This window comes from Paenibacillus oralis, from assembly GCF_003863965.1.
Lineage (GTDB): Bacteria > Bacillota > Bacilli > Paenibacillales > Paenibacillaceae > Fontibacillus > Fontibacillus oralis.
In genome coordinates, this window is record NZ_RRCN01000002.1 from 1 (window position 1) to 52,485 (window position 52,485).

At 47.6% G+C, this 52,485-nt stretch carries 52 protein-coding genes and 6 pseudogenes; 40 read left to right on the forward strand and 18 right to left on the reverse strand.

Annotation, left to right across the window (positions count from 1 at the left end):
• Positions 1-134: 134 nt before the first annotated feature.
• The 4 genes and pseudogenes from EHV15_RS33660 (at position 135) to EHV15_RS33675 (ending at position 2,443) form a co-directional block, all read left to right on the forward strand.
• Positions 135-392: a transposase gene (locus EHV15_RS33660; protein WP_128635681.1), complete on the forward strand. Its 258-nt coding sequence runs from the start codon at positions 135-137 to the stop codon at positions 390-392.
• Between the two features lie 53 nt (positions 393-445).
• Positions 446-1,324, forward strand: a complete 879-nt coding sequence (locus EHV15_RS33665; protein ID WP_246062134.1) for an IS3 family transposase — start codon at positions 446-448, stop codon at positions 1,322-1,324.
• A 94-nt stretch (positions 1,325-1,418) separates the two neighbouring features.
• A pseudogene (dpsA, locus tag EHV15_RS33670) lies at positions 1,419-2,045 on the forward strand (dipicolinate synthase subunit DpsA); the annotation flags it as partial.
• Positions 2,046-2,143: 98 nt separating this feature from the next.
• The gene (locus tag EHV15_RS33675) at positions 2,144-2,443 is read left to right on the forward strand and encodes a tyrosine-type recombinase/integrase (RefSeq protein ID WP_023556415.1); all 300 of its coding nucleotides are present in this window, start codon (positions 2,144-2,146) and stop codon (positions 2,441-2,443) included.
• Between the two features lie 107 nt (positions 2,444-2,550).
• Here the strand turns inward: EHV15_RS33675 and EHV15_RS36800 are convergent, their stop codons facing one another.
• The 4 genes and pseudogenes from EHV15_RS36800 to EHV15_RS33695 all read right to left on the reverse strand — a co-directional run.
• On the reverse strand, positions 2,551-2,814 hold the full coding sequence (locus tag EHV15_RS36800; RefSeq protein ID WP_178076097.1) for a hypothetical protein: 264 nt from the start codon (positions 2,812-2,814) through the stop codon (positions 2,551-2,553).
• A gap of 3 nt (positions 2,815-2,817) precedes the next feature.
• Entirely contained in the window at positions 2,818-3,288 is a 471-nt protein-coding gene (locus EHV15_RS33685; RefSeq protein ID WP_049869721.1) for an ArsI/CadI family heavy metal resistance metalloenzyme, read from the reverse strand.
• Positions 3,289-3,298: 10 nt separating this feature from the next.
• Positions 3,299-3,724 (reverse strand): arsenate reductase (thioredoxin), encoded by a 426-nt coding sequence (arsC, locus tag EHV15_RS33690; RefSeq protein ID WP_128635683.1) that lies wholly within the window; start codon positions 3,722-3,724, stop codon positions 3,299-3,301.
• 29 nt (positions 3,725-3,753) lie between these two features.
• Positions 3,754-4,383: pseudogene (locus EHV15_RS33695) on the reverse strand (ArsB/NhaD family transporter); the annotation flags it as partial.
• Between EHV15_RS33695 and EHV15_RS33700 the strand changes: the two are divergent.
• Positions 4,350-5,243 (forward strand): flavin-containing monooxygenase, encoded by an 894-nt coding sequence (locus EHV15_RS33700; RefSeq protein ID WP_128635685.1) that lies wholly within the window; start codon positions 4,350-4,352, stop codon positions 5,241-5,243. The pseudogene EHV15_RS33695 and the gene EHV15_RS33700 overlap by 34 nt on opposite strands.
• 253 nt (positions 5,244-5,496) lie before the next feature.
• Positions 5,497-6,297, forward strand: coding sequence for an arsenite methyltransferase (locus EHV15_RS33705; protein ID WP_021624035.1), 801 nt, complete (start codon positions 5,497-5,499; stop codon positions 6,295-6,297).
• A 136-nt stretch (positions 6,298-6,433) separates the two neighbouring features.
• Here EHV15_RS33705 and EHV15_RS33710 read toward each other — a convergent pair whose 3' ends face one another.
• The 3 genes from EHV15_RS33710 to EHV15_RS33720 all read right to left on the reverse strand — a co-directional run bounded on the left by EHV15_RS33710 (position 6,434) and on the right by EHV15_RS33720 (position 8,317).
• Positions 6,434-7,042, reverse strand: a complete 609-nt coding sequence (locus EHV15_RS33710) for a PBECR4 domain-containing protein (protein ID WP_128635686.1) — start codon at positions 7,040-7,042, stop codon at positions 6,434-6,436.
• A gap of 461 nt (positions 7,043-7,503) precedes the next feature.
• Entirely contained in the window at positions 7,504-7,836 is a 333-nt protein-coding gene (locus tag EHV15_RS33715; RefSeq protein WP_021624032.1) for a helix-turn-helix domain-containing protein, read from the reverse strand.
• 157 nt (positions 7,837-7,993) lie between these two features.
• Complete coding sequence (locus EHV15_RS33720; protein ID WP_127607445.1) at positions 7,994-8,317, reverse strand: helix-turn-helix domain-containing protein; 324 nt, start codon at positions 8,315-8,317, stop codon at positions 7,994-7,996.
• A gap of 172 nt (positions 8,318-8,489) precedes the next feature.
• Between EHV15_RS33720 and EHV15_RS33725 the strand changes: the two genes are divergently transcribed.
• The 11 genes from EHV15_RS33725 (at position 8,490) to EHV15_RS33770 (ending at position 17,684) form a co-directional block, all read left to right on the forward strand.
• The gene (locus tag EHV15_RS33725; protein ID WP_127607447.1) at positions 8,490-8,861 is read left to right on the forward strand and encodes a hypothetical protein; all 372 of its coding nucleotides are present in this window, start codon (positions 8,490-8,492) and stop codon (positions 8,859-8,861) included.
• A gap of 11 nt (positions 8,862-8,872) precedes the next feature.
• Positions 8,873-9,025 carry a hypothetical protein gene (locus EHV15_RS36805; protein ID WP_155847246.1) on the forward strand — a complete coding sequence of 51 codons (153 nt, stop codon included), beginning with the start codon at positions 8,873-8,875 and terminating at the stop codon, positions 9,023-9,025.
• 1,170 nt (positions 9,026-10,195) lie between these two features.
• On the forward strand, positions 10,196-10,360 hold the full coding sequence (locus EHV15_RS33730) for an aspartyl-phosphate phosphatase Spo0E family protein (protein WP_128635687.1): 165 nt from the start codon (positions 10,196-10,198) through the stop codon (positions 10,358-10,360).
• A 6-nt stretch (positions 10,361-10,366) separates the two neighbouring features.
• Positions 10,367-10,651: a hypothetical protein gene (locus tag EHV15_RS33735; protein WP_128635688.1), complete on the forward strand. Its 285-nt coding sequence runs from the start codon at positions 10,367-10,369 to the stop codon at positions 10,649-10,651.
• A gap of 99 nt (positions 10,652-10,750) precedes the next feature.
• Positions 10,751-11,590: an ArdC family protein gene (locus EHV15_RS33740; RefSeq protein WP_128635689.1), complete on the forward strand. Its 840-nt coding sequence runs from the start codon at positions 10,751-10,753 to the stop codon at positions 11,588-11,590.
• A 67-nt stretch (positions 11,591-11,657) separates the two neighbouring features.
• Positions 11,658-11,954 (forward strand): hypothetical protein, encoded by a 297-nt coding sequence (locus tag EHV15_RS33745; protein WP_128635690.1) that lies wholly within the window; start codon positions 11,658-11,660, stop codon positions 11,952-11,954.
• A gap of 57 nt (positions 11,955-12,011) precedes the next feature.
• Entirely contained in the window at positions 12,012-12,602 is a 591-nt protein-coding gene (locus EHV15_RS33750; protein ID WP_128635691.1) for an LPD29 domain-containing protein, read from the forward strand.
• A 454-nt stretch (positions 12,603-13,056) separates the two neighbouring features.
• Entirely contained in the window at positions 13,057-13,986 is a 930-nt protein-coding gene (locus tag EHV15_RS33755) for a coiled-coil domain-containing protein (RefSeq protein WP_128635692.1), read from the forward strand.
• 914 nt (positions 13,987-14,900) lie between these two features.
• Positions 14,901-15,710: a ParA family protein gene (locus tag EHV15_RS33760; RefSeq protein WP_128635693.1), complete on the forward strand. Its 810-nt coding sequence runs from the start codon at positions 14,901-14,903 to the stop codon at positions 15,708-15,710.
• Positions 15,682-16,506, forward strand: a complete 825-nt coding sequence (locus tag EHV15_RS33765; RefSeq protein ID WP_128635694.1) for a hypothetical protein — start codon at positions 15,682-15,684, stop codon at positions 16,504-16,506. The genes EHV15_RS33760 and EHV15_RS33765 overlap by 29 nt, the downstream gene beginning before the upstream one ends.
• Before the next feature lie 5 nt (positions 16,507-16,511).
• Entirely contained in the window at positions 16,512-17,684 is a 1,173-nt protein-coding gene (locus EHV15_RS33770; protein ID WP_246062072.1) for a replication initiator protein A, read from the forward strand.
• 191 nt (positions 17,685-17,875) lie between these two features.
• On the opposite strand, the gene EHV15_RS33775 is transcribed toward EHV15_RS33770, so the two are convergent.
• Both EHV15_RS33775 and EHV15_RS33780 read right to left on the reverse strand, forming a co-directional pair.
• Positions 17,876-19,230, reverse strand: a protein-coding gene (locus tag EHV15_RS33775) for an IS3 family transposase (RefSeq protein ID WP_128635695.1) whose coding sequence is annotated in 2 segments (ribosomal slippage) — positions 17,876-18,777 and positions 18,777-19,230 — 1,356 coding nt in all. Because the reading frame shifts where the segments join, the coding sequence is not laid out codon by codon here.
• A gap of 77 nt (positions 19,231-19,307) precedes the next feature.
• Positions 19,308-19,544 (reverse strand): helix-turn-helix domain-containing protein, encoded by a 237-nt coding sequence (locus EHV15_RS33780; RefSeq protein ID WP_342774098.1) that lies wholly within the window; start codon positions 19,542-19,544, stop codon positions 19,308-19,310.
• A gap of 99 nt (positions 19,545-19,643) precedes the next feature.
• On the opposite strand from EHV15_RS33780, the gene EHV15_RS33785 reads away from it, so the two are divergent.
• From EHV15_RS33785 to EHV15_RS33855, 17 genes and pseudogenes are all read left to right on the forward strand, one after another.
• Positions 19,644-19,868, forward strand: a complete 225-nt coding sequence (locus tag EHV15_RS33785; RefSeq protein WP_128635696.1) for a DUF6809 family protein — start codon at positions 19,644-19,646, stop codon at positions 19,866-19,868.
• Positions 19,846-19,947 carry a hypothetical protein gene (locus EHV15_RS38505; RefSeq protein WP_425464496.1) on the forward strand — a complete coding sequence of 34 codons (102 nt, stop codon included), beginning with the start codon at positions 19,846-19,848 and terminating at the stop codon, positions 19,945-19,947. Before EHV15_RS33785 ends, EHV15_RS38505 begins: the two co-directional genes overlap by 23 nt.
• A 751-nt stretch (positions 19,948-20,698) precedes the next feature.
• On the forward strand, positions 20,699-21,922 hold the full coding sequence (locus EHV15_RS33790) for a primase C-terminal domain-containing protein (protein WP_246062076.1): 1,224 nt from the start codon (positions 20,699-20,701) through the stop codon (positions 21,920-21,922).
• 269 nt (positions 21,923-22,191) lie between these two features.
• On the forward strand, positions 22,192-22,629 hold the full coding sequence (locus EHV15_RS33795) for a hypothetical protein (RefSeq protein ID WP_127606878.1): 438 nt from the start codon (positions 22,192-22,194) through the stop codon (positions 22,627-22,629).
• A gap of 255 nt (positions 22,630-22,884) precedes the next feature.
• The gene (locus tag EHV15_RS36810) at positions 22,885-23,628 is read left to right on the forward strand and encodes a hypothetical protein (protein ID WP_178076098.1); all 744 of its coding nucleotides are present in this window, start codon (positions 22,885-22,887) and stop codon (positions 23,626-23,628) included.
• A 4-nt stretch (positions 23,629-23,632) separates the two neighbouring features.
• Positions 23,633-26,011, forward strand: coding sequence for a TraM recognition domain-containing protein (locus tag EHV15_RS33800; RefSeq protein ID WP_178076099.1), 2,379 nt, complete (start codon positions 23,633-23,635; stop codon positions 26,009-26,011).
• Positions 26,004-27,260: a conjugal transfer protein gene (locus EHV15_RS33805; RefSeq protein WP_178076100.1), complete on the forward strand. Its 1,257-nt coding sequence runs from the start codon at positions 26,004-26,006 to the stop codon at positions 27,258-27,260. The genes EHV15_RS33800 and EHV15_RS33805 overlap by 8 nt, the downstream gene beginning before the upstream one ends.
• A gap of 12 nt (positions 27,261-27,272) precedes the next feature.
• Positions 27,273-27,494, forward strand: a complete 222-nt coding sequence (locus tag EHV15_RS33810; protein ID WP_094050836.1) for a hypothetical protein — start codon at positions 27,273-27,275, stop codon at positions 27,492-27,494.
• A 13-nt stretch (positions 27,495-27,507) separates the two neighbouring features.
• A complete protein-coding gene (locus tag EHV15_RS33815; protein WP_127606884.1) occupies positions 27,508-27,972 on the forward strand; it encodes a hypothetical protein in 465 nt (154 codons plus the stop codon).
• A gap of 17 nt (positions 27,973-27,989) precedes the next feature.
• The gene (locus tag EHV15_RS33820; protein ID WP_128635700.1) at positions 27,990-30,590 is read left to right on the forward strand and encodes an ATP-binding protein; all 2,601 of its coding nucleotides are present in this window, start codon (positions 27,990-27,992) and stop codon (positions 30,588-30,590) included.
• 5 nt (positions 30,591-30,595) lie between these two features.
• Positions 30,596-31,081 (forward strand): hypothetical protein, encoded by a 486-nt coding sequence (locus EHV15_RS33825; RefSeq protein ID WP_094050839.1) that lies wholly within the window; start codon positions 30,596-30,598, stop codon positions 31,079-31,081.
• Positions 31,081-33,516, forward strand: a complete 2,436-nt coding sequence (locus EHV15_RS33830; RefSeq protein ID WP_127606888.1) for a CD3337/EF1877 family mobilome membrane protein — start codon at positions 31,081-31,083, stop codon at positions 33,514-33,516. Before EHV15_RS33825 ends, EHV15_RS33830 begins: the two co-directional genes overlap by 1 nt.
• Positions 33,516-34,124 (forward strand): YqhG/Tai3 family protein, encoded by a 609-nt coding sequence (locus tag EHV15_RS33835; RefSeq protein WP_127606890.1) that lies wholly within the window; start codon positions 33,516-33,518, stop codon positions 34,122-34,124. Before EHV15_RS33830 ends, EHV15_RS33835 begins: the two co-directional genes overlap by 1 nt.
• Entirely contained in the window at positions 34,121-35,173 is a 1,053-nt protein-coding gene (locus EHV15_RS38155; protein WP_127606892.1) for a peptidoglycan DD-metalloendopeptidase family protein, read from the forward strand. Before EHV15_RS33835 ends, EHV15_RS38155 begins: the two co-directional genes overlap by 4 nt.
• A gap of 214 nt (positions 35,174-35,387) precedes the next feature.
• Complete coding sequence (locus EHV15_RS33845) at positions 35,388-35,954, forward strand: cupin domain-containing protein (protein WP_371860583.1); 567 nt, start codon at positions 35,388-35,390, stop codon at positions 35,952-35,954.
• Between the two features lie 343 nt (positions 35,955-36,297).
• Complete coding sequence (locus EHV15_RS33850) at positions 36,298-37,215, forward strand: tyrosine-type recombinase/integrase (RefSeq protein ID WP_128635701.1); 918 nt, start codon at positions 36,298-36,300, stop codon at positions 37,213-37,215.
• A gap of 13 nt (positions 37,216-37,228) precedes the next feature.
• Positions 37,229-39,505, forward strand: a pseudogene (locus EHV15_RS33855) (Tn3 family transposase); the annotation flags it as partial.
• Positions 39,506-39,665: 160 nt separating this feature from the next.
• Here the strand turns inward: EHV15_RS33855 and thyX are convergent.
• The 6 genes from thyX to EHV15_RS33885 all read right to left on the reverse strand — a co-directional run bounded on the left by thyX (position 39,666) and on the right by EHV15_RS33885 (position 46,044).
• The gene (gene thyX / locus EHV15_RS33860; protein WP_059040594.1) at positions 39,666-40,361 is read right to left on the reverse strand and encodes an FAD-dependent thymidylate synthase; all 696 of its coding nucleotides are present in this window, start codon (positions 40,359-40,361) and stop codon (positions 39,666-39,668) included.
• Positions 40,362-40,447: 86 nt separating this feature from the next.
• Positions 40,448-40,945: a DfrD/DfrG/DfrK family trimethoprim-resistant dihydrofolate reductase gene (dfr, locus tag EHV15_RS33865; protein WP_059040595.1), complete on the reverse strand. Its 498-nt coding sequence runs from the start codon at positions 40,943-40,945 to the stop codon at positions 40,448-40,450.
• Positions 40,946-41,273: 328 nt separating this feature from the next.
• On the reverse strand, positions 41,274-42,494 hold the full coding sequence (locus EHV15_RS33870; RefSeq protein ID WP_125081887.1) for an IS256 family transposase: 1,221 nt from the start codon (positions 42,492-42,494) through the stop codon (positions 41,274-41,276).
• Between the two features lie 31 nt (positions 42,495-42,525).
• Positions 42,526-42,927: a DUF6262 family protein gene (locus tag EHV15_RS33875; RefSeq protein WP_128635702.1), complete on the reverse strand. Its 402-nt coding sequence runs from the start codon at positions 42,925-42,927 to the stop codon at positions 42,526-42,528.
• Complete coding sequence (locus EHV15_RS33880) at positions 42,920-44,956, reverse strand: tyrosine-type recombinase/integrase (RefSeq protein WP_059040597.1); 2,037 nt, start codon at positions 44,954-44,956, stop codon at positions 42,920-42,922. The genes EHV15_RS33875 and EHV15_RS33880 overlap by 8 nt, the downstream gene beginning before the upstream one ends.
• Entirely contained in the window at positions 44,956-46,044 is a 1,089-nt protein-coding gene (locus EHV15_RS33885; RefSeq protein ID WP_071220727.1) for a tyrosine-type recombinase/integrase, read from the reverse strand. The genes EHV15_RS33880 and EHV15_RS33885 overlap by 1 nt, the downstream gene beginning before the upstream one ends.
• A 140-nt stretch (positions 46,045-46,184) precedes the next feature.
• On the opposite strand from EHV15_RS33885, the pseudogene EHV15_RS33890 reads away from it, so the two are divergent.
• The 5 genes and pseudogenes from EHV15_RS33890 to spoVAE all read left to right on the forward strand — a co-directional run.
• Positions 46,185-46,895, forward strand: a pseudogene (locus EHV15_RS33890) (Tn3 family transposase); the annotation flags it as partial.
• Between the two features lie 118 nt (positions 46,896-47,013).
• Positions 47,014-47,655: pseudogene (locus EHV15_RS33895) on the forward strand (YetF domain-containing protein); the annotation flags it as partial.
• Between the two features lie 44 nt (positions 47,656-47,699).
• The gene (spoVAC, locus tag EHV15_RS33900; protein WP_005832062.1) at positions 47,700-48,179 is read left to right on the forward strand and encodes a stage V sporulation protein AC; all 480 of its coding nucleotides are present in this window, start codon (positions 47,700-47,702) and stop codon (positions 48,177-48,179) included.
• A 1-nt stretch (position 48,180) separates the two neighbouring features.
• Positions 48,181-49,200, forward strand: a complete 1,020-nt coding sequence (gene spoVAD, locus EHV15_RS33905; protein ID WP_128635704.1) for a stage V sporulation protein AD — start codon at positions 48,181-48,183, stop codon at positions 49,198-49,200.
• Positions 49,197-49,547: a stage V sporulation protein AE gene (gene spoVAE, locus EHV15_RS33910; protein WP_128635705.1), complete on the forward strand. Its 351-nt coding sequence runs from the start codon at positions 49,197-49,199 to the stop codon at positions 49,545-49,547. The genes spoVAD and spoVAE overlap by 4 nt, the downstream gene beginning before the upstream one ends.
• A 75-nt stretch (positions 49,548-49,622) precedes the next feature.
• Here the strand turns inward: spoVAE and EHV15_RS33915 are convergent, their stop codons facing one another.
• Together EHV15_RS33915 and EHV15_RS33920 are read right to left on the reverse strand one after the other, a co-directional pair.
• The gene (locus EHV15_RS33915) at positions 49,623-49,856 is read right to left on the reverse strand and encodes a hypothetical protein (RefSeq protein WP_127510485.1); all 234 of its coding nucleotides are present in this window, start codon (positions 49,854-49,856) and stop codon (positions 49,623-49,625) included.
• A gap of 554 nt (positions 49,857-50,410) precedes the next feature.
• Positions 50,411-50,921 (reverse strand): annotated as a pseudogene (locus tag EHV15_RS33920) (cell wall hydrolase).
• Between the two features lie 325 nt (positions 50,922-51,246).
• Here EHV15_RS33920 and EHV15_RS33925 point away from each other — a divergent pair.
• Entirely contained in the window at positions 51,247-51,666 is a 420-nt protein-coding gene (locus EHV15_RS33925) for a hypothetical protein (protein WP_107338595.1), read from the forward strand.
• A gap of 174 nt (positions 51,667-51,840) precedes the next feature.
• Here EHV15_RS33925 and EHV15_RS33930 read toward each other — a convergent pair.
• A partial coding sequence (locus EHV15_RS33930) for a manganese catalase family protein (RefSeq protein ID WP_148101074.1) occupies positions 51,841-52,485 on the reverse strand: 645 nt, incomplete at its 5' end.

Genomic DNA, 52,485 nt, shown 5'->3' on the forward strand with positions numbered 1-52,485 from the left:
GGTGCTTCGCAATGCTGATGTATTGATATTACCGGTTGTCGGTACAGACGACCATGGCAGAGTAGAGTCTTCATTTTCATCTGAAACGTTATTTCAAAAAGATGGTTGTGGCCAAGGGGAAAGAGATTGGTAATATGACAGCGGTGGCGCGGCAGCATGAGCTTGATCCGAAGATGGTGTTGCGCTGGGCTAAGCAGTTGGATCGCCAAGACCTGGATCAGCTAGACGGATCAGCGTTGAAGCAGGCGGCGTTCATTCCTTCAGCAGCAGACTACGCGGCCTTGGAAAAAGAGCACGAAAAACTCAAGAAGCTTTATGCCGAGCAAGCGCTGGAAAGGGAAATCCTCCGTGACCTATTAAAAAAAACGAACCCACACTTGCGGATAAAATAGCCCTTGCGCAAGATTACATCGAGCAGGGTCATCCCATCGCTCTTGTACTGCGCATTCTGGAAGTGGGGCGTTCCACGTATTATGCCCATCTGAATCGAACGGAGCAGCAACCCGAACCCATCCACAGAAGCGGTCGCCCCGCGCCGGGTTACTCCTGCACGCAAGAGGGCAAACGCATAAGCGATGAACAAATCAGTGAGTGGATTATGGAACTGTTAGCCGACGAATACACGTCCGTCTACGGCTACCGCAAGCTGGCGAAAATGCTGCGGCGTGAGCATCGCCTTGTAATCAACAAGAAGAAGGTCTACCGGTTGTGCAAGAAGATGAACGTACTGCGGCCGCAGCGCAAGCTGAAGATCAAGCATCCCAAGCGACTGGCGAACAACCGAGTCGTCACTGCCTCCAACCAACTGTGGGAAACAGATATTAAGTATGGCTGGATCGAAGGCGAGCAGCGCTTCTTCTTTCTGATGAGCATTATCGATGTATTCGACCGGGCGATTGTTGCCTATCACCACGGTCTGTCCTGCGAGGCGAGGGATCTGGTTCAGATCACGCAGGAAGCGCTCATGAAGCGCCAGCTTTTTGACAAAGCGAATCGGCCCGTTATTCGATCGGACAACGGTCCACAGTTCATCAGCCATCGATTTGCAGCGGCCTGTGAGCGATTTGAAATCGTCCATGAGCGAATACCGCCCAAGACGCCGAATAAGAACGCTCACATCGAGTCATTCCACGCCATACTGGAGTCGGAATGCTATCAGCGTCATGATTTTGAGAGTTACCAACAGGCGTATGAGATCGTCAGCGGCTTTATTCACAACTACAACCGCAAACGCATCCATGGAAGCATTTACGACATGTCGCCATACGAATACAGCGAAGCGATCCAGCAAGGCAGCGTAAAACCCAAGGTAATCAAGGTATGATCGCAGTCATCTGTAAAGCACAAGAAATGCAAGGTTTTCTACGCAATCAGTCGAATAAGAGGTGCAGTGTCCATAATTCGGGGGTTAACCCGGTACTGGCATAGCCAAGTCTTACTTGAGGAACCTTTGCGTGGAACTAGGAATAGATCTGATTGAATTATTCAGCAGGGACGATGTTGCCATATACAATTCCATTCCCACTGCGGAAGGCGCCTTATTGATGGCCATTCAACATACGGACATTACCATACATGGTTCCTGTTGTATGGTGCTGGGTTTGGGGAGAATCGGTCTTACGCTAGCCGGAATGCTTCAGCGCCTGGGTGCACACGTCAAAGCGGGGGTGCAGAAACCGGAGCAGTTTGCACGTGCATGGGAGATGGGGATTGAGCCGTTTTATACGAAAGATTTGTACGATGAAGGCGTAAATGTGGATATTATTTTTAACACGGTTCCGGCGCAAATCCTTACTTCTCGTGTGTTGACCCGTATTCCGCATCACGCTATTATTATTGATTTGGCTTCCAAACCAGGTGGAACCGATTTTCGTTTTGCCGAAAAACGTGGAATCAAGGCCTTGTTGGCACCAAGTTTACCGGGATTGGTCGCGCCAAGAACGGCTGGACGTATATTGGCGAGAACGTTATGTCAATTGATCCAGGACGAACGGAGTCAAGATCGTGAGCAAATGGATTCACTTGCTTTTTCTTCCGGGTTATGAGATCGCGAACGATGGAACCGATCCATCGTTTTTTTTGAGTTTCAGCGTGCATCACTGAATAAACGGGGCAGGATTGTTCAGTCATTTACTCGAATACTTTGAAGAAAAAACATGCGGTCTATTTATTTGAATCATCGTGGAAGAAAATGTACACGGATCGGGGAATACGGAAGATTTTGGCCAAATATTTGGAGGAAGCTAAACTTGCTCAAAACCTGTCGCCACACAAGCTGCGTCATTTTCTGTTGACCTGGCTCAATAAACAGGGCATCGATGACGCACTCATACAGCCGTATTCCGGTCATGAAAGCCGGAAGTCATTGGAAATCTATTCGAAGCTTGCAATCACCGATGCCCAGCAGGAATATAACGAGGTTATCAATAAATTTCCCATTTAATTTACATCTACTTTGCCCTTGGTGACAGCTACGCTGGTACTACCCCCTTTCGTGAGGATACCATCCAAGATGCTGAAGAGGTAATCGATTGGCTATGCAAAAATGTGTTATTCCAGGATCACGACTTCGAACATTTGGTTGAGATTGTATACCGGCGATTTCGGGAGATAAAAGTTGTACCGCCTACGCCCGATCGCATCGAGCGACTTATTAGAGCGGCAATCCGTACATATGAAGAGCTCCGTCGCTTCGCCGCGCAGATCCACGATCACGTCGATACCTTCATTTTTCACCATCGATTCCACATCCGTTGCCGCGCCCATGAAAATTTTATCCGGAATCAAAGCATGGTAGGTTTTTTCAGACGCCATGGACTATACTCCTTTTTTGAACGATCCAAACTCAATAGGAACCGGGGCCGCTGGCGGCGCGCAGCACAAGGACAAATCCCTGGCTTCTCCGGCGGATTCGAATTCGGAATCTTCTTTTGTGTAGAAAATCTCCCAAGCGTTGCCGTCCGGATCATATACCCAAACTTTATCCTGCACCGCATAGCAGCATGTGGTATTCATCTCGTCAATCAGCAGCAATCCGCTTTGACGAAGCCTCTCCCCCATGGCCAGCACTTCTTCCGTATTATTCACTTGAAATCCCAAGTGGTTCAGTACACCTTTTTGTTCGAAGGGACGTACATTGAGCGAAAAATGAAGCGCCGGTTCTTCTAACTCGAATTTGGCGTAGTTATCTTTAACCTTACTCGGTTCGGCCCCAAAAAAAGCGCGATAGAACTCCAAAGACTTGTTCAGCTCCGTGCAGTTTAAAGCAACATGCATTCGTTTGATCATCGTCGCCACCTCATTTCCCTTCTTTGACGAATTGTTCAATCCGGTTCTTAATCGAATCGCGAACGGCGCGGAACTGGTTCATGATTTCGTCTTCCGTTCCGGTTGCTTTTGCCGGATCATCAAAACCCCAGTGCCATTTCGTTACGTTCTTGTTGGAGATCACAGGACAATGCTCGTCGGCGTGGCCACAAAGGGTAATGACATAATCGGCGCGATTCAAAATGTCCGGATCGATCACATCGGAGGTGTTTTTGCTAATATCTACGCCAGCTTCTTGCATGACTTGCACCGCACGCGGATTCAGTCCATGTGCTTCAAGACCTGCGCTTTTGACTTCATATTTATCGCTGCCTAGAGCGTTTAAAAACCCGTCCGCGATTTGGCTTCTGCAAGAATTTCCGGTGCACAAAAAATAAATTAACGGTTTTTTCTCCATGGTGAACAATCTCCTTTGATTTCAATTCGTTAATCGCCTTGATGAACTCTTTTCGCTTGTTTACTTTTCATAAAAGTCTTCATGATCATTGCAACTGCCACCAGGACGACCACGATCACCGCGATACATAACCATACATTCACCTGTAGCGTCTGGAGAACATAAAGCCATACATAAACACCGGTGAGCGTAATGAACAACGTGGGAACGGTTAACAGGATGCCGACTTTAAAATAATAGCCCCATCTGATTTTCACGTTTTTCGTGGATAGGACATGCAGCCAAAGCAGCGTGGCCAAGGAGCCGATTGGCGTAATTTTCGGTCCTAAGTCCGAACCGATCACATTCGCATAGATCAGCGCCTCACGAATGAACCCATCGGTTTGCGTTCCTTGGATGGCCAGCGCATCGATCATGACCGTGGGCATGTTGTTCATAATGGACGACAGGATGGCTGCAATAAAGCCCATACCTACGGTAGCCACAAATAACCCTTGTTCTGCGACCGTTTGAATGACGCTGCCTAATGCATCCGTAAGTCCGGCATTGCGCAAGCCATAAACGACCACATACATGCCGATAGAGAAGATCACGACAGCCCAGGGAGCGCCTTTTACCAGTTTCCATGTATGAATCGCAGGGCTTTTTCTCGCCGCGATTCCCCAGCGATCCGAATGGTTACCCCAAGCGTGATGAAGTCATTCGTTATTTACAGGATTACCGGGCAAAATTTCAACTGCCGGTCCGAACCAATCAGCGCGTAGCATCGGTCGAAAGGGATGGAGAAGGGTTTACGGTCCGTACGATGGTAGGGGATACGTTTCGGGCGCGCACCATCATTAATGCGACCGGCTCCTTTCACAATCCCTATACGCCAGTTGTGCCGGGGCAGGAGGCGTTTCAAGGCCGCACACTTCATTCCTCCGAATACCGGAATCCGGAGCCATTTCGCAATCAACGCGTAGTGGTGGTCGGGCGCGGCAATTCTGCCGTACAGATCGGTGTTGAGCTGGCCGAGGTGAGCAAGACGTCTTTAGCGGTACTCCGGCCGGTCCAATTCATGAAATCGAGGCTGTTGGGTCAGGATGTGCATTTTTGGATCAAACTGATTGGGTTTGACACCTTTCCGTTTTGGCGGTTCGGGAAAACCGCGCCGAGTTCAAGTGCGGTGAACGATTCGGGCGGGTACAAAGAAAAAGTAGCGGCAGGAAAACCGGATCAACAACCGATGTTCACATCCTTTTATGAGGATGGCGTCATTTGGCCGAACGGGAAAAAAGAGCCGGTGGATACGGTGATCTTTGCGACAGGCTACCGGCCGTATCTTCCCTACCTTCAAGCGATTGGCGCGCTGGATGCGGAAGGAAGGCCGTTACATCAAGCAGGCATAAGCGACGTTCCGGGGCTTTATTATGTGGGGCTGGAAGGGCAGCGTTCCTTTGCTTCTGCTACCTTAAGGGGGGTGGGGCCGGACGCGCAGTTTGTTGTTAAAAAGCTTTTGCATCATCTTAAACACTGAATGCTTACATTACATTTTTTTGATAAAAGGATGGGACCGACTTGAACCTCAATTGGTTTGCTGCGGAAATGCTCATGAAACAACGCCAAAGGGAAATCGAACGATCTGCTAGAGAAACGTGGAAATGGTCAGACGCTATGCAAAAGCAATCGGTCCGATTCTTTAGTAGGCGGTCAATCATTCGTGCAACACCAACGGCTTGCTGCGCTGCGAGCTGCTGTTGATTGTATAAAAAACTAAGGAGTGATCTTTCATGAATCAAGTGAGTAATGATCAAATTCGTCAAAACGTTCGGAATCGGTATAAAGAAATCGCCTTACAGGACGTAGGGGCGGGGTCCTGTTGTACGCCAGCGCCATCCAATGATTGCTGTAGTTCGGCCGCGGATGTTTCCGCTAAAATGGGCTACTCGTCAGAAGAATTAACAGCCGTTCCGGATGGGGCGAACCTTGGCCTCGGCTGTGGCAATCCTCAAGCTATTGCCGCTTTGCAACCGGGAGAAGTCGTGCTGGACCTGGGCAGCGGCGGCGGGTTTGATTGCTTTCTTGCCTCCCGTCAGGTGGGCGCTTCCGGCCGCGTCATTGGTGTAGATATGACACCGGAAATGGTCAGCCGCGCCCGCGAAAATGCCAGCAAAAGCGGATTTACCAATACGGAATTTCGGCTGGGCGAGATCGAGCATCTGCCGGTTCAGGACCACTCGGTGGACGTAATTATTTCAAACTGTGTCATTAATCTGTCCCCATCAAAGCAGCAGGTTTTTGATGAGGCGTTCCGTGTGCTGCGTAACGGCGGCAGGCTGGCCATATCGGATGTCGTGGCAACAGCCGATTTTCCGGATGAAATCAAGCAGGATATCGACCGTATCTATTCAGGGTGCATTTCAGGAGCTTCTTCCATCGGCGAACTGGAGGCCATGCTTGCACAAAGCGGTTTTACCCAAATTGAGATCGAACCTAAAGACGAATCCCGGACGTTCATCAAGGATTGGATTCCTGGCGCAAATGTCGAACAATACCTGGTGTCCGCCGCGATACGTGCCATCAAGCCTTGAGCCATGACGGGCCGAGCTGTTGCAGCTCGTGTTGGGCTGAACATGTTACGGCATTAAATAATAAGGCGCTGCCGGTTAGCTGGCAGCGCCTTCGCCTTTGCGCGTATAGCCGCGCCTTGCGGTTTTGTACCCTATTTTATTTCGCTTCCTGTTTAAAGGAAACAATGCGAAGTGTTGGTTGCCCGTCGATATGTTTGGTTCCGTACAGCGGCGGTGTTTTGCCTTCTTCCAGAATGGTGCGCGGACACCACGTTTTAAATTCGGTTTCTTCTCGCCTGGATATGCCAAGGTGTACGATGGCATTATCAAAACCGCCGTATATGAGTAATTCTGCCCCTAATTTATGAAATTTAATCATGGCTGTGTCGGATGTGAGGATGCGGGGAATGGCGAGAAAATAGATCCATTTTCCTTTCAGGCTGTTAAAGTTCGGTTTGCCTGCGCGGGACCGCATATGATCCCGGTCAATCGTGCCGTTTTTGATGTTGTCCCAGCCTTCCGGCCCCCGATACAATTTCAAGTCTTGAGAACGTACTTTTCCCGCGACCATCTTTTCCAGACCCAGCAGGTGACAGAAATTGTCCTTTTCAAAATGCAGCTTAACAGGTTCATGGTTCTCCAGTTCATATGTAAACGTGTAGGGGAGAAGATATTGCTCATATAACTGCTGAAGCACTTGGAGGCTAATATCCGCGATCAAGGGTTTGGTCGTTCGGGCAACTAATTGTTCGAGTGTTAGCGTCATGGAATCATGTCTCCTTGCACAAAAAAAGCTCTGATGTATCCACATCAGAGCCGCCTTGTTAAGCTGATGGGTAGCAAAAACAGTCGGTAAACACGGAGATTATGGTCCCCCCGGCGGGGAACACCACGCTACCCGGTGGTGCGGATCGTTGGCGATCCCTATATATAAGTGTTTCCTAATTGCTGAAAATCCATATCATTCGGCAACACAAACGGTCGGTAAACACGGAAATTATGGTCCCCCCGGCAGGGAACACCACGTTGCCCATGGTGCGAGCTTATGCTCCGATTTACTTTATCTTGCATGTATATTATACAACGGAAACCCGGATTGTGCAACGGACAGTTGGGATGGAGCGAAATCAATCTATTGGAGTAGCGGCGAGGGAGTGAAGTCAGGGAGGGATTGTTCTTAGCACCGGGGGCGAAGCCATGTCCGAAATCGAACAGGGCAACATCCCTTTAGTGTTTCAACATTTCACGCAAAACCCGGAAGGCTCGTTCCTGATCCTGCACGTTCTGCTCTTTGAGGAGCATCACGGATTGCCATATCCATTCATCCTGTTTTAGATGCTCAAACGGATCGCGTTCACTGAACAAGGCATAAACGTTTATATGTAGCGCATCGGCTATTTTTTCCAAGGTTTGAAGCTGTATGTTTTGTTCGCCGCGTTCGACGCGACCGATATAGGTTCCTTGCGATTCTAGCACTTCCGCCAATTGCTCTTGGGTCCAACCCCTCAATGTGCGGTAGTGCCGTATCTGCTCTCCTATCGTTTTGGCTAGATGACTCACGCTGGTCGTTCACCTCTTTCTACTAAGAAGTGTAGACCAACGATATGATGCGCTTGGAGAGTATCGAAAGTTCAAATATATAAAATATAATTGAACTCAAGGGTTCTTTTGGTGTATACTTTCCACATCTTGGGATTTCAAACGCGTCCTTATTTCCTCATTGGGACCGGAACATTTCTCGTGCGATATTGAGTACCTTTTTACGATCCAATGGGTCACGGCTCATTAAGAGAGCCAACATTTCAATAATGGTTTCATCCTCCGGTCCGTCGAGCTGTAGCATCCGGAACAAGTCGGTTCGACAAGCTTGCGCGATTCGATCTAGGGTTTGAATGGTTACATTGCGCTGTCCGCGTTCCAGGGAGCTGATATAGGTATAACTGGTTCCGATCAGTTCGGACAATTCCTCTTGCGTCAAGTCCTGGCTTAATCGGGTGTGCCGGACGGCATTGCCCACCCGTTGCAATGTTGTATACGCCACGGTTGTTACACTCCTTTCTATCCATTTGAGTGTAAGCAACTTGGGCATAACTATGCAGAGTACTAAGAGATAATTTTTTTGATGTAAACTTATTTTATAAGATAAAATGTACTCTAAAAGTTTTGTTTTTTCTCATGTTATGTAACTTAAAAGATAATCGGGGGGAGATCGTGTGGAATATCCTGGTTCCAAACTTGACGAAACCGGCAGACATCCTCTTGCTGCTGCTATTGTTGATGATCCTGCTGTTTTTCGCGATTTGGCAGGAGGAGGGGAAGGCCAAGGCGACGCGGCAAAAAGATGGGAAGTGAAGGCGTCCGATGACGAAGACCGCTCATACCTGAATGTTTGGGACTTCTACCAGACTTTGCCCCGGCCGCGTTCGGTTTGGATGGAGATAGAAGAGGAACCGATCGCTTGGTACTGGAAGCTGTGGGGTTATGGCGGTATGGCTGTCGCTTATTCCGGCTTTGTTGGTTATATCGTGCTTACCTTTTGGGCCATGATCTACTACGCTTATCAATTCGTTTCATTTGCACTTTAGGAGGGAAGGCAATGTTTTCCGAACTATTATTCAACATGTCTCCTGCCGGAAGAGCTGCCATTTTTGTCTTTGGTGTCATCTGTTTTAGCTTGTTATATGTCCTGGACCGGCAGGCAGTCAAACGCCGGAAGCAAGAGGGGCGAGATTCTTCTAAATCAGACTAATCCGGATGGTTCGGACACGGCCGTTCAATGCTTCGACGAATAGATCGTGCGCCAACGGATCGCAGCTCGCTCCGGAAGGCCGGTGACTTGAAGTAGACGCATAGGGTTGCTAACGGCCACCGGCATACCGTTATGGGAGGCTTTGCGTCCAATGCCGCACCAAGGGGGCGGTTTTGTCATTTCCGGCTGTTCTACCCTTTTTTGAGCTTCGGCCTTGCGCCTGGGGCTCTTTTTTTGTTCCGCAGCTTCATGCGGTTCACGTTTGGCATAAACCGGATCGTTCGGCTTTTTTTGCGGAATGGATCTTCTGCAGCCGGAAAGAGCTGCGTGGATCTCGGCGGAAAGCCGAACGTTTTTTTGTGGCCATTGGATCCAAAATCATCAGAATCCGAATGAAGGAAACCGGTTCCCCCGGTTCACCGGCCCTAAATCCCAAGCGACCCCGGAAAGACGCCGGGTTCCATTGGGATTTTTAACGGGCCTCGCAGGGAAGCAAAAGCGTTTCTCGGGGTAACGCTCGATCCATCATGGGCGCTCTCGCTTACGCTGCCGCACCCATCATGGCTCTACGGGGCAGGGCGGCACCATGATTCCATTTCGCTGACGCTCCATTTCATCATCGTGCCAAAAGCGATTCGGGCAGGTCGGGGAAGCCAAAAGCTTTGCAAGCGGGTTCCAGGAAGCAAAAACGGCCTGGCAGCGCAGGGGTACTTTCGTCGCGCGGGCCTTGCTCCTTCCGTTTTTCAAGGCCCACATCCTGTACACCGCAGCCGATCCGTCGCATGGGAGCATATCCGAACCGTGGCTGGCAAGGGTAGTCAAATTTTTTTGAGAAGAGCGCTCAAAAAATTTTGCCTATCCCTGACGGGCAGACCCTTGCCAGCCAGAACCGGATATGCTCTAAAATCTGCGACGGCTGCGGTATACAGGATGTACCTGTTCCTTGAAAACTCCATACGCAAGACCAGGAAGCACGAAGGAAGGCCCTACGCTCCAAACCTTGAAAGAAGACGCTCCGCGCTGGCTCGACCGGCAAGCGGGACCAGGATGAGGGTTTCAGGGCCAAAAAGTCAAGTCAATGAAGAAAAAAACGGGATGGACAAGCAAAGGGATTCGGCCGCATCCGCGCGATTTTAGCCGGATATTGGCGGCGTGAAAGGAGGTGAGAGCATGCGGGGAGCAAACGAGCTGCGCGAAAAAATCGAAGCGGTGCGCGCGGAATTGAACACGCTTGCGAAACAGGTAGGTGCGATGGCGAAAGAAGTGCTTTTGAAGTCGCAAGAATTGGACGAGCTGCTAAACGAATACAACCGAGCTTTGAAAAAGGGAGAGTGAGCAGGTATGAGGATTCATGTTTTCCGAGGCAAGTTTCCGCTCGGGCAGGTGTACACCACGCCGGGCGCGCTAGAGGTTGTCAGCGAGGATGAACGCATATCCGCGCTGACCCGGCATATTGGCGGCGATTGGGGCGACGTCTGCGATGACGACCGGGCCGCTAATGACGAGGCGCTGCAAATGGGGGAACGACTGCTGTCGGTTTATCACACGGCGGCAGGCGTCACATTCTGGATTATAACGGAACGCGACCGAAGCGCGACCACGTTTTTATTACCTTCCGAATATTAAAAGGCCCGTTTGCTTTAGGGAGCAATCGGACCGGGGCGAAGAAATTTTGCGAACCCCTTCGCCCCTCTATTTTACCACATGTAAAGGAGAGGGCAAAACATGAGCCAAAAAATTTATGAAATGGTGACGGAACGCATTGTCAAGCTGCTCGAAAGCGGCGTCGTGCCGTGGCGTAGGCCATGGAGAAGCGGCGCGGCGGTGAACTGGCTCACGCAAAAGCCGTATCGGGGCATTAACGCGCTGCTGCTTGAGGCTGGGGAGTATGCCACATTCAAGCGGATCACCGAGGCTGGCGGCACCGTCAAGAAGGGTGCAAAAGGCGAAATCGTCGTTTTCTGGAAGTGGCTGGAGAAGAAGGACGAGGAAACCGGCGAGACGGAGAAAATACCGCTTTTACGCTATTACAAGGTGTTCAATATTGCCACGCAATGCGAAGGACTGGAAAGCAGACGGAACAGCGAACCGGCGTATGAGCATGACCCTATTGAGGAAGCCGAACGGCTTGTAACCGGCTATGCGGACCGGCCACCTATTCATTTCGCGCCGGGCCGGGCGTTCTATCGGCCGGGGGATGACATGATCAGCGTTCCGCCGATAGCGGATTACAAGCAGCCCGAGGAATATTACTGCACGCTGTTTCATGAACTGGTGCATTCGACCGGCCATACCCAGCGGCTGAACCGGTCCGGCATTACGGAGCTGGCCGCATTCGGTGACGAGAATTACAGCAAAGAGGAGTTGATAGCCGAGATCGGCGCGGCCATGATGTGCGGCGTCTGCGGCATCGACAATACGACCATTGAAAACAGCGCGTCCTATATTAACGGTTGGCTGCGGGCGCTCAAAGACGATCAACGCATGATTGTGCTGGCCGCAGGTAAGGCGCAGCGCGCCGCGGACTACATGCAGGGCATCAGCTTCACGGACGGCGAGGAATAGCAGCCAAGGCAACCGACAAATCGGGGGCCTTGGCCCCCATATCCAAATAGGAAGGGAATGGGCAGCGATGCAAACGGTGACGTATCCGGATTACGTGTTTTTTTGCAAGGCGTTTCAGGAATGGAATTTGTTCGATTTCGAGGAAAGCGACATCAAGCAGGAGCCGGGGGAAACGCCGTCCTATACGTATGACGCCACGTTTCGGGACGAGAGCAATTATAAAACGAATGTCGTCATTTCCTTTGATGGCGCGGCGATTACATGGGCGATTGCGGACGGCTGGGAAGATGCGCACGAAGAAATTAACACGCTCTATGATTCCATGATGCAATTGAAAGCCAGCGGCCGGCAGCTCGTTTTGTAAAGCACGGCCGGGGGGCTACTAGCCCCCCGGACCCCCACACGAAAGGAAGGAAAACCGATGCACTATGAAAGCTCTACCGAGACGGCAAAAAAAATCCGGGCGGCGCTGCGGCGCGCCTTTCCGGGGCAAGCCTTTTCCGTGCGTTCGTCGGCCGATAGCGTTTCAGTGAGTTGGGAGGACGGGCCGTTTGTGCCGGACGTGGAAAACGTGCTGGATGCCTTTCAGAGCTACGAGACACGGCGCAGCAGCGGCGAGGATCGCCGTGAGGCGGTCGGCTATGGTTGGGAGGGGCGGCGCATTGTCGGGGCGCAGTATTTGCGCACAAGCCGCCGCTTGAGCGCTGCGAGACGCGCCCGCGTAGCCGAGCATTTGGCCAAACAGGGCGTATCGATGCAGGATGCCACCAAGCCCCTTTTATTGGCCGCTGAACGGGAGATCATCAACCAGCAGACGCATTCCGTCCTTGAACAAATGGAGGCTTGGGAAGCCGCCTGGAGCGAGTACATGCACCGGCTGCGGCGGCTTGAGGACTTGGCGGCCCAAGGGCGCTACGGCTATCAGCTCCGCATGCCGCGCGCTGCCCTTGGCCGGGCCATCCAGCGGCTGCGGGCGCTCGACCCGGATTTTTGCCGCCGCCTGCATATTTAGACGCCCACATGATCGCCGCTTTTGGCGCGGCCGGGGGGCTTTCCGCCCCCCGGACCCCCCGGCCTGCTCCCAAACCCCGACGACCGCGCATTCTGCGCCGTCGCCGCTTACCTCAACGGATCAGCCGAAGTCCGGTTTATTTAGTGTAAACATCGTAAACGGTGTAAACATAATATGTTTACAGGGTTTAAATGTTTGCAAAACGGAAAAGATAGAATCAAGACTGTTTACTTTGTAATCTATGTAAACATATTGAAAAATGAGGATTCAAACGTTTACAGAATGTCAGGAATCGAACAAGAGGGGTTCCGGGTTTTTGGGGGAAGGTTGAGGGAGTGCAGCCGAGGTCGCGCGGTGGTTTCTTTTATTCGTTAAAATTATGTTGTAAACAGTGTAAACATGGTAAACATTATATGGTATAATAAAGAAAAGTAAACAAGGGAGCGTGAAGCGCATGTCCATGAATGAACCAACAAAAGGGCCAACCGTCACGAAATCGATCCGGGTACGTCCTGAAATCAAACAAAAGGTTGAGGAATTGTTTGCGGAAAGCGGTTTGCCCACAGAAGGCGAGTTTTTGGAATACATGGCGCAGCTCGTCGAGATGCAGCAGCTCAAAGAAGGCGTTGCTGCGGGCTATCGCAAACTGTTGGAAGAACGTGAATACCACAAGCGCCGCGACGAAGAAATCTTTATGATGATGATTCAGTCAGAGGCGGCAGCGCGGTTGGAGCTTACACAGGGGCATGAGGCGGTATTGGCCGAGCGAAATGCGGCATTTCTGGCGCAGGAGCAAACCATTGCCGATATGACGATTGAAATGAAGCAGCTCAAGGATGAAGGCGGGCGCTTGAGCAAAGAAAACAGCGACCAAGCGAAGCAGATTGCGCAATACGAGGATAACACCAAAAAGTCTAATTTGCTCCTGGAGCAGTACGAGGAGAAGAACAAGGCTTTGAGCGCGCAGCTCACCGATTTTCAAGCGACGATGGACGAAAATAAGGAACTGCACCGGCAAGTGGACGAGCTGTCGAGGCAAGCGGAGAAACAAACCGACCAAATCGCATCGCTCGAACGGGAACAACAACGCATCGAGCAGCAGCATGCGGAGCGGATCGCGCAACTGGAGGCGCGTCATGCGGAAGAACTGGAACGCCTCAAAGAAAAGCTCGATGTGCAGCGGGAGCGCGAGTTGGTTCAGGCGCGGAGCGAGTACCAAGAGAAGTTAGAGAAAGTTAGCGCGGAAGCGACGGCGAAGCAGCAGGAGTCAACGACGCAAATCACGAAATTATATGATCAGATTAATGAGCTTCGGGAGCAATTACAAGCGCAAGGGCGTTCCGCTGCATCGAAAGGTCGGGGCGGGGATAAGCAACAACAATAAAGGAGGCCGGATCGGCGCGAGGTGAAGGCGAGAAACCGCCTGAAGTGCCGAACGATTCTTCCACTCCTGAAGATCCACTGTTCGGCATTTGAAAGTTAGTAGAGTGATCAGAACGGACATGCTATAATCGACTCTATGGACTTTGAATAGTGGTGGATGTTTTCGGACCACGGCACAGCTTCCCGAAAGGGGGTGACGCCGATGGTCGCACTTGTGGCGTTTTATGATGTGCTGCGTTGGACCGTAACGATACTAAGCCTTGTGTTTGGTATCCGGAAACTCTATCGCTGGGCGCGTCGTAAGTTTCGTAGCAAGCGAAAAACCACCGCTAAGTAGGTTGGAGACCCTAAACGGTGGTTTTCGCTTGAACTAGCTATTTAGTTTCACGCGCGCCGTGGTGATCCACAGCCTTTCGGGTCCTAAGAGTCTTTACCGTTCGCAGCGTGAAGGCTCTTCTTAGTATACGGATCAACGTGCGAGCCTTATACCAGTAACAAGGTTGGTGACCATCGTACTCACATCTTTATACCCGTTATTTTATCACGTCATACCATGTCATGCAACGTATAAAGGCTTGTGTGGGGCTTTCGCCGTGGCCGCGTATGAAGCAGGCAAGAGAGCCGTCCAGGGCGCGTCAGCGGCGGTAGCGAACCCTTGACGAGCGGTTCCGACCGCCGACGCTATGCGATGCCATGCAACCCCTTGCATGGCCCGCCCCCTTTTGGGCGGGGGGGGCGGGTGTGCAGAGGGCGCAAGCCCTTTGCGTTCCCCCGTTCCGGGGGCGGAGGGGGAGCTTTTAATACATGACTGGGCTATGCTATGATTGAATCATCTAACTGAAACGTAAACTTGAACACTAAAACTGAACAGTTTATCTGAATAAGAAAACTATTACATGAAAGAAGGTTGAAAGTATGGCGATTGTCTACGCAGTTTCCGCCAACAAGGGCGGGGTTGGGAAGACCAGTTTTGTCACCAATATTGCGACGGCCATTGTTACGAAACAGCCCAAGGCGCGGGTACTTATCATCGATACCGATCCGCAAGGCAATGCTTCCATGGCTTTCGGGAAGGTTCCTGCTCATTTCGAGGAAACCATTTACGATGTGCTCGTGGATGGTGTATCGATGGAGGCCGTAAAGGTGCCTTTAATGGATCGGCTTGATCTTGTACCGGCCAACAAGGATATGGCCACTCTCGTATTTGATGTGCTGGCTGACGTGGAGACGTACCGGCGTCCGCTATATTTGCTGAAAGGCCCGTTAGATGCCATTCGGGATCAATACGATTTTATATTCATCGACACGCCGCCGGATATGGGTTTGATTGCCGGAAATGTATTTGCTGCTGCGGATCGCGTCATTATACCGTTTGAACCAGAAACGTTTGCCGTTGCGGGTATTATTCAAGTCATCGAAGTTGTTGAAGATTTTCAACAAAAGCATCGGCCTGAACTGGTCATTGATGGTATTGTAGCGATGAAGGTTGATTCTCGGACTATACTGCATTCAGAAATGCTGCCAAAGGCTCGGAAATATTGCCTTGAACATGGTTTACATATGTACGAAACCGTCATATCCAAATCGATCCGTTTCGCGAATGCTACTGCCTACGAAGGACAACCGGCTGTTCTGGCCGATCCTGGAAACCATCTCGTAAAATCTTATTATGATATTTTGGAGGAGGTATTGACGCATGGCAAGACAGCGCAAAGCGTTGGCTGATTTTGATACATTTTCCTCAAAAAAAACTGAACAGTTAAATGGAACAGAACATAGAAACAGTGAAGTGGAACAGATATCAAATGAAGCAGTAAAACTGAATAGCGAGCCTGAACAATCGAACGAAGCAGTAAAATTGAACAGTGAAACTAAACAATCGAACGAAGCAATAAAACTGAACAGTAAATATGAACAAACAAACGAAGCGGTAAAACTGAAGAGTGAATATGAACAATCGAACGAAGCAGTAAAATTGAACAGTGAAACTGAACAATCGAACGAAGCAATAAAACTGAACAGTAAATATGAACAAACAAACGAAGTAAAACTGAAGAGTGAATATGAACAATCGAACGAAGCAATAAAACTGAGCAGTGAATCTGAACAAACAAACGAAGCAGTAAAACTGAATAGCGAATCTGAACAATTAAGCGAAGCAGTAAAACTGAATAGCGAATCTGAGCAATTAAACGAAGCAGTAAAACTGAATAGCGAATCTGAACAATTAAACCGAGCTGTAAAGCTGAACAGTGAATCTGAACAATTAAACGAAGCAGTAAAACTAAACAGTGAATCTGAACAATCAAAGCGTGAGAGCTTTTTAAGTATTTACGCCGAAGAAAGAAAACCGCCGCGTGTTGAGGATACCCATACACGTGACACGTATTTAATCCGCAATGATTTGCTCGAACGCTTCAACAAGCTGGCAGCAGGGCAGAAAAAGGGCTTTAAGATGCGCTTTATCAATTACGTGCTTGAAAAAGAGCTTAACAACATCGAGAAATCAGGCGGGCGGTGAGTGCGATGGATATGGACGCCCTGCGCGAAGTGGATACACAGCTCAATGAAATGACCCATGAGTTTATCGGCAAGACTCAACGCCATGCCGACCCCTTGAAAGCTGCGAGTATTCATCAAGAAATGATCGAACAACTAAGCGCGGCACTTGTACAGCGCGTATCCGTCAAAGCCCTTTTTATGTATGCGAATCAATGGGGGGAAACGTTAAAGTCACAGCAGTTGGAAGGCGGAAACGACCGGTTACTGTTAAAGGCGAAAAATGATATTCTCGAACGGGCGCTCCGCGTCAAATCGGTCGATTATTTGCGTGAAGTAGTCCCATTTAATACGAACATTGCCCAACACGCCCTATTCTCGGCCAATCCGAACGGAGGGAACGGACAAGCCCCGACAACTGTTCATGGTGTCCGAAATGTGTATATCAAGCAAACAACAGGGGAAGTGCTAACGACATATGAGGCTCGCGTGATGGGGGCCATTCAATCTCTGTGGTTTAAGAAAAACGTAAACGGACAACCCACAATTGAGTTAAAATATGCAGATATCCTGGCCGAATTGGGCTTGACGGATGGTGCAGCCAACTACAAGCGCGTTCAAGAAGCCCTTACGCGCTTGTGGAACATCGAAGTGACGCTTACCCAGTATCAGCGCTCCAAGAACGCCGAATACGAGGAGATCGCCTTGACGCGCTTGATTGACCAAATTGTATTCCGGCGTAAGGTGGGAACACCAAGCCATTATCAGTACAAGTTTGAAATCAAGCTTCCGGAATGGTTGGTCGAGGCGAACAGAGAAGGGAACCTGTTTGATGTATCGCTCATTCTCATGAACGATCTGAAGTCCTATCTGGCGCAGGGGTTATATTGGCTCGTATCCTCCTACCCGGATGAACCGGCTGTGACGCTAGAGCTGTCAACGTTAGCCGGACATTTTCACTTTCTGGATGATGATCGCGAACCGATTATGCCGGTTTATAAAATCGTGGAGCGCATCAAACAAGCTTGCGAGGAATTGCAAACTGTAGGCTTCATCGACCACTTTGAATTTTCGGGAAAGAAACAAGGGCTGTTGGGACGCTTTTTGACCGTGACGAAAAATCCGGTGTTCTTAAACGCTCCGGTCCGTTCGGTCCGGGAACTGAACGAGCCGGTTCAATTGGATCTCTTTAATGCATAACGAAATCGAACGATCGATCCATAGGCAGCAATTGAATGTTCGGACTTGAAGGTTGAATGTCTCCTGCAGCTCGCCCCGATCTGACTTGGCCGGGGCGAGCTACGACAAAAAAAGCGAATAATACCGAAATAAAAAGCCACGCTCCTTCACAGGAATGAAGTGACCCCCAAAAGTTAGACACGGTTATTTCATCAGGCAGCTTTTTCAAAATGAGTTCGGTACTGTACCGGGCTCATTTTTGTTTTTGCCTTCAACCGTTTGGTATTGTAGTATTCCATATATTTTTTCAGTTCTATCTTAAAATGTTCCACATTTTCAAACTCTTTGTAGTACAGAAACTCCGACTTGAGAATGCCGAAGAAATTCTCTATGACGGCGTTGTCGTAACAATTCCCTTTTCGTGACATGCTTTGGAGAATGCCTCTCGACTTAAGTGCATGGCGATACGGTTTCATTTGGTAATGCCATCCTTGATCTGAATGAAGAAGAAGATGGTGCTCTTCCGGCAGACGCTTCAGTCCTGCATCCAGCATCTCGGATACCAGAGCATATGTTGGTCGTGAACCTATGGTATAGGTGATAATCTCCCCGTTGAACAGGTCCAAAATGGGCGATAGATACAGCTTTTCCCCAAATAACTTAAACTCCGTGATGTCCGTCACCCATTTCTCATTTGGCGCCTCTGCCGTGAACTGGCGATCCAGATGATTCGGTGCGGTCTTACCGACTGTCCCTTTATACGACTTATACTTTTTCATGCGGACCAGGCATTTAAGCCCCATCTTCTTCATGAGCCGCTGAACCTTCTTATGGTTCACTTTCCATCCACGGATTGCCAGCTCATCTCGAATACGGCGATATCCGTAACGACCCTCATGTTCCGCGTAAATGGACTGGATCTCAGCCTCCAAATCAGCATTTGAATCGGGTTGATTCATACGTGCTATAAGGTTGTAATAGGTGCTGCGCGGGATACCAGCCAGCCGTACGAGTGCCATCACCGGATATTTATGCCTCAGTTCCCAGACGACTTGGGCTTTGTCTTGTTTGGTGATTTTTCCTTGTTTCGAACTAAGGCATTCAACTTTTTTAGATACTCATTTTCCATTTCAAGCTGCTTGATACGTTCTTCAAGTGCTTCGACAGACCCTTCAACTGCGGATCGTTTTGAAGGTGAATTGGGATTTTTCTTCATGGATGGACGCCCCTTCTTTTTTGGCTCAAGGGCTTCTAAACCGCCTGTCTCCATCTTTCTCTGCCAGGAATACAGCATGGAGAAGTCCGGAAGCTTAAACAAAGCAGCGGTATCCATGAGAGAAGCGTGTGATTGAGCCATATGATTGAGTACGTCCAGTTTAAAGCTTGCCGGATAATTTGTATAGCCGTTAGTAAAGGCAGTCTCACCATGCATCTCATAGAGCTTCAACCAATATTGGAGTTGAGACTTGGTAACGCCCATTTGATTTGCGTATTCGGTCTGAGATAGAAGATCAGAGTCATACCCTTGAATTAATGCCAACTTGCTATCCTTAGTAAATTTAGTCATAAAAAAACTGCACCTCCAACTGTTAGATGTGTCTAACAATTGGGGTGCAGTTCAGAATGCGCGGCTTTTTATTTCGGTCATGTATTTGCCTTTTTGGAAGGATACGGCTTTTTCTGATCTGTGCGGCCGAGAAGGTAGTCCGTACTGGTCTGGTACAAGTCGGCCAATTTGATTATTGAAGCGGATGGTAAATCCAGCTCTCCCGTTTCGTATCGAGAATACGTGGTCTGATTGACCTTAAGAACCTTGGCTACATATTGCTGTGTCCAGTCGTTATCTTCTCTCAGTTCTTTAATTCTTGCGTACATTTCCATCACCCAAGCTCATAGTAAGCTATGCGAAAACCGCATATTGACATTTATGCGGTTTTCGCATAAAGTTTCCGTACAGAGCGAAGGGAAGGGACGGGAAACATGATGAAAACCTTGTTGCAGAAGCTGTATAACGGAGAGCTATGCCCGATTGAGCAGATCGTATCGAAAGAGACGGCATATCGGCCCGTCAACCGGCAGATTACGGAAGCCATGGGCGTTTGGCGGAAGCGGTTGGACGAATCGGAGTATAAGGAGTTAGGAGTTGGAGGATTTGCTGAACCTTCGCGCTCAAGCCGGAGAAATGGACCTGGCTGCATCATTTGAGTACGGCTTTCAGCTCGGCGTTTCTCTTATGGTGGAAGCGCTAGCTGGTCGGAAAGATATGTTGAAGGAGGGAAAATGAGAGGCGCGGAAGCCTGGGCGAGAAAATTTTTTGGGGGCAGGAGCGGGCAAAACATCCGTTTAACTACGGAAAATCAGCAAATCATCCGTTTTACTACGGAAAAAAAACCAAAACATCCGTTTTACTACGGAAAATGAGCAAAAAAAAATAAAAAATCGTGATTTTGATGAAAACACTTTGTCGAATACGGGCGAAAAAGGCCGAAACATCCGTTTTACTACGGAAATTGAATTGAAATCATCCGTTTTACTACGGAAATGAGATTCAAAACATCCGTTTTACTACGGAAAATTGAAAACGGCGCAATTTGCCAAAATTAAATATCGTGTCGTATAGTAGGGATAGATTCAGAGAATTACTGGAAATGCTCCAATTACATAAGAAAAAAATAAAAGCCCACACCTCACACTTTTTGAATGACTAGTTTGCCGACCGGCATTCAAAAAGTGCCCCAAGAGTGAGAGCTTCTACTTTTATACGCATTTTATAGGGATATTATACTCTATCTGCGAAAAAAAGTGAAGAACCTACTCTCTCTTTCCTATTGCCTTTTTTGAGGCGTGGTGCGAAACGAGGGAGTTTTTTTATGCTGCCTGCAATTGCTGTGCGCCCGGCCGCTGTCGGGACGCAAGAGGCATTTCGACTGCTATTTGGCAATCAGCTCACCGAGACGCCCAAGCGCTTCCCAACGGAAGCAACCGGCCGAGCGAAAACGCTAGGATGGGTATTTGTCAGCTCCGATTGCCGAAACATGAAAGCATGCCGAACCTATCAAACGCTGTTGGCCATGAGTGGCCAACATACATACTATACGCCGAATACTTTTTACCGGAATGATCGACGCGAGGAAGCGACGCTCCGGTACTTAAATGCGCTTGTCATTGATGTGGACGTAAAGGGAGCGGACAATCCCAATGCAGGGCTTTGTCTGTCCGATCTCCTGGAACGGATCTCAAGCGCCGGTTTGCCATGCCCAACGATGATAGTCCGTACTCCGTCAGGGGGGTATCATGTTTACTTTCTTCTCAATGCACCGCGTAAGGCATACACGAATGCGATCCAGACCTACCGACGCATTCAGACGGCCATTGCAGTAGCCATCGGAGGGGATCGGCAGGCGATTGGGGCCGAACGTTGGTTCCGTTTGCCGACTCCGGAAACGCTTGTTTATGCGTCCGAGCAACGCGTATCGTTCGCAGAGCTGTTGGATTGGGAGAGTATCAACCAGGACGCCATACAAGAGGCTAAACGCGGCTCTATTGTCCAGAAGGGATTATTGGACCATCCGGCCGTGAAAACGCTTCTAGCGGGCGTAGAAGTCGGGAAACGGGATAATACGTGCTATACTCTTGCCCTGGCTTTCAAGCGAGAAGGCTATAGTATGGAGGATGCCGAGGCGGAATTGCAGGAATGGAACACACGATTGGACGAGCCAATGCCGCAACGTATTGTATCGCGGAAAGTTAAGAGCGCCTACAAGGGGGATGCTCCGGCCGGGCCTACCGGGGAGTGGATCACCTACCTTTCCGGCGTACCATTTTCCTATGAAGTATGGGAGACGGCCAAGCCAAGAGGCGAACGAAAAACGAGTCATTATAGCGAGTGGGCCGAAGATGTGGAGCGTGTTTTGCAGCAGCTTCCGGATCGGTCTATTACGGATGCGCAGCGCAAGCTTGCGTCTTATTTCGGCATGTCGCTATCTACTTATCAGGCAGTTGTCGCCCTGATGGTGGAGTCCGGCAGAATTACCGTGGAGGTACATGGTAAAGGGCGCGGAGCGGCAACTACGTTAAGACTGGTTTCAAGTCCCGAACCGGCTCCAGAAGTGCCAGTTATAACACCGGTTAAAAATGTACCCGATTCCAACACACTTACCCTAGTTGGGGTGGCGGGTGGGGTTCTGCCGCGCTCTCCGGGGGATCGTATTCGTGGAGGGCTTTCTTTCTTGGTTTCGTCTTGGGGTCCGCCTGGTTGATTGATTCTCTTTCTTTTGGGTCGCGATATTGTATGGTTCTAGGGTTGGGGGACGTAGCCCCAGCGGAGGCGCGGGAGGCCGCTTTTTTTCTGGGACTGCTGTTTTCTGTCAGTTCTTTCCTCCTAACTTGACTAGGAGATATTATCCATTTTCCCCCTAATTTATTCCATCCTGTGTACGGTAGTGATATACTCCGCGTATATCCTCTCTGTTAACTCTCCTAGACCATGAGTGTCTAACTAAGGCGTTAACTAGCATGTACATGGTGTATGGTTTTAGTTGTTATTCTTCTGCTGGGAAAACCCTTGCTGTTGCTGCGTGCAGGCGTTCTGGTACCGCTCGAAGGCATTTCCCGACCCCACCCTCACAACGTCCGAGGCTGGGGTCGGGAAAACGAGCGGTACCAGAACGCAGATACTTTGGGTGAGGGGAGAGACTTTTTAAATGCAGGAGAGGATACAGGATATGTGAGGAAGGAGGGATTCGGGGGAGAAAGGGATTTAAGTTCAAAGTCGAAAGATAAGATCAAAATCAAGATCAAAAGCAAAATCTTTGTGGGTAATTCAGAGAAGCAAAGTCAAAACCTTGAAAGTTGTTCGAGGAAGAATAACCCTGTGGGCAATTTCATGGATGCCAATCATTGTGAGCTGTTTAGGGAAGATGGTTGGTATGCTGTCGCATACCGTGATCAAAGTTTGAATGCCTAATCAATGATGCTGTGGGGAGCTGATCGGGGAAGTTTGTAGGCTGATTCAGGATGTATTCTGAAGGGAGATCAAATGAAGAATAGCGGCTTTCCGCTGACGATTTTTGTTGCATAGTTAGTTGCAAGTCTAGTTGTACCTTGAGCAGCGGGTTCCCAGGAGGCACACGGACGGATGTGAGCGGGCTTCGGAGCTTTGATATTGATAGCGGGGAGCGTGGTGTGACGCTAGAAACGGTAGCATGGAGGGAGTCGTTTCATGTTAACGAAATACTCGGATTTCAAGGAGAAAGACCTTGAGATTTTACGTTTTGTGTTGAAGCAGGGAATTGTTACGTCTCAACAAATTTTGCGGTACACCGGTGAAACTTCGCTACACAACGTATACAGGCGACTTCGGAAATTGGAAGCGGCGGGACTTGTGTGGAAGAAGAAATTAACGCTGCGTCTGAATGTGTACTTTCCGAAACGTGAGGCGAGGGATTACTTGGACTATCCGGTTACGGTTGCGAACGATACGTCATTGTACACGGCCGAACACGACCTCATCATCAATGATCTTATCCTGCATCTGAAGGCGTCGGTGAAGGCTGAAGGTTTTGATTACAAGACCGAGCGGGAATACCGTTTTGAGCTGCTGGAAGATACCGAGGGCAAGCAGGAAATGCTTCAAAAATGGAACAAAATTCGGGATACATTGCCGGATGTAGTGCTGCTGCTTCCGGGGTTTACGATTGCAGTCGAGGCCGAATTGCATACCAAATCGAACGGCCGTTTGCAAAAAAAGATGCATCGCTATGCAGCCGAGCTGGTTGCAGGAAAGTATACCGATGTGTGGTATTTTGTCCCGAACCAAACGATAGGGAATGCCCTCAAACGAGCGATTGAGCATGTGGCGCAGGAATGGCGATCTGTCGGACGCCCGGCGCAAACTCAATCCGGAAAAAACGTGTTTCAGCAGATTCAAGTACGGTCGCTACCTGCGGAGGTTGTGGGAGAGTGAACCAATGGCTCGTCGGAGCGAGGAGGAATTATTGCTTCCCCAACAACGGGAGAGCGAAGGTGCAACAACGGTTGGCTATATCGTCATAGCGGCACTGGCATTCGTCCTGCTTATTGTGGGGCTTCCAGCCGTGCTTATGGCGGCGGTACTTTATGGCCTGTTTGTGTTCGTAATAAAGAAACCTTGGATATTGTACGCGATCATGCCGGTGAGCTGCATCGGTCTATTTGTGCTACACGGCGCAGGGGAGTGGGCGTCGATCCTGGGCTTTTTGTCGATTCTGAACATACCCATTCTCACGGAAGCGGCCGAACAGTATTTACATGGGAACGAACCTTTCCGGATAACCAGTTTTAGCTATGCGTCCGCCTTCATTTTCGGCAATCTTTTGGCAGGGGCAGCGCACCCGTTTATTGACTATTACCGAAGCAAAATTGTGAAAACGAAATACGATGCGCTGCGGAAAAAACGCTCTTCGGGAAGCTATCGGTATTTCCGGGCCAAGCGGTTTAAATTGGTGCAGAAGGCGCAGCTCAAATTCCGGAAATCGAACTCGAAAGAAAATTTTATCGGCTACGACGAGTTTCAAGAGCGCGTTGCGCTAGAGCCTCATGAGCCGAATCAGCATGTGTTTGCGGTAGCGACGACCGGAGGCGGGAAGACCGTCATTATCGGGACGATGGTTGAAAATGCTATACGCCAGGACAAGCCGGTTGTATTTATGGACGGCAAGGGCGAACGGGCATCGATGTTGGAGTTTAAGGAACTTTGCGAACGGTACGGCAAGCGCGTCCATATGTTTACGGATGTGGACGAGATTAGTTTTAACTTTTTGCGACATGGTTCCGCGACGCAGCTCCGGGACAAAATTATGAATTTGTTTGAATGGTCCGAGCCGTACTACAAGCTCAATTGCTCCCGATTTTTGCAGCTTGTTCTCAAAATGATGAAAGAATTTGATTTGACGATCGATCTAAAAAATTTGTATGACCTCACCTATCCATCTAAGGTTGCGGCTGTGTTGAACCGGCAATTAGAATTGGCCAAAACGGAAGTTTTCGTAACTGACGAAGGCAATGAAAAAGCCGTCCCCCATCACGACGAACCCAATATCACATACGAAGATGAACATGAAGTAACAACAGCAGAAGTGACGGCGATTGAAGACGTACCAAATGCGAAGCCGATTTTGGAAGAGCATGAACAAGAGCCGAAAACAGCTTTGTCATTAGAGGAAATCGATGCTTTGCTACAAGGGCAGACCGTTGGGGAACCAAATGTAGCGCCAACGAACGTGCGGGAATCGGCTGCCTCATTATTTGAGGGTTTAGAACCGGCGCCTGTATCAGTCGCTCTCGATATGGAGCCGGAAGCGGAATATGTGCGTGAAGGAGATCCATTGGCGGAAGAATCGTTGCAGGAGGAGCCTGTTTCCGAATCGGAGGAAGAAGGGGAGCCGCCGCGCGATACCGTTCATGTGCAACCGGCCAAAGCAAGCGCTTTATTTACCGGTATGGAAGAAGAAACAGAACAGGAAGAACCTGCGGCCGCGCGTCGATTGGTTTGGGACGAGGCGCGGCGGGCCAGAGTGGAATATTACCGTGAGCGTTTTTTTGGCATAGACGACGAAGAGGAAAGCACGGGTATTCCGTTCGGGACGCTCACCAGTTTGCGCAATCAGCTCGCAGAACTGATGGAAAGTGATCTTGGGCCATTGTTCGAGGAAACCGGCGAAGGAATTGACTTGAAAGAAATTACGGATCGGGACGAGGTTGCTATTTTCTCGCTATCCGGGAACAAGTACCGGGACTATATCAAGACACTCGGGCGGCTTGTTATATCCGAAGTGAACACGCTTGTCGATTACCGGCAGAAGGAAGGCAAAAAGTCGATCATGTCCGTCTATGACGAATTTTCGGCCTATGTCTCCCATGAGGTTGTAGACGTGATCAACAAGAGCCGGTCGGCTGGGTTTGAATGTCTTATATCGGTGCAGGGCTTATCTGACATCGACGCCGTTGATCCGGTGTTGACGCGGCAGATCATCAACAACTGTAATACGTATTTCGTCGGTCGCGTCAACGAAAGTGAGGATGCGTCCACGCTTGCCGCCACGCTCGGCACCTATGAGGACGGTGACATTACAAAGCAAGTCCAGAAAACAGCCGTCAAGCTTCGGATGGAATCGGAAATGGGGACGGTTCGTAGTGTGCAGCGGTTCCGGGCGCATCCGGACGAAATCAAGACGCTAGCGACCGGCGAGGTATTTTTAGCACGGAAGACCATTGAGAAAAACGGGGAGCCGTATGTAGCCCGCGTTTACGTGCGAAATGCGCTGGATACAACCGGCATTCCTGCGAGAAAGGAGCAGCAGTATGCCTAAAAGTTTAGCCAAACTGAAAGCGGCGTCTGATGCGCCGCAGCGGGAAAAAGGAGCGATCCTTCGACAATTCAAAAGTTGGATGCGTAAGGAGAAGCCCGAGAAGCGGCGGGCTTACCGGCCGCGCGGCTATATGACGCGGAAAATTGGAGCTGCCGCATTTTGGCTCGCCTTTGCCTTTATGTTCCTGGTTGTGTTTTTCTCGGCCATTCAACCGAACGATCCGGCAGACGCCCAAACGCGAAATGAAGGAGCCGAGCTGACGCTAAACCCGGCCACGACAACGACGGCCGTCCAATATGCCGAAAATTTTGCCAAGGAGTATTTTACGTGGAAGCCTGGCGACGAGGCGACTCAAGACCGGAAAAAGCGTCTGACTCCGTTTCTGGCGAAAGGGCTTGATCCGCAAGCTGGACTACAAACCTCCGGCCTGAAAACAACTTCGACCTTCCTGAAGGCCGAAATCAAGCACATTAAAGAAATGGGGCCGAACCGGGCGTATGTGACCTTGGAAGTGTTCTATAAGCTTGGTCTGCCGAAAGAAGTTGAGCAGCCCCCGGCGTCGCCACCGTCCGGAACGGATGCTGCAAATGGGGGTACGGCCCAAGACGGACAAACTCCCCCACCGGAAAACACGGCGCAGCCTCCAACGAAGACGATTCAATACGAGCCAAAAGAAGTCAGCAAATTTTTTGTCGTGCCGGTTGGTTACGACAAAAATTACGGCATCTACGACTTGCCGAAATTCACGTACATTGATCGGCAAACGACGATGGAGGCAGATGATCGGGCCAAGGGGTTGCGAGCCGCGGATGAACCGTATGAAATCAAAGAAAACATCCGCAATTTCCTGACTACGTTTTTTAGCTCCTTTGCCGCCGATCCGAAGGACAAGCTAGGCTATTTGTTGTCTGATCCGGAGCATCAAAACGGGTTAAATGGAGCCTTACATTTTGTCAGTGTTACGTCGACCGAGATTTATCAATCGGGCGAGAGTCAGACAAAACCGGCCGACGCTGCTCCGAAGGAAACGGAAGCGAACGGATCGCAGCAAGCCGGAACAGCGGCCTCCCCTGCGTCCGGTGAAGTGACTGGCGCGGCAACGGCAACGCCGGTTACGCGAACGTATATCGTGCTGTGCAGCGTAACCTACGAAGACCCGGTTTCCAAAGATCGTTTTATGACCAACTACCGGCTGACCGTAACCGAAAAGGAAGGCCGATATATCGTAACCAAAATGGACGAAAAATAGGAGGGATCGGCTATGGACTTCAAGGGACTACTGGATTGGGCTTCCGAGCAAGGCGGGTATCTTATTCTGTTTGGCGGCATTATTTTCATTGTTGTCCTGGCGTTCCGGCGACATTTCATCGGGGCGGTTGGTACACTTGTCATTTTGATCATTGGGTATGCCGTCGTCAAAAATCCGACGATACTTGGCAACATTTCCGAGTTCTTCACCGAGAAGATCGGCCTGAAAAAGTGAAGGAGGGCCAGCGATGGAACAACAGCGAAAAGAACTGTGGGCTTTAAACGATTTTTTGAAGTTTGAACGCAGGCTGTATCAGTTTGCGGGCTTGAAGTTTGGCCGAGAGATTAAAATTAAGGCCGTTTTATACTGGTTGTCGTTTTCTGCAATTGAGTTCGTGTGGTATTGGATTCCGGTTCTGAATTTCCCCTTGCGGCTGCTTCCGGAATCGATCCTGTTTGCTTTGCCGTTTGCAGCAACGTATCTGCTTATGGATGTAGGGACGGAGAATCGGCCTCCGATCAAATTTCTAAAAAGCGCTGCTGCTTACCACTGGCGTAAAGGAAAACGCGTGACCTACTACAAAGGCAAGGAGCTGGAGCAATCCAAGTCATATGGGTTCGGCGGCCAATTGGCCGCCAAGGACTTTCCCGTCGCCAAGAAAAAGCCCAATCCGAGCTATCAATTTCGAGGCTACTTTACAGTAGACGATTGAAAGGCGGGTGAATGTGCATGAAGGTATTTACGGACTTTCCGGTGCGTCATATTGAAGGCAATTTGGCGTTTGGCAGGGACGGCAGCGTATGGGCCTATTATCAAGTGGAAGGGTTCGGCTACGATTTTCGAGACACGATGCAGAAGATCCATCCGTACAATCGGCAGCTCTCTTTCTACGTTGAAAATGTACACGACCTGCATTTCCTGATGATACCGTCACTGACAGACGTTTCCGGGATCATTGACGAGACGATAGAGGAGATCGGCCGCAAGGACTATGCGCTAAAAGAAAACGGGATTCGTTATTTTCAAAGTCTGAAACGAACGCTCGCCGCGCAGCGTTCGTCCCGAGAAACCAACGAATATCATTCCTATATTGGGGTGCAGCTCGATCCGAGGAAAAACGAAATGCGCAAAATCGGCAATTTGGGTTTGGCAGCGGTGACAACGCTAAAAGACTTGGTTGCCGGATTTACTTCTCCCGTTTACCGAGCTGTGGGCCTGGAACCGAATGACATCCTCAAACGGGATATTGAGCAATGGAGGCGGCAGGCCGATGGCTTAAGGGAAACGCTCGGCCAATCGATGTCGTCGCTCGTACGGGCGCTGACGAAGGAAGAAACGGTTTTTTTAATCGAACAGAACTTTAGCGTCACACATAACGATACCCGGCTGCGAAAAGGATATGAAACCGGTATGGACGTAAACGGGATCGAGGATAGCGGCCGGGTTCATGAGGCACGGCGCGGTAATTCCAAAGCGTTCTACGAACTGCAAAATGCGGAAATCGAGGAGTACGACCAAAAGACGCTCAAGCTTTATAAGATGGTTGGGGAAGAGATCGAAGAAAATTATGTGCAATACCTGGTTGCCGATAAAATCAGCCCGCGCAGCTTGCATCCGGGATCAGAATGGATGCTTCATTTGCAAAACAGGCTGCGCTTCCCGGTATCGGTGTCGATTAAAGCAAGCTTCATGCGTAACGATCAGATTATTAAGCAACTCTCTGATGTGCGCTTGGCCTATGAAGATCAGCGAATAGAAGCGGCCAAGGGCGGCAGTGAAGTTGACCTGAAGGTATCCAAGTCGGAGAGCGGCGCAATTCAGATGGAGGCGCGGTTCCAAGAAACAGGCTATCCGGCGTATGTCTGCTCGTTTGTTTTCAAAGTGACGGCCAAAGACCCCGACGAGCTGCGTGTCCGGGTAGACGAATTGAAACGCGAGATGAACCAATTCGGCATGCACTTGCTGTCGCCATATGGGGAAATGATTTCGTATTTTATGGAGTTCATTCCAACTTCGCCGCGCTACAATGCTGACTATTTGCAATATGTTGAGCCGACGAAGCTCGCGGGAATGATGTTCGCGGCCACGACGAATATAGGAGACAACCGCGGATTCTATCTCGGCCAAACGCTTAAACTCAACCGGCCGGTATTCATCAAGCCGGACTTGGCCGCAAAAGCATTTGAAGGCGTCCAAAACGTTGTCGATTCATTAGCTGTCATGATTGCCGGAATGACCGGTAAAGGCAAATCGTTCTTGATCAACCTGTTCGCATACTTGTCCGTCTTGAGCGGATCGCTTGCGCTGATTGTAGACCCGAAGGGCGACCGGAAACGTTGGGCCGAGGGGTTGCCGTTTATTCCTCCGGAATTTATATCGGTGTGGACACTAGGAGCCGACGAGCGCGATGCGGGTTGCCTTGATCCGTTCCGGACAAGCGTTTCGACTTCCGAGGCCAAAGATATTGCAATGGACATTCTCTCGTTCCTGTGCGACAAGCACCTGGGGGATGTTGGCTTTACGCAGCTCTCCGAAGCCATCGAGCATGAGGGAGAGCAAGACGACCCGTGCTTGGGCGGACTGCGGGATTATTTGAAAGCACGTTTGCCTCAAGAGACGACGGAGCGCCGCCGCGAATCCTGCATGGAGCTGATCGAAACGCTGGAGACGTTGGGGCGTCTGCAAATCTCGCGTCTGCTGTTTGGCGAAAAGGGGCAGCGCTATCGCGTCCTGGAAGTGAGCAAGCCGCTGCAAGTGCTGATGGTGCAAAACTTGCAGCTCCCGAAAAACGATAAGGACCGGGGCAAAATTCGGCCGATTGAAAAGATTTCCGAAGCGATCCTGATTTCGATTGCGGCCTTTACGAAGCAGTACATGTTCAATCAGGACCGGCACATTCATAAAATAGTGGTGCAGGATGAGGCGAAAACGGTAGAGCGATCCGCAGAAGGCAAGGCCCAACTCGACTTTATTACGCGTATGGGGCGGCATTACAACACAACTTTAATGAAAGGGACGCAAAACGCCAGTGACTATGACGAGGACGTGGCCAATATGGGGATGAAGTTCTCGTTTGCGCTCAAGAAATATGATGAATCGCTGGAAATGTTGCGTTACTTCAATCTGCCGGACACTCCGGCCAATGCGGAGTACCTGAACAGTTTAGATCGGGGAACGGCGCTGTTCCAAGACATTTACGGCCGGACGGCGGCGATTCGCATTCATCCGGTTTATAAGGAAATCGAGGAAGCGTTCGACAGCTCCACGGCGACCGAAGAGGAACGGACCTACGAACGCCAAAGGCAGGAACGCATCCGGACGGGAGTGTGAGACAAATGCGAAAAGGACTATTCATAGGAATGCTGATCGGGGCGCTGCTGCTGTTGGCCGCATGCGGATCATCCAGCGGCGGCAAGCCATCGGCTGATGTAAAAGCAGCGGATGACCTAGCGTTGCAATATGTTCAAGCGTCAGTCGATGGAGATGACGAGCTTTTCCGGAAAATTCTTTCTCCAGAAGAACCGCACTATCGCATTTTAGAGAAAGACGAGCTTACGTTTCCAGGAAGATTTAAAGAGATTGGAGAACGTTACAGTATTTATCGGTTTGAAAAGGAACCAGGCGAAAAAGGAGTGTTACATTATGAAGTGATTTATTATTTGCCAAACCATAATGGAAACGCTAAAGACTTCCTGGAAATGAAGAAAGAAAAAGGCGAGTGGAAAATACGTGAATTAAAAGCCGAGGAAGCAGAACAAAAAGTCGAGAACCCGAAGGATGGTGTTTACATTCACAAATATGTAAAAGAAGGTGAGGGCTGATGAAACGGCTGCGGCCCTTCCTGGTATTGATGGTACTGTTCCTCTTATTGCCGGTAACGGCGGCGGGTGCAGCAACCGGAAACACGGGTACGGGCATATCTGATAATTTGTTTGATACCAAACATGAGGTGACTAGCGACGGTTCCAAGGCATATTACCAAATCGATGTAACAAGCAAGCAACCGGGTGAAGACGACGACGGTGGAGGTTTCAAAAACCCATTCAAGACCATCGGGAGTTGGATTTCCGGCGACGCCATTAAGGATACCGTGCTGGCTCAATTCTATGAGGGCATGAATTTCGTTGTTAACATTTTGTTCAAGGTCAATGTGTACATGACGAACATGATGCTCACGGTCCTGAACTACGCCTACCATTTCGATGTGATCAACCGGATCATCGAACAGATCGAAGGTGTCGTTCAAAAAATTACAGGCATCTCCAATTTTCATTTTGAGCAATACGGGCTTTACGGTGATTTTCTTATAGCCATAGGTGTAAGTGTAGGCTTGATGTTTGTCTATAAATATTTCTTTCAACATGCGCAGCTTGAGGCGACCGGCAGTGTTGCAAAAAGCGTGATCATTCTGGTGGCGGCTCTGTTCTTTTTCACGAACTATGGCACGGTTCTGAAAGGCGCGAACAATATTACAACCGAACTGACGGGTCATGTCATCGGTGCGTCTTCCGGTTTGTTTGAAGGGAAGGAAGGTGATTCGACCAGCGGCCTTGGTGAAAATATGTGGAATCTGTTCGTTCACCGGCCTTATCTCTATATGCAGTACGGCAATGATGACGAAAGCACAGTCGGAAAAGATCGGGTCAATGCGCTGCTCAAGCTTCCGCCAGGCGAGGACCGGCAAGAGTATGTTGAGAGAACTGAAGTAAATAAGCGCTCCAATATGATGATGACCTATTCAATGGTTCCGGATCGGCTCGTGTTTACCGTTCTGTATACGATTGTCAACGGCATTACGTCGATACCGATTTTCGCTTTAGCATTGCTGCTCATTCTATTCCAGTTTTGGTTTTTGACGATTGCGGTTGCTGCGCCGTTCTATATGGTGATTGCTGCATTTCCGGGCGGGGGAGGCGTATTCCGCCGATATACCGAGGAACTGGCGTTGCCGCTGCTGTTGAAAATCGCGGTGTCCGTCATTGCTTTAGTCGTCTTCACCATGTCGGCCATCGTATATGAAGTCAGCAATTCTGACAGCATCGGCTATTTCGCGACGGCCTTTGTGGAATTTATTGTGCTGTTGCTTATTTTTGTACTGCGCAAGCGATTTATGCGTATTCTCATGGAAGGAAACAGTTTAATCCGCAGCGTGGCCCATGAGGTATCGAACTTTGACCATCATGTGAGTAATACCGCCCGCGAAATGAAACGTAAAGCGACTAAGGCGGCTGCGCAAGCGGCGGGTGCAGCGGTTGCCGGTCCGGAAGGGGCGGCGGTCGCCGGTGCTGCCGCAGATGGAGCGATGGGCGACGATAACAAAAGCGAATCGCTTGAAAACGTATCGATGCACGATGATGAAGGTAAAGAAAAGGACGAAACGGTATACGCCGATGCGGAAATTGTTTCACCCGGATCGCAAGTCGTGCCGCATAGCAAGCAGGCGGATCGCGACCCCGATATTATCGATATGCCGCTCACTCGTTTATCTGACGCAGGGTCGTGGCATCCTGGCGGTCAGTCAGCGGCAGCAGAGGCGGCAGCGGCAAGCGAAATGCCGGGTACCGGAGAAGCTTTGCCGATGTTGATGGCTTCTGCAGGGGCGAGAGGCAGCAGAAATCCTTCTCGCTATCGTCTATCTAAGGGCGGTATGGGCAGGGCGGCAATGACTGCGCGGCGCGGACAAGCCGTATCCGGTAGGAATTATGCTCATACCCGGACTGCTTCCAACACGCCGATAGCGCCGGATGGGATCACTACACCCGATTTGACAGCAAGTGAGGCGGTTCATCGAGAGCAGGGCCGTGCCGCCCTGCCTAATACAAGTCTTTCTTCAGCCATGATGGACAAGCCAAGGGAGCAAATGGCGACGCCGCCGCAACCCATGAATGCATCGGCACCAGTTCATGAGACAATGCAGCAACCGGCGCAGCAGGAGGGGAGAACCGTACCTTCGGCCGTTCCTGAATATGTCCAAGCTATTCCACATGGAACGAGAACAGCAGCGCCAGAGGTCGTTTCATTAGACTCCCGACGTCAGGGAGGGGAGCGTAGAAGGCAGACCAAGTCCGAGGCCCGTTCCGATTCGTTCCGGACGGCGCGAGGATCAGCCATATTGGAATCATTGGAGATGCCATTCGTTTCGCATGAAGCAGCTCCGATGACTTCACAGGATAACCTTATCCCCCGAACCGGGGCGACGGAACTGCCGTCGAAGAATGCCTCCTTAGAGGAGGACGAAGGGGAGCGTGAGAGCTAATGGCGCGTTCCCCACAGCTTCCTGATCGGGCTAAAACATGGTTCAGTATTATCATTGGTCTGCTGCTGATCGCGCTTTTTATCGGATCATTGTTTTCCGGAAGACGTGCCGCGCAGCCGAAAGAAACCAAACCGGCTGCGGTCCATAAACAACAAGGAGACGTATACCAGTACGAGGCTCAGCCGGAGCCAGAGGAAACGACAAGCAAAACACCACCTATTACCGAGGAAGCGGTAAGTAGCGCACAGGCCGTTCTTCCGGATTTTCTGAAAGCGTATGTGCCGTTCGATAGCAAACAGCCGGACGCTTACGTGGATCGCTCCAAACCCTATATTACCGATTCCTTTTATAAGCAGCTTTCATCGTTTCAGCGGCGGGGAACGCTTTCTCGCGCGAAGACCGATTATGTCACAGCCGAATGGACACCGGCCGAGCTGAAAGCAGACGAGCAATGGTACAACGTGGATGTAACAGTGACCCATACCGATATAAACGGTAAGAATGAAGATGGCTTGCTGCTTTATGTGGTGTTGCTCAAACGGGTTGATGGGAAATGGAAGGTTGATGATGTCGGTATTCGTCCGGGATCGGGGGCGATTCCGGAATGAAAAAATGGGGATGGCTGATCGCAGCAATTCCGATCCTGCTCGTTGTCGCCTTATGCGGGATGTTTCTTTTTCCGCTGTTGTTCATGGGCGGGGGAAGTATCGGATACGGCTTTTTAGGAGGGTCAATCTCGCCGGTTGGGGAACGTGAAATACCGGCCGAATATATTCCAATCTATAAAGAGGCGGAAGCCAGGTACGGCGTTCCTTGGAATTTGTTGGCCGCGCATCATCGCGTCGAGACGGTATTTTCTACGCTTCAGCCAATGATTTCGAGCGTCGGAGCAGAGGGACATATGCAGTTTATGCCGTGTACGTGGGTAGGTTGGTCGCATCCATCTTGCTACGGTGCCGGGCGGGGGAGTTTTACCGAAGAAGAAAAAACGAGCTTGGCCATGATCGCCCGGTACGCCGGGTATGGTGTGGATGCAGACCGTGACGGCCGGGCGAGTATGTGGAGCCTGCAAGACTCCATCTTTTCCGCCGCGAACTATTTAGCCAAAAACGGCGCGTCGACCGGCAACCTGGAACGTGCCATTTTTGCCTACAATCACAGTCAGGATTATGTAGCGGAAGTGATGATGTATGCAAGACTCTACGTGACCGAAGGATTTATTCCGATTGAAGTGATTGAACCATCCGAAAGCGGCTTTGCACGGCCGGTTTCCGGTGAAGTCACATCCGGTTTCGGTATCCGGATCGATCCAGTGACCGGCAAGCCGGGCGCATCTCATGAGGGCATCGATTTTGCTTGTCAGGCCGGGCAACGCATTCCGGCTTCCAAAGCCGGTAAGGTTGTGTTTGCCGGTTGGCAGGATGCAAACGATAAAAGTAAAGGCTACGGCTTATTTGTTTGGGTAGACCATGGCGGCGGCTTTAAGACTACGTATGCGCATATGTCACAGACGACTGTTCAGGTCGGGGATATCGTTCAGGCAGGGGATGTGGTCGGCGTGTGCGGTTCCACGGGCAAAAGCACCGGCCTGCATTTGCACTTTGAAATCTTTGTAAATGGGCGGCGCGTCGATCCGTCTCCATTTATCGGTTTGTAATGTTCGGGGTTTTTAGTAGAATGGATCTCCTGTAGCCAACTTGAAGCAAGTGGGTCTCGCTGTAAAAACGAACGATCGCAGACTGCTCTGCCGGCGAAAAAAACCGTCAGATTACGAATAATGGAAACAAAACAGCTCCGCCCATTTTACACTCCTCTAAGTAGGCAATTGCATAGGATGAAGGAGAGTAATGAAACAGGAAAGGAGAATGCATTTGTACCGCCAATCAAGCTATCATCATCAATGGCTTAATCCGATGTATTACAACTGGCATTTCAACAATTGGAGTAACCAAGGTAGCCCTTGTTTTATCGATTATGCCTATAATTGCTATGAAAGAAATCACTTTTACGGAAACATTGCATTAAAGGACTATGGGCCAAATCCATTTGCAATTAATATTGAAGAGGCTGCAAAGCAAAACAGTAACTACCGTACCGCATTATGGACAGGAGAACATTTACAGGTTACTTTGATGAGTATCAATGTTGGGGAAGATATCGGCTTAGAAATTCATCCGGCACTCGATCAATTCCTACGCATCGAAGAAGGTCAAGGACTTTTTCAAATGGGTAGGAGTAAAGACAGATTAGATTTTCAAGAAAAGGTCTTTGAAAATTTTGCAATCATGGTCCCTGCTGGAACATGGCACAATCTAACCAATACGGGTAATAAGCCAATTAAACTTTACTCTATTTATGCACCACCTCAACATCCGTATGGCACAGTTCAACAAACAAAACCAATTGCCATAGCTACCGAAGAAAGCCATCATTACTAGATGGGCGACCGCCAACATAATGCGGATTTTGTACGCTAAGGATCGAAAGCCCTGAAAACCATGTATTTTCTGTACGCTAAGCCTATACCAGCGTTCGTGTCACCAAGGGGCAAACGTATGGAAACAGATGGTAACCACTTTGCGGGCTGTGACAGCTACGCTGGTTTTCTTAACGTGGTAAATTCGCGTTTTGCTGGCGGCACCATAGCTAATTAATATGACCGCTAATTAAGATTAGCGGTCATTATGTATTTCAAAGCACACACTTGATGTCCGCTAATGTTTCGGTTAAGGTAAGAATATCATGTCCGCTAAGGTAAGTCGAGATTTGGAGGCTTTGCTAATGAGAGAAGCGACCGGGATTTCACAACAGGGCGAGCAGTCGATTCAGGACTTCATTCACGCTCTCACCACCCACGAGGATTTGAATCCCAAAACACTGAAAGAGTACGCAAGCGATTTGAAACATTTTATCGGCTGGTTTGAGACAGCCAATCACCAAGAGGAAGAGGTCATATTTCAAATTGAAGATGTGGCTACTCCAACATTAACACGGTACCGGGAAGCTGCGCAAAAAGTAATGGAATTGAAACCGGCGACCATTAACCGGCGGCTTATAACCCTGAAACGTTTTTTTGAGTGGGCCGTGTCGGATTCCAGGATTCGCCGAGACCCTTCGAAGCCGGTTAAATTGGTTCCGGAAGAAAAGGTAAGCCCAAGACAGATGACAGACAAAGAAGAAGCTGCATTGATCGCTGCGGTTGAGCACAGCGGTTCTTTACGGGATCAGACGATTCTAATCGTGATGTTTCACACCGGCTTACGAACAATGGAAGTGTGTGACCTGGCTCCCGGAGATATTCAGATCGGTAAACGCAGCGGTCAGCTTACGGTCCGATCCGGAAAAAGGAATAAACAGCGGGAAGTTCCTTTGAACGCTACGTGTAGAGCTGCTTTAGAAAAATATCTGGCAGAACTCCCTCCGAACAGCCCTTATCTATTTCCATCGGAGAAAACCGGTGATCGATTAACCGAACGTGCTTTACGTCATCTGATTCAAAAATATATGAAAGCAGCTCAGCTCGAGGGATTGAGTGCCCACGATCTACGGCACCGGTTCGGCTATGTGATGGCAGAAAACACGCCGTTGCACCGCTTGGCGCAAATTATGGGACACGATAGTCTGGACACAACGATGATTTACGTCAAGGCGACCCGTGCGGATCTGCAGGCGGAAGTCGAAAAAATAGCATGGCAATAGGGGGATGAGAACGATGTACGCGAGAGTAAGGGAACTGCTGACTCCGGAGGAACGGCTGCAATATTCACAAATACCGCCTGATCTCGGCGAATGGGAATTGGGCACCTATTTCACATTTACCCAGCATGACCTTGAAATCATTCAGCAGCGGCGAAGAGATTATAATCGACTCGGCTTTGCCGTGCAGCTATGCGTACTTCGTTATCTCGGTTGGACGCTTTCTGATATTAAGGAAGTGCCGGTTCAAGTTCTTCGCTATATTGCAAAGCAAATTAATGCCGATGTGGGGTCTTTTGCATCTTACGGTGAACGAGAAGCCACGAAATACGAGCATCTGGAGGAAATCCGGAAGGAGTATGGCTACCAAACATTTACCTTGAGCGAGTATCGTTCTTTGTGCAAGAATCTTTTTAGCCATGCTTTGGCAAACGGCAATCCCTTACACCTGATTCAGCTCGCACTCGAAGACTTACGTAAGCGTAAAATCATTCTACCCTCAATGGCCACGATTGAAAGAGCTGTTTGGGAAACTCGCAAACGGACAGAAGAAAAAATATTCAAGCTACTCAGCAGTTCACTGACAGAATTACAAATTACCAAGCTGGATCGCGTCTTAACCGCCATGCCGGAAAGCACCAAAACCTACTTGGCATGGTTAAGGGAGATTCCAGGGACCAGCTCTCCGGATTCTTTTTTGAAGGTTATTGAAAAGCTCGAATACATACGGGATTTGCAGCTGAAAATCGATACGAAAGGCATCCATCCGAACCGGCTACGACAGCTTTCCAAAATCGGTTCGCGTTACGAACCTCATTCCTTCCGCCGTTTCAATGATCCGAAAAAGTACTCGATATTAGTAGCGTACCTATTAGAGCTGATTCAGGATTTGACAGACCTGGCTTTCGAGATTCACGACCGGCAGATTATGATACTACTTTCCAAAGGGAGAAAAGCACAAGAGGAACTTCAAAAACAAAACGGTAAATCGATCAATGAAAAGGTTGTTCACTATGCCGATCTTGGAGCCGCTCTTATTAAGGCTCGAAGTGAAGGTACTGATCCGTTTATTGCGCTTGATGCCGTTATGCCGTGGGATCAGATCGTTGCATCCGTGGAAGAAGCTAAACGGCTTGCGCGGCCCGTAGATTACGACTATTTGGACTTGCTGGAAAAGAAATTCTATGCGCTCCGGAAATACACGCCAACGCTGTTAAAATCATTGGAATTTCGGTCAACCAAGTCGGCAGAACCGCTAATGAAGGCGGTCGATATCATCCGGGATATGAATGAAACCGGGAAGCGAAAGGTTCCGGAAGGCGCACCACTGAACTTCGTTTCGAACCGCTGGCAAAAGCACGTTTACGACGAAGATGGAACCATCAATCGGCATTACTACGAAATGGCTGTCCTAACAGAGCTGAGGAATTACGTTCGTTCCGGAGACGTATCCATTGTCGGAAGCCGTCAGCATAAGGATTTCGAGGATTACCTTGTATCGAAATCTGAGTGGAATGGTATCCGTCCAAACGCTACAAAGCTTGTCGTTAGCTTGTCCGCAAAGGAATATCTTGAAGAACGGACTGAATCACTTCTTCAAAGATTGAACTGGGTTTCGGATCACATCAACGAGCTGGACGGTGTTAATTTGGAGAATGGGAAATTGCACATCGAGCGATTGGAGAAAGATGCTCCCGATGAAGCCCGGAATTTCAGCCTTTCCCTCTATGAGCTGCTGCCACGAATCAAGCTAACGGATCTGCTCATGGAGGTAGCCAACTGGACGAATTTTCATGAGCATTTTATTCACGCTTCCAGTAACCGCACTCCGAACGAGGAAGAAACGACAATCCTTATGGCTACCCTTATGGCAATGGGAACGAACATTGGGCTTACAAAGATGGCTGAAGCCACGCCGAGCATTTCATATCGGCAAATGGCCAATACAGCGCAATGGCGGCTGTATGAAGACGCAATGAATAAAGCGCAGGCTGTTCTTGTTAATTTTCATCACAAGCTGTCGCTTCCCTCATATTGGGGGGACGGCACGACCTCATCATCTGATGGAATGCGCGTCCAGATCGGAGTTTCGGCGCTTCACGCAGATGCGAATCCCCACTACGGAACCGGAAAAGGAGCTACGATTTATCGGTTCGTGAGCGATCAATTTTCCACATTCTACACGAAAGTCATCAATACGAACGCTCGGGATGCCGTACACGTCATTGACGGTTTACTCCACCATGAAACGGACTTGGCTATCGAAGAGCATTATACGGATACGGCTGGTTATCAATACCTTTTTATAAAAAAGTTAGAATTTAATTGTGTTCTTTCATTATAGACATGTATTTAAAGAATGATTAAAAATGACTAACGACTCAAAGTCGTTAGCCATCATCTTCCATTAAAGCACTTAAATAAATGGAATTAACAAGAACCATCCTTACTTTTTAGTTATATTTGAGGAGAGCGTCAAGGGACAATGGAAACTTCTCATGTGCTAATTCCTGCACAGCTTCAGCAAGAACTCTAATTTCGTATTGGGCATCCTCTGGGAGTCTTAAATTCAAGAAATGGGCTACACCTTGAAGAGAACCAGTCCAATAATATCTCACAAACATAGAGTAAGCAGGAAGAAATAATCGAGCTTGTTCTGGAGCCACACCAGCTTCCATGGCTTCTTCATAAAGGCGTTCACCTTCAGCAATATGCTCTTCAAGCTTCTTTGTAAAAACTCCTCCAGATAATTCACTTAAATTCTCGCCAGAGCCTTGTTTTGAATTTGCTGGTTTCGATCTCCACTCATTAGCATTAGGTATGTAAAACTCTGGTTCTTCAGTAATATAACGACGAGAAGATTCATTCCAAGCAACGAATGGGTCCTGAAATCCAGAACCAATGATATGCTTCCAATGTTGTCTTGCGACGTAAAGAGGGACGTAAACTTCAAATTGAAGTGAAGTGTGTCTGAATGGACTTGTGTGACCTTCACGAGCGAGAAAGTCAATGAGTCCCTTATCTTTATCGTCAAGAACGTCCTTTTTCTTGTTATAAGAAACACGAGCTGAATTTGTAACAGATAAGTCGGAACCCATGTAGTCTTGTAAGATCACATATCCACCATTTAAAATGTCAATTTTTTTCATTTTCCAAACCTCTCTCTAACCAAAAATTATTGTTGCTTAATATTTTAATCATTTTTTAAAAGTTTTACTTAAAATCTCTGAAACTGTTAGCTTAATAAATTTATTCTTTTATAAACATGAAAATAGTAGTTATATGGGTTTTTTTCATTCATAATTCCTTTTTCAACAGATTCTTCTTTCCATTCATCAAAATTAACTTCAGGAAAAAATGTGTCTCCCTCGAATTCATGATGAATTCTTGTTATATACATTTTTTCAACATAAGGTAAGAACAAACTATAAATCTGTTCTCCACCGAAAATAAAAATCTCTTCTTCATCTTTACATAACTCAAAAACATCTATAATTGAATGGGCAATTTCACATCCATCAAAATTAAAACCTTTATCTCGTGTCAGAATAATATTCCTTCTGCCAGGTAAAGCTATTCCGATAGACTCAATGTTCTTTCTACCTAATATAATTGAATGTCCATTTGTAGTATCTTTAACATACTTCCAATCATTCGGAATTCTCCAAGGAATGTCATTCTCTTTACCAATTACTCTATTCTTATCCATCGCAACAATTAAAGAAATCTTCATATATACTCAGCCTTTTTTAACTATTTTACCTTGCAATTTTTTATTTCTATTGAAATTTCTTTTTCCACTAAATGACCCTATATTTTAAGTACAATCTTTCAAAATCTCTTCGATATTTTAACATAAATATTCATGAATCCGATGTCATTGTACAAAAAAGACATTCAACATTTTTATGGCTTCGTCATATTACAAGAAAAAAATCAACAGGGAAAGGAAAAAGAGTGGGAACTTAAATATCCTCATACATTTTCCCATATTGAGGGTCTGTCAAGAATTTTGTGTAAACGAATGTAGAGGGTGATGCTTAGAGGGGGACTCCGCCCCCCTACCTCAAGTGCTGACCCACGCGATCAGGGAAGAAAACCGAAAACTGTAGCAGCATTTGTCCCCAGTTCTGAACACGGCCCGTCCATTTCCGTACAACGTCCATTGTGGATAAATACAGCATTTTAAGGAGAGCCTCGTCGCTCGGAAAGATGCTTTTGCCTTTCGTCACTTTGCGCAGTTGACGGTGATAACTCTCGATCATGTTCGTGGTGTAGATCAACTTGCGAATTTCCGGCGGGTACTTGAAGAATGTAGCGAGCTCGCTCCAGTTGTTGCGCCAAGAACGGACGATCAGTGGATACTTTTTGCCCCACTCCTCCTCAAAGCGATCTAGCTCCACAAGCGCCGCTTCTTCGGTTGCTGCTTTGTAGATCGGCTTCAGATCGGCCGTCACCTTCTTCAAGTCCTTGTAGGACACGTAGCGCGTTGAATTACGGATTTGATGGATGATGCACTTCTGAATCTCTGTAGCGGGATAACAAGCGCTTATCGCTTGCGAGAAACCGGTTAGATTATCGACACACGTAATGAGAATGTCTTGTACGCCGCGGTTTTTTAACTCGTTCAAGACATTGAGCCAGAACTTGGCCGACTCGTTTTCGCCAATCCACATGCCTAGGACGTCTTTATTCCCGTCCAGATCGATGCCGATGACCATGTAAGCCGCCTTGTTGACAATAGCTCCGTCTTGCTTCACTTTGAAATGAATGGCGTCGAGAAAAACAACGGCATATACGCTCTGTAGCGGCCGATTTTGCCATTCCTTAACCATAGGGATAACCTTGTTCGTCACGTTCGAGATCAGTGTCGGGGAGACTTCGATGCCATACAACTGCTGTAGATGATCTTGAATTTCACGCGTGCTGACGCCCTTCGCGTAAAGCGCAATGATCTGTTCCTCAATGCCTGTGACATTGGACTGATGCTTCTTCACCACAAGCGGTTCAAACTCGCCCAAGCGATCACGGGGTACGATTATTTCTTGCTCACCATACTCACTGACGACAGTTTTCTTGCTTTTGCCATTACGGCTGTTTGACGTCGCTTTCGCCGTGATGTCGTGCTTGGCATAGCCCAGATGTGTTTCCATCTCCGCTTCGAGCATCTCCTGGATTGTTTCTGCAAACAGGTTCTTTAATGCGTTTTGAGCATCCTGTGCCGTTACCAGATTATTCTCTTTAATGAAGTCGCGCAACTGTTGTTTCGTCCAAAGTCCCATGTATTCTCCCAACCTTTCTATTAGTTCCATTTTAATAGGTTTTGGAGTTTACACAAACTATTTTACAGACTCCATATTGAATTTTCAATTGTTCTTTAATTTCTTTATTTTCCTTTTCTAAATGCTTGACTCGCTTCCGTAAGGAAGCGATAATTACATCTTTTGATGCGTCACTCATATTCCTTTTAACTTGCTTTATTGAGGGGAGACCCTCTTGTTGTTTGCGAAGTGTTTCGATTCGATCTCGGAGTTTTGTATTTCTGTATAGAAATGCCTTTGAAACCCCTGATTCTGCAGATATAGAGTTAAAATTGATTTTCATTTGTTTTTTTATCATCTTTTTGATCGCTTCTTCAACTTTTTGAATGGACTTTTCCGTTTTCAACTTCGCATATTTTATAATACCTTCAGTATTTGGGGTTTCATTAGACATTTTGCATCACCTTCTCACGTTCATCTCCAACATACTCACGTCTAGTTTTATCTAAACCAAAGATTCCACCAGTATGTAGTAAACCATTTGCTAATTCTTTATATCTTTTTAATTTGGGTTCAATTAACTCAATGGAACGTAACCTTCCGGATTTTTTGTATACTTCAATATCAGCTTCCATTTTAGATATCTGTTCTTGATAATAGTCGAGAAAAGTCTTGTCAACGTGAAAACTTCGGCAGTTGTTTTTAATACATGGTGGTTCCAATGTCTGTTCAAGAAAATCACAATGAAGTTTTGGGCTTTTTACACAAAACCCATGATCTAAACGAATGGAGTCCATGTTGTGACGTATCCACTCCAGTTCAACTCCATTTTCTTTAGCCTGTTGAGCTAAATCAGCGACAATAACTTCTCCACGTGTATCTAATCTTACTGCGCCATTATCTCGAGCCTTTTCCCATTCATCACGGAGTGTCTGGTCATGAATTTGGGCATAGACTAATGTCATTTCAGGACTGGCATGTGCCATCAATTTTTGAACATGAAGGATATTCATTCCGTTATTAATCAAATTAACACCGTAACGGTGTCGAAATGCATGATTTTTAAACCAATAAATTTCTCCATCCTTGTCCTTAATATTACATCTGTTAGCTAGTTTATTAAGGTTCAGCTTTATGGAATCCTGCGATATGGGATTACCCATCCTTTTCCCTTTAAGTACTGGAAACAAATATTTCTTAGGGTTCGTGTCTAAAGAGGATCTCTTTTTTGTAATTTCTTGCTGCACCAAGACAACATTAGCAATTTCTTCTGAAATAGGAACTTTATGATTTTTATAACTTACTTTTCTTTGATCTCCGATAATCCACCAGCCATCTTCTTGTTTTACTAAGCAGTCAATTATAAGTGATAAAACGTCACTAATTCGAAAACCTGTAGCTTCCATTAGAAGAATTATAGGTATATGATCTGAGGAAAGTTGGTTAATATGGCAAACTAACTGTTCCCATACTTCATCCGGAATATATTTAATTTCATCAGCCTTTGCTCTTTTCTTTTTAGGAATATCCTCAATTGACAATAGTGAAATAACTGACTTTATCGGAGCTTCTTCCCATTCGAATTTTTGTATGTATGAGATAAACGTTTTAAGGTCTATTAAAAAACGATTTACATAATTGTGATCTGGATTAATTAAATATTTTCCTTTTTTAATAGTAGAATGTCGCAAGTATTCAATATACTCCTCAATATCCATTCTAGATAGCTGATTTAATTCTTTCCACTCAGGATATTTCTCCTTCAAAAAGGTGAAGAAAAACAAAAGTCTATTTAAATAACATATTGCTGTAGAAAAGCTAATGGATTGCTGAACAACTAGGCAAGTCTTTATATATTTTTTAAATAATTGTCTATAAGGTTGCGGAATTTTCGAAAAGTCTAATGAATATCTACTGATTGTATTGTTATAATTAATCTTCAAATTTCGTACATCCCAACAATCCTTATCTGTTTCTTCTCGTTCGTCATAAAAGTAATAATAAAAATCATAAACTTGAAGAAATAGTCTAATATACAATGATGGTTGAACTGTTGGTGACATCCACGGTGATGACTTTTTCCGGTGTACAATCTCAACTGATTTTCCTTTCTCTACAAGAAATGTTCGATACTCTATTAGAAACTTTTCTTTCGGAATATCAATAATAGAATCTAAATCAGCATAATATCGAGAGATGAATTCTGTAAAAACTTTAAGACATGGAGAATAATGCATAAAAGCATAGATAATCGAGATCCTTGTCTCCTGTAACCCCTTATAAAAATAATATTTTAATTCATTTTTTAATCTAAGATTGTGTACCTTATCAAAAATCAATTTTCTATTCCAATCATAATGTTTATCCAAAAAGGGACATTCTTGTACATCCCACACATCATTTGCCCAATATCCAAGTAATGGTTCATTTATCTGTTCCAAATGATGGGGAAGGGGTTTTATTTTGAATGTGTTCTGTATCATTATTTATCTCTTCTTCCCATTTTTTTATTTGAATGAGCTTGTTCCCAGCTTTCACGTATGGTTTCATCGGATGCATGGATATAAGTCTGTATGGTTGTTTGAACGTGTGCATGCCCTAATAACCTCTGTATGATGGCAATATCAACTCCTGCTGCGTGTAACTCTGTGGCATATGTATGCCGGAGCATATGAGGGGTAAAATCTATTCCTGTTTTTTTCTTCATCCGTTTAATTAAAGAACGTACAGAACCATCAGTCATTGGTTTACCACGATTTGGTCCAGTTAAGGTGATAAAAACATAATTGCTATCAATTTCGTAAGAATGATAGTCTATTAGATAATCTTGAAAGAGATTCATAGTCTCAATAGACACATAAACTTTTCGTTTTTCTCCATCTGATGTTTTGGATTTCCTCACCGTAACAGCGTTTTTACCTATATCAAAATCCTCTACCCACAAAGAAAGGGCCTCTCCAATCCGTAATCCTCCTTCATATAATATACGGAATAATAATTCATCCCGTATATTGCTGCACGCATCATGGATCACTTGGATTTGATTTTTACTCAAAGTTTTGATTAAACGCTTTGGTTCCTTAATCTTTAAAATGTTTTTATCATAAGAATTCCCTTTTGTAATGTGATGAAGGAAAGGTTTGAAAGTCTTAAAACGCCCTGGGGCTTGCTTTATTAATTGATCATTTAAATTCCCCCCGTAATCCTCATTACGAGTCAAATAGTCATAGAACCCTATGACACACGTTATGATGGTATTGACCGTTTTTTCTGATCGTTTCGCTAAGGTTGCTTCAAAATAAATGACTTTTGTAGATTGATCAGGGATTCTCAGCCAACCGATGAATTGAGCTAAAATATCAAGGTTTACTTCTTGATATTCTAATCTACACTCCTCTAGGAATTGAAAGTAAAGCTTTAGATGGTAACAGTATGACTTTAGTGTGTTTTCAGCTTTTCCAATGTTATCTAAATACTTTATATACTTTGCAACTGAAGTAACTGGATGCCCTCCATTGTCAATTAACAGATATCTTTTCTTCTCATGAATGAGAACTTCTTGTACTTTCAAAATTTCCCCCCATGTCTAAAATCATTTCGTTAGATACTATATATCCATAAAATTCATAGTACATATAATGAATCTATAAGGAAATAAAAAAGAAGTAGTTGATAACATGAGATACGTTAATTACTACTTCTAATACTAGTACAATTAAAGCCGGTTACACCGATCAAGTCTTTGGCTTAACGCATCTGCTTGGATTTCGCTTTGCACCGCGCTTGCGCGACTTAGCTGATTCCAAGCTCTACGCGATCGGGAAACCTTCCGATTTTCCTAAATTGGAGAAGCTGCTGCGCGGACAGATTAATACAAAGATCATTCAGGAAAACTACGATGATGTTCTCCGGCTGGCTCACTCCATCCGGGAAGGCACCGTTTCAGCATCACTCATTATGGGGAAAATCGGTTCCTATGCAAGACAAAACAGCTTGTCTACTGCGTTGCGGGAAATGGGACGTATCGAGAAAACGATCTTCATCCTAGATTACCTTTCAAGCGAGGCGTTACGGCGAAAAATCCATCGTGGGTTGAATAAAGGGGAAGCAATGAATGCATTGGCCAGAGCGATCTTCTTCGGCAAACATGGCGAGCTGCGAGAACGTGCGCTACAAGACCAGCTCCAGCGGGCAAGTGCGTTGAACATTATCATCAATGCAATTAGCGTTTGGAATACCGTCTATCTCCAGCAAGCAACAGAACACCGCAAAAAGCAAGGGAAGTTTCAGGAAGAACTGCTAAACCATATTTCTCCACTCGGATGGGAGCACATCAATTTCTTAGGCGAATACAAATTCAATTTTAGACAGAATACGTCTCTCAATTCATTACGACCGCTGAAACAACAGGAAGTTGAATGACCGGTTGGTCCGGGCGGTATAGCTCGGACTATTGGGCTTAGAGTAAGAAAAAAACGCTAAGCCGGACTGATCCGAAGGCTTAGCGTATATTTTCGTTAAAATGTTGGCGGGACCCCCTTTAGGGATTGAATTTCTACAGCTGAAAAGCAAAACGGCAAGAGACCTATTCGACGGCAAAGCAACAGTGCTCATTAAGGACGGCAAGATCATGGAGGATAACCTAAAAAAAGAAAGGATTACCACGGATGAACTTATGGAACAGCTTCGAATAAAGAATGTGTTCAAAGCTGCCGATGTTGAATTCGCCATCATGGAGTCAAGCGGTGACGTTAGCGTTCTTTTAACCAAGGAAAATCAACCGTTAACGCCTAAACACCTGGGAATAAATGTCGGGCCAGAACAAGAACCTCAATCGGTCATTATGGATGGAAAAATAATGGACGAACCGCTTGCCACGATAGGTCTAAACAGGAAATGGCTGGATACGGAACTGGAGAAATTAGGTGTTTCGATTGATAACGTATTTCTTGGACAGGTGGATTCCTATGGCCAGCTATACGTTGATTTATTTGATGATCAGATCAAAGTACCGAAACCCCAGAAAAAAGCCGCGTTGCTTGCAACATTGAAAAAGTGTGAAGCGGATCTCGAAATGTTTGGCTTATCTACCAAAGAACAAAATACAAAGCAGATGTACGAGCAATGTTCAAAAGCGTTAGAAAAGATTATTGATGAAGTTAAACCATTGCTGATTCGTTAACAATTCGCCAATTATACGTCAGCTGAAATTCGAGGAGGATGTTCATGGCAAATAATATAAAGAAAAATTTAACGCGGGTACAACAGGAATATAAAGAATTGGCGCAAAGCGTCGAACCTCCGAGGCCCATACTCAAAAACTTCATTCGTGCGTTTATAGCTGGCGGGGCCATTTGTTTGGTTGGACAAGCCATCCAGGAAATGTTTGTGCATTGGGGCGGCTTTGATGAGAAAAAAGCTGGAGACCCTACCGTGGCGGTTATGATACTCCTTTCTGTCATTCTGACCAGCATGGGGGTGTACGATAAGTTTGCCCAATGGGCTGGTGCGGGTTCCGCAGTGCCTGTGACGGGATTTGCGAATTCGATGGCATCCGCTGCGATTGAACATCAGAGTGAAGGTATGGTGCTCGGTGTTGGCGGTAAAATGTTTAAACTGGCTGGACCGGTTATTGTATTTGGTACAGTCGCCGCCTTTGCGGTAGGAATTGTACATTTGCTGATCAAAGGCGGGGGAGGCTCTTAATATGTTAAAGGGACACCAGAGTTGGCTATTTGAGAACAAGCCGTTCATCCGATCAACAGCAACGGTAGTGGGTCCATTTGAAGGAAGAGGCCCGCTGGCCAAAGATTTTGACATTGTCCATGGAGAATCCATGATGGGACAAAAGAGCTGGGAGAAAGCAGAAAAGGTATTGATTGAAGAAGCGGCAAAACTGGCTATTGAAAATGCGGGGTTGACAAAGGAACAAGTACAGTTTTACATAGGCGGGGATTTGATGAATCAAATCATTAGCAGCAGTTTTGCCGCGCGAACATTATCGATCCCTTACATCGGTGTGTTTGGCGCTTGTTCAACCTCGATGGAAAGTCTGGCATTAGCAGCTAACCTTGTAAATTCCGGTTCGGCGAAATTTGTGTTGGCGGGGACATGTAGCCATGATTCCAGTGCGGAGAAACAGTTCCGATATCCGACCGAGTACGGTTCGCAAAAACCGCCAACCGCCCAATATACGGTAACCGGGGCCGGTGCTGCCATCATATCCATGGAAGGTGACGGACCGGTTGTTACTTCTGCCACCATTGGCCGGGTTATCGATATGGGCATTAAAGATCCGTTTAATATGGGCGCAGCGATGGCTCCTGCAGCGGTAGACACCATTGAGGCGCATGTTCGGGATTTGGGAATTGAACCGGGTTATTACGATTTGATCGTTACCGGCGATCTTGCGAAAGTCGGATATGAAATCGCCTGTAAATTGTTTAAGAAACATAACTTTCCCATCGAACAAACCGAATATTCCGATTGCGGGATGATGATTTACGATTATGAAACCCAAATGGTTCAAGCCGGAGCAAGCGGCTGCGGTTGTTCGGCAGTTGTTACCTATGGACATTTGCTAAATCGGATGCGAAGTGGTGAACTGAAACGAATCCTCGTTGTCGCTACGGGGGCGCTGCTATCCCCGATTTCATTTCAACAAGGGGAAAGCATTCCTTGTATCGCTCATGCCGTATCCATAGAGGCAGGGAGGGAGATATTATGATTTTTCTTTGGGCTTTTTTGGTGGGAGGTGCAATCTGTGTTTTCGGACAATTTTGTTTTGATGTCTTGAAACTTACACCGGCCCACACCATGACCCTGCTTGTTGTACTGGGCGCGATTGTCGATGGAATTGGATGGTATGACCCGCTGATTGAATTTGCCGGGGCAGGAGCATCGGTCCCGATTACAAGCTTTGGTAACGCGCTTGTCCATGGTGCGCTTCAAGAACTAGAGAGCAATGGCTGGATTGGGATCATCACCGGAATTTTCGAAGTGACCAGTGCCGGAATATCTGCAGCGATTATTTTTTCGTTTCTCGCTGCATTGTTCGTAAAACCCAAAGGATAATACGGGGCTCATTGTCACTGTAACGGTCGGTCAAGGTAATCCCTAACCGACCGGTTTTAATTATGAAAAACCCATTCAGATGCTATTTATTTCGGTTCCTATATTCTCCATCGCTTCTTTGGTTCTCTCCATCAAACTCGGCTCGGTTGGAACTTTTTTACTTGCCTTGCCATCCAATACTATTGGAGATTTATTACTTGCCGTTTTGATTCGGTGTTTAAATTGTGATTTAAGTTCGCTTTTTTCCATATTTTCTCCTTTCCATTTGCCATTTTCAGAATATGTAACTGATATTATTCCGATATTCATATCCTTTATACATCATCGGAGTCAGTAGACGGTCGGCGCTTCGGTTGGTGAACCATCGATCTTACCCTTTTGGTCCAAAGCATATCAAGGAAATGGCCGAACTGTGGAATGTAAGCGAAGAAGATCTTCCGATCGGATCAGAAACTTCTCATAGGTGATGCCGGACATATCGGCTGGCCTGCCTTTGGACACCCTCTTCCATTCCTCAAAACACTCCTCTGGTATACGGTAAGAAATCAAGATACCAAAATCGGATTTTACGCCTACCGAAGGATCAACTTTGGGACATCATCGGATTCGTGTAAATGTTCAAAAAGACGCCGATTCTCCCTGCTCCATCAACTCAGTAATTTCCTCAATGCCTTGGAGAAGTACAATGAGTTGTGTTGGCTGGTCAATAAAGAACTGATTGGCCGGTTGGTACTGGCATTGGCATACACGAACCAAAACTGGAAGATCCCCATACCTGCAAAGTATTACTCCAAACGGTTATGCAGAGATTTGCGCTTAATACATATAAGACGCTGACCGGATTAGGCCTGCGTCTTATATGTTTAAAAAGTATTGTAAATATTTTCGCATTCTACACCTGTCGGTTCGTAAAAGCAGTGGCTTTTGTATCTTCCGACAAAAGGCTGATTGTACCATGTCGAAGGGCAATTTGCGGGGGGTTTGAAATACCACAAAGAGAATTTAGCAGGCCATGGTCGCTCACCGTTAATTGACTTTCGTGCAAGGCGTCTATCTTTGTCCCTTGCCTTAAATAATCGCACTGCGAACATAAAAAGGGAAGGCATCTTGAGGATGCTTTCCCTTTTTTGCATGCGGTTATTCATCTGCCTTTTGATAAAAGTAAGCGTGTATGGTTGCTTCAAACGCATGCGGCTGAAATACCATTTGCGGAATCGTACGAATGCCTTTAAAATCGGAGCAGTTTGCCCGAATCCGATTAATTCCTACAGCCCCGACGAGCAGCATTCCTTGTTCGCCTTCCCCTTCCGCTTCGGCTCGAAGCAATCTTGCCAACAGATCTATATCACTTGCCCTGGCTTTGACAACGGCCATTGTATCACCTCATTTTAGTATCGGTTCACATTGCAAAGTGGGTGCTGATTTATATCGGTGTTGAATGGGTCGGATATCGCCTCGGTTATATTACCTACTCCCGCGGCTGGAATTGCTGGTGGTCGCTTTTTTTTTTGACGTACACATGTTTCTCATGCTTCGTTTTCATCATACAAAGCCGGTTTGGAGCATCCCGGTGACGGTATTGTCGATCTTCTTTTACTTGAACATGTTCGGTTATCTGTAAAGGAATCCAAGCCCCGTGACGGGCATTTTTACCGTGGACGCATATAATGGCGTAACCGAATAAGAGGAGTGATGAGTCGTGGCCGATGCCTCGCAATCCATATCAAAGGTATTACCCCCCTTTTCCATTTGGGGAGTTTATGCATCCGTCGCCGGCAGGCCGGTTGTATGGGGCAAGCTTGTGATGCGCGTTTTGCCGGACCAACGAGTTCAAGGCACTATCCAATTTCGCGGAACGCCGATTCCGATTGAAGGAAGCTGGAATGAAAGCGCGCAGCAGATCGTGTTTCATTCCCCCTACGCTGCCTATTCCGGTCATTTAACCATCTATGACGATGTCCAGATTCAACTTCGGCATTTGGTCCTCACCGGACGCCTTCGAATGCTCCCCCCCCCCTCTTTACAGGCGGGCGAATATGGAACCTGGGTAGCGACAACTGATATCAACTTGCATAGAGAAAGCACAACTAAAATCTCGTATCGAATATTTAGAAAATAAAATTCAAGAACTAAGGGAGAGACAATTGAAACCATTCAAATAAAGGCTTGTGCTTGACCGCCACCATGTGACGAGCCGCACGCTGGGAGTCGCGCGCGGCTAATAGAAATAAATAAAGGTTTCGTATACATGCCATATAAGCAGCAACCCTTACCCGTATAGGAACGCAACACCTTACAATCCGGCGAGCTTTTGCAGCCGTTGGGCAATCTGCATAAAATCCTCATTCGAGATGCCAGGGGCAAATTCTTCCGGCACTTCTTCAAGATCGGGCACTTCCCCTCCTTGGGGAACTCCTCTGACGACTTCCAATCGCTCTCCGTCGGAAGGGTGGGATCCTTTCCAGATTTGAGCGATATCTTCATAGTCTGAATCGCTAAACGTATATAACTTTCGATGAATTCCCTGTTCTTCGTATTTGCGGGTCGCATCAAATGCCCGATTCTCTAGATTGGGAATAGGGAGCATTTTTTTGACGTCGACTCCGGTCATGATTTCGAGCGCCTTCGCGTAAGCAAGCACATGAACTCCCCCGCGGACCAGCAAGTAACCCGTCATTTCGCGGGCGACAGGATGATCTGTCATCTCGTACACGCGCATCTTATGGGTGCGGGCGCCGCATTCGAGAAAAAAGTTATGCAGCAGATCAAGTACCAGATTGCCACTGTTAAAGACATAATCACCGTTCCATGCTTTGCCCATCGAATCGCCGGGCAACGAGGTTTGAGCCGTTGCAATAAAATGGTAGGTATTGCGTTTGTCAAGCCCGTTGCGCAGAGGAGCCGCATCCGGATCTGCCGGAAATGTGGAACCGGACAG

Bases quoted from the DNA above. Each gene is read 5' to 3' on its own strand.
- EHV15_RS33685 (WP_049869721.1), bottom strand. From the start codon at position 3,288: ATGATCAAACGAATGCATGTTGCTTTAAACTGCACGGAGCTGAACAAG.
- EHV15_RS33660 (WP_128635681.1), top strand. From the start codon at position 135: ATGACAGCGGTGGCGCGGCAGCATGAGCTTGATCCGAAGATGGTGTTG.
- EHV15_RS33870 (WP_125081887.1), bottom strand. From the start codon at position 42,494: ATGGGACTTTGGACGAAACAACAGTTGCGCGACTTCATTAAAGAGAAT.
- EHV15_RS33745 (WP_128635690.1), top strand. From the start codon at position 11,658: ATGCAAACGGTGACGTATCCGGATTACGTGTTTTTTTGCAAGGCGTTT.
- EHV15_RS33740 (WP_128635689.1), top strand. From the start codon at position 10,751: ATGAGCCAAAAAATTTATGAAATGGTGACGGAACGCATTGTCAAGCTG.
- spoVAC (WP_005832062.1), top strand. From the start codon at position 47,700: ATGGCAAATAATATAAAGAAAAATTTAACGCGGGTACAACAGGAATAT.
- EHV15_RS33755 (WP_128635692.1), top strand. From the start codon at position 13,057: ATGTCCATGAATGAACCAACAAAAGGGCCAACCGTCACGAAATCGATC.
- EHV15_RS33880 (WP_059040597.1), bottom strand. From the start codon at position 44,956: ATGATACAGAACACATTCAAAATAAAACCCCTTCCCCATCATTTGGAA.
- EHV15_RS33875 (WP_128635702.1), bottom strand. From the start codon at position 42,927: ATGTCTAATGAAACCCCAAATACTGAAGGTATTATAAAATATGCGAAG.
- EHV15_RS33800 (WP_178076099.1), top strand. From the start codon at position 23,633: ATGGCTCGTCGGAGCGAGGAGGAATTATTGCTTCCCCAACAACGGGAG.
- EHV15_RS33700 (WP_128635685.1), top strand. From the start codon at position 4,350: ATGTATGAATCGCAGGGCTTTTTCTCGCCGCGATTCCCCAGCGATCCG.
- EHV15_RS33780 (WP_342774098.1), bottom strand. From the start codon at position 19,544: ATGGAAATGTACGCAAGAATTAAAGAACTGAGAGAAGATAACGACTGG.
- EHV15_RS33805 (WP_178076100.1), top strand. From the start codon at position 26,004: ATGCCTAAAAGTTTAGCCAAACTGAAAGCGGCGTCTGATGCGCCGCAG.
- EHV15_RS33810 (WP_094050836.1), top strand. From the start codon at position 27,273: ATGGACTTCAAGGGACTACTGGATTGGGCTTCCGAGCAAGGCGGGTAT.
- EHV15_RS33835 (WP_127606890.1), top strand. From the start codon at position 33,516: ATGGCGCGTTCCCCACAGCTTCCTGATCGGGCTAAAACATGGTTCAGT.
- EHV15_RS36805 (WP_155847246.1), top strand. From the start codon at position 8,873: ATGTTTTCCGAACTATTATTCAACATGTCTCCTGCCGGAAGAGCTGCC.
- EHV15_RS33815 (WP_127606884.1), top strand. From the start codon at position 27,508: ATGGAACAACAGCGAAAAGAACTGTGGGCTTTAAACGATTTTTTGAAG.
- EHV15_RS33765 (WP_128635694.1), top strand. From the start codon at position 15,682: ATGGCAAGACAGCGCAAAGCGTTGGCTGATTTTGATACATTTTCCTCA.
- EHV15_RS36800 (WP_178076097.1), bottom strand. From the start codon at position 2,814: ATGGCGTCTGAAAAAACCTACCATGCTTTGATTCCGGATAAAATTTTC.
- EHV15_RS33735 (WP_128635688.1), top strand. From the start codon at position 10,367: ATGAGGATTCATGTTTTCCGAGGCAAGTTTCCGCTCGGGCAGGTGTAC.
- EHV15_RS33795 (WP_127606878.1), top strand. From the start codon at position 22,192: ATGGTTTTAGTTGTTATTCTTCTGCTGGGAAAACCCTTGCTGTTGCTG.
- EHV15_RS38505 (WP_425464496.1), top strand. From the start codon at position 19,846: ATGGACCTGGCTGCATCATTTGAGTACGGCTTTCAGCTCGGCGTTTCT.
- spoVAE (WP_128635705.1), top strand. From the start codon at position 49,197: ATGATTTTTCTTTGGGCTTTTTTGGTGGGAGGTGCAATCTGTGTTTTC.
- EHV15_RS33825 (WP_094050839.1), top strand. From the start codon at position 30,596: ATGCGAAAAGGACTATTCATAGGAATGCTGATCGGGGCGCTGCTGCTG.
- EHV15_RS33820 (WP_128635700.1), top strand. From the start codon at position 27,990: ATGAAGGTATTTACGGACTTTCCGGTGCGTCATATTGAAGGCAATTTG.
- EHV15_RS33790 (WP_246062076.1), top strand. From the start codon at position 20,699: ATGAAAGCATGCCGAACCTATCAAACGCTGTTGGCCATGAGTGGCCAA.
- EHV15_RS33770 (WP_246062072.1), top strand. From the start codon at position 16,512: ATGGATATGGACGCCCTGCGCGAAGTGGATACACAGCTCAATGAAATG.
- EHV15_RS33830 (WP_127606888.1), top strand. From the start codon at position 31,081: ATGAAACGGCTGCGGCCCTTCCTGGTATTGATGGTACTGTTCCTCTTA.
- EHV15_RS36810 (WP_178076098.1), top strand. From the start codon at position 22,885: ATGTTAACGAAATACTCGGATTTCAAGGAGAAAGACCTTGAGATTTTA.
- EHV15_RS33760 (WP_128635693.1), top strand. From the start codon at position 14,901: ATGGCGATTGTCTACGCAGTTTCCGCCAACAAGGGCGGGGTTGGGAAG.
- EHV15_RS33705 (WP_021624035.1), top strand. From the start codon at position 5,497: ATGAATCAAGTGAGTAATGATCAAATTCGTCAAAACGTTCGGAATCGG.
- arsC (WP_128635683.1), bottom strand. From the start codon at position 3,724: ATGGAGAAAAAACCGTTAATTTATTTTTTGTGCACCGGAAATTCTTGC.
- EHV15_RS38155 (WP_127606892.1), top strand. From the start codon at position 34,121: ATGAAAAAATGGGGATGGCTGATCGCAGCAATTCCGATCCTGCTCGTT.
- thyX (WP_059040594.1), bottom strand. From the start codon at position 40,361: ATGAAAAAAATTGACATTTTAAATGGTGGATATGTGATCTTACAAGAC.
- EHV15_RS33710 (WP_128635686.1), bottom strand. From the start codon at position 7,042: ATGACGCTAACACTCGAACAATTAGTTGCCCGAACGACCAAACCCTTG.
- EHV15_RS33915 (WP_127510485.1), bottom strand. From the start codon at position 49,856: ATGAATATCGGAATAATATCAGTTACATATTCTGAAAATGGCAAATGG.
- EHV15_RS33730 (WP_128635687.1), top strand. From the start codon at position 10,196: ATGCGGGGAGCAAACGAGCTGCGCGAAAAAATCGAAGCGGTGCGCGCG.
- dfr (WP_059040595.1), bottom strand. From the start codon at position 40,945: ATGAAGATTTCTTTAATTGTTGCGATGGATAAGAATAGAGTAATTGGT.
- EHV15_RS33750 (WP_128635691.1), top strand. From the start codon at position 12,012: ATGCACTATGAAAGCTCTACCGAGACGGCAAAAAAAATCCGGGCGGCG.
- spoVAD (WP_128635704.1), top strand. From the start codon at position 48,181: ATGTTAAAGGGACACCAGAGTTGGCTATTTGAGAACAAGCCGTTCATC.
- EHV15_RS33785 (WP_128635696.1), top strand. From the start codon at position 19,644: ATGATGAAAACCTTGTTGCAGAAGCTGTATAACGGAGAGCTATGCCCG.
- EHV15_RS33850 (WP_128635701.1), top strand. From the start codon at position 36,298: ATGAGAGAAGCGACCGGGATTTCACAACAGGGCGAGCAGTCGATTCAG.